This window comes from Plesiocystis pacifica SIR-1 (assembly GCF_000170895.1).
Taxonomy (GTDB): domain Bacteria; phylum Myxococcota_A; class Polyangia; order Nannocystales; family Nannocystaceae; genus Plesiocystis; species Plesiocystis pacifica.
The window spans coordinates 1-57,671 of the sequence record NZ_ABCS01000053.1; the positions used below are offsets into that span (position 1 = coordinate 1).

General features: G+C 71.9%; 43 protein-coding genes (1 of these 43 running past the window's edge). 13 read left to right on the plus strand and 30 right to left on the minus strand.

The genetic code is table 11. The features are described 5' to 3' along the window. The 3 genes from PPSIR1_RS24185 to PPSIR1_RS24195 form a co-directional block, all read right to left on the minus strand. Positions 1-4,866: hypothetical protein (locus tag PPSIR1_RS24185; RefSeq protein ID WP_006973797.1), on the minus strand; the 4,866-nt coding region annotated here is incomplete at its 3' end. Positions 4,867-5,147: 281 nt separating this feature from the next. Continuing rightward, positions 5,148-6,551, minus strand: coding sequence for a glycerophosphodiester phosphodiesterase family protein (locus PPSIR1_RS24190; protein WP_006973798.1), 1,404 nt, complete (start codon positions 6,549-6,551; stop codon positions 5,148-5,150). Positions 6,552-6,705: 154 nt separating this feature from the next. Next, positions 6,706-9,816 carry a protein kinase domain-containing protein gene (locus PPSIR1_RS24195; protein WP_006973799.1) on the minus strand — a complete coding sequence of 1,037 codons (3,111 nt, stop codon included), beginning with the start codon at positions 9,814-9,816 and terminating at the stop codon, positions 6,706-6,708. Between the two features lie 227 nt (positions 9,817-10,043). On the opposite strand from PPSIR1_RS24195, the gene PPSIR1_RS24200 reads away from it, so the two are divergent. Further along, on the plus strand, positions 10,044-10,682 hold the full coding sequence (locus tag PPSIR1_RS24200) for an RNA polymerase sigma factor (protein WP_006973800.1): 639 nt from the start codon (positions 10,044-10,046) through the stop codon (positions 10,680-10,682). A gap of 170 nt (positions 10,683-10,852) precedes the next feature. Here PPSIR1_RS24200 and PPSIR1_RS24205 read toward each other — a convergent pair whose 3' ends face one another. The 3 genes from PPSIR1_RS24205 to PPSIR1_RS24215 all read right to left on the minus strand — a co-directional run bounded on the left by PPSIR1_RS24205 (position 10,853) and on the right by PPSIR1_RS24215 (position 14,199). After that, positions 10,853-11,536 (minus strand): RNA-binding protein, encoded by a 684-nt coding sequence (locus tag PPSIR1_RS24205; protein ID WP_006973801.1) that lies wholly within the window; start codon positions 11,534-11,536, stop codon positions 10,853-10,855. Between the two features lie 315 nt (positions 11,537-11,851). Beyond that, the gene (locus PPSIR1_RS24210; protein WP_045116655.1) at positions 11,852-12,172 is read right to left on the minus strand and encodes a hypothetical protein; all 321 of its coding nucleotides are present in this window, start codon (positions 12,170-12,172) and stop codon (positions 11,852-11,854) included. Further along, complete coding sequence (locus PPSIR1_RS24215; RefSeq protein WP_006973803.1) at positions 12,076-14,199, minus strand: FG-GAP repeat domain-containing protein; 2,124 nt, start codon at positions 14,197-14,199, stop codon at positions 12,076-12,078. The genes PPSIR1_RS24210 and PPSIR1_RS24215 overlap by 97 nt, the downstream gene beginning before the upstream one ends. A gap of 119 nt (positions 14,200-14,318) precedes the next feature. Between PPSIR1_RS24215 and PPSIR1_RS24220 the strand changes: the two genes are divergently transcribed. After that, the gene (locus tag PPSIR1_RS24220; protein WP_006973804.1) at positions 14,319-14,930 is read left to right on the plus strand and encodes a DUF924 family protein; all 612 of its coding nucleotides are present in this window, start codon (positions 14,319-14,321) and stop codon (positions 14,928-14,930) included. Here the strand turns inward: PPSIR1_RS24220 and PPSIR1_RS24225 are convergent. Continuing rightward, the gene (locus PPSIR1_RS24225; protein WP_053335418.1) at positions 14,927-15,880 is read right to left on the minus strand and encodes an MBL fold metallo-hydrolase; all 954 of its coding nucleotides are present in this window, start codon (positions 15,878-15,880) and stop codon (positions 14,927-14,929) included. The two genes, PPSIR1_RS24220 and PPSIR1_RS24225, sit on opposite strands and share 4 nt — an antisense overlap. 70 nt (positions 15,881-15,950) lie before the next feature. Between PPSIR1_RS24225 and PPSIR1_RS24230 the strand changes: the two genes are divergently transcribed. Together PPSIR1_RS24230 and PPSIR1_RS24235 are read left to right on the plus strand one after the other, a co-directional pair. Next, positions 15,951-16,739 carry an AraC family transcriptional regulator gene (locus PPSIR1_RS24230; RefSeq protein ID WP_006973806.1) on the plus strand — a complete coding sequence of 263 codons (789 nt, stop codon included), beginning with the start codon at positions 15,951-15,953 and terminating at the stop codon, positions 16,737-16,739. A 74-nt stretch (positions 16,740-16,813) separates the two neighbouring features. Then, positions 16,814-17,398, plus strand: coding sequence for a hypothetical protein (locus PPSIR1_RS24235; protein WP_006973807.1), 585 nt, complete (start codon positions 16,814-16,816; stop codon positions 17,396-17,398). Positions 17,399-17,845: 447 nt separating this feature from the next. Here the strand turns inward: PPSIR1_RS24235 and PPSIR1_RS24240 are convergent, their stop codons facing one another. Both PPSIR1_RS24240 and PPSIR1_RS24245 read right to left on the minus strand, forming a co-directional pair. Beyond that, positions 17,846-19,576 carry an FAD-binding oxidoreductase gene (locus PPSIR1_RS24240; RefSeq protein ID WP_006973808.1) on the minus strand — a complete coding sequence of 577 codons (1,731 nt, stop codon included), beginning with the start codon at positions 19,574-19,576 and terminating at the stop codon, positions 17,846-17,848. Positions 19,577-19,583: 7 nt separating this feature from the next. After that, positions 19,584-20,003 carry a VOC family protein gene (locus PPSIR1_RS24245; RefSeq protein WP_045116662.1) on the minus strand — a complete coding sequence of 140 codons (420 nt, stop codon included), beginning with the start codon at positions 20,001-20,003 and terminating at the stop codon, positions 19,584-19,586. Positions 20,004-20,088: 85 nt separating this feature from the next. Between PPSIR1_RS24245 and PPSIR1_RS24250 the strand changes: the two genes are divergently transcribed. Further along, entirely contained in the window at positions 20,089-21,003 is a 915-nt protein-coding gene (locus PPSIR1_RS24250) for a LysR family transcriptional regulator (protein ID WP_006973810.1), read from the plus strand. A gap of 44 nt (positions 21,004-21,047) precedes the next feature. On the opposite strand, the gene PPSIR1_RS24255 is transcribed toward PPSIR1_RS24250, so the two are convergent. Continuing rightward, a complete protein-coding gene (locus PPSIR1_RS24255; protein ID WP_006973811.1) occupies positions 21,048-21,335 on the minus strand; it encodes a hypothetical protein in 288 nt (95 codons plus the stop codon). 27 nt (positions 21,336-21,362) lie between these two features. Between PPSIR1_RS24255 and PPSIR1_RS24260 the strand changes: the two genes are divergently transcribed. After that, positions 21,363-23,075, plus strand: coding sequence for an FG-GAP repeat domain-containing protein (locus PPSIR1_RS24260; RefSeq protein WP_006973812.1), 1,713 nt, complete (start codon positions 21,363-21,365; stop codon positions 23,073-23,075). 57 nt (positions 23,076-23,132) lie between these two features. On the opposite strand, the gene PPSIR1_RS24265 is transcribed toward PPSIR1_RS24260, so the two are convergent. Together PPSIR1_RS24265 and PPSIR1_RS24270 are read right to left on the minus strand one after the other, a co-directional pair. Beyond that, entirely contained in the window at positions 23,133-24,350 is a 1,218-nt protein-coding gene (locus PPSIR1_RS24265) for a hypothetical protein (RefSeq protein ID WP_006973813.1), read from the minus strand. A 76-nt stretch (positions 24,351-24,426) separates the two neighbouring features. Continuing rightward, positions 24,427-25,047, minus strand: a complete 621-nt coding sequence (locus tag PPSIR1_RS24270) for an RNA polymerase sigma factor (protein ID WP_006973814.1) — start codon at positions 25,045-25,047, stop codon at positions 24,427-24,429. Between the two features lie 146 nt (positions 25,048-25,193). On the opposite strand from PPSIR1_RS24270, the gene PPSIR1_RS24275 reads away from it, so the two are divergent. Further along, the gene (locus PPSIR1_RS24275) at positions 25,194-27,242 is read left to right on the plus strand and encodes a S8 family serine peptidase (protein ID WP_006973815.1); all 2,049 of its coding nucleotides are present in this window, start codon (positions 25,194-25,196) and stop codon (positions 27,240-27,242) included. On the opposite strand, the gene PPSIR1_RS24280 is transcribed toward PPSIR1_RS24275, so the two are convergent. From PPSIR1_RS24280 to PPSIR1_RS24290, 3 genes are read right to left on the minus strand one after another with little or no spacing between them, the layout of a single operon-like run. Beyond that, positions 27,239-30,793: a WD40 repeat domain-containing serine/threonine protein kinase gene (locus PPSIR1_RS24280; RefSeq protein ID WP_006973816.1), complete on the minus strand. Its 3,555-nt coding sequence runs from the start codon at positions 30,791-30,793 to the stop codon at positions 27,239-27,241. The genes PPSIR1_RS24275 and PPSIR1_RS24280 overlap by 4 nt on opposite strands. 27 nt (positions 30,794-30,820) lie before the next feature. Further along, positions 30,821-31,774, minus strand: a complete 954-nt coding sequence (locus PPSIR1_RS24285) for an endo alpha-1,4 polygalactosaminidase (RefSeq protein ID WP_157595924.1) — start codon at positions 31,772-31,774, stop codon at positions 30,821-30,823. 43 nt (positions 31,775-31,817) lie between these two features. Beyond that, the gene (locus PPSIR1_RS24290) at positions 31,818-32,942 is read right to left on the minus strand and encodes a PAS domain-containing protein (protein WP_006973818.1); all 1,125 of its coding nucleotides are present in this window, start codon (positions 32,940-32,942) and stop codon (positions 31,818-31,820) included. Between the two features lie 103 nt (positions 32,943-33,045). Here PPSIR1_RS24290 and gor point away from each other — a divergent pair, with 103 nt between their 5' ends. Further along, on the plus strand, positions 33,046-34,404 hold the full coding sequence (gor, locus tag PPSIR1_RS24295; protein WP_006973819.1) for a glutathione-disulfide reductase: 1,359 nt from the start codon (positions 33,046-33,048) through the stop codon (positions 34,402-34,404). A gap of 224 nt (positions 34,405-34,628) precedes the next feature. Continuing rightward, a complete protein-coding gene (locus PPSIR1_RS24300; RefSeq protein ID WP_157595925.1) occupies positions 34,629-36,392 on the plus strand; it encodes an IgGFc-binding protein in 1,764 nt (587 codons plus the stop codon). Positions 36,393-36,407: 15 nt separating this feature from the next. Here the strand turns inward: PPSIR1_RS24300 and PPSIR1_RS24305 are convergent, their stop codons facing one another. Beyond that, positions 36,408-38,267 (minus strand): alpha/beta hydrolase, encoded by a 1,860-nt coding sequence (locus tag PPSIR1_RS24305; protein ID WP_006973821.1) that lies wholly within the window; start codon positions 38,265-38,267, stop codon positions 36,408-36,410. A gap of 382 nt (positions 38,268-38,649) precedes the next feature. Between PPSIR1_RS24305 and PPSIR1_RS24310 the strand changes: the two genes are divergently transcribed. Continuing rightward, the gene (locus PPSIR1_RS24310; protein WP_006973822.1) at positions 38,650-38,991 is read left to right on the plus strand and encodes a hypothetical protein; all 342 of its coding nucleotides are present in this window, start codon (positions 38,650-38,652) and stop codon (positions 38,989-38,991) included. Positions 38,992-39,025: 34 nt separating this feature from the next. Here the strand turns inward: PPSIR1_RS24310 and PPSIR1_RS24315 are convergent, their stop codons facing one another. From PPSIR1_RS24315 to PPSIR1_RS24330, 4 genes are read right to left on the minus strand one after another with little or no spacing between them, the layout of a single operon-like run. Next, on the minus strand, positions 39,026-40,030 hold the full coding sequence (locus PPSIR1_RS24315; protein WP_157595926.1) for a vacuolar protein sorting-associated family 26 protein: 1,005 nt from the start codon (positions 40,028-40,030) through the stop codon (positions 39,026-39,028). Between the two features lie 35 nt (positions 40,031-40,065). Next, positions 40,066-41,079 carry a vacuolar protein sorting-associated family 26 protein gene (locus PPSIR1_RS24320; protein ID WP_157595927.1) on the minus strand — a complete coding sequence of 338 codons (1,014 nt, stop codon included), beginning with the start codon at positions 41,077-41,079 and terminating at the stop codon, positions 40,066-40,068. Continuing rightward, entirely contained in the window at positions 41,054-41,785 is a 732-nt protein-coding gene (locus tag PPSIR1_RS24325) for a hypothetical protein (RefSeq protein WP_006973825.1), read from the minus strand. Before PPSIR1_RS24325 ends, PPSIR1_RS24320 begins: the two co-directional genes overlap by 26 nt. 21 nt (positions 41,786-41,806) lie before the next feature. Then, positions 41,807-42,433: a GNAT family N-acetyltransferase gene (locus PPSIR1_RS24330; RefSeq protein WP_157595928.1), complete on the minus strand. Its 627-nt coding sequence runs from the start codon at positions 42,431-42,433 to the stop codon at positions 41,807-41,809. A gap of 169 nt (positions 42,434-42,602) precedes the next feature. On the opposite strand from PPSIR1_RS24330, the gene PPSIR1_RS24335 reads away from it, so the two are divergent. Continuing rightward, positions 42,603-43,133: a hypothetical protein gene (locus PPSIR1_RS24335; RefSeq protein WP_006973827.1), complete on the plus strand. Its 531-nt coding sequence runs from the start codon at positions 42,603-42,605 to the stop codon at positions 43,131-43,133. Between the two features lie 84 nt (positions 43,134-43,217). Here PPSIR1_RS24335 and PPSIR1_RS24340 read toward each other — a convergent pair whose 3' ends face one another. The 10 genes from PPSIR1_RS24340 to PPSIR1_RS24385 all read right to left on the minus strand — a co-directional run bounded on the left by PPSIR1_RS24340 (position 43,218) and on the right by PPSIR1_RS24385 (position 54,779). Beyond that, positions 43,218-44,282, minus strand: a complete 1,065-nt coding sequence (locus PPSIR1_RS24340; RefSeq protein ID WP_006973828.1) for a hypothetical protein — start codon at positions 44,280-44,282, stop codon at positions 43,218-43,220. Between the two features lie 14 nt (positions 44,283-44,296). Beyond that, entirely contained in the window at positions 44,297-46,789 is a 2,493-nt protein-coding gene (locus tag PPSIR1_RS43665) for a sulfatase family protein (protein ID WP_086001658.1), read from the minus strand. Then, positions 46,786-47,865, minus strand: a complete 1,080-nt coding sequence (locus PPSIR1_RS24350) for a hypothetical protein (protein ID WP_006973830.1) — start codon at positions 47,863-47,865, stop codon at positions 46,786-46,788. Before PPSIR1_RS24350 ends, PPSIR1_RS43665 begins: the two co-directional genes overlap by 4 nt. Before the next feature lie 39 nt (positions 47,866-47,904). After that, on the minus strand, positions 47,905-50,754 hold the full coding sequence (locus PPSIR1_RS24355; protein WP_006973831.1) for a hypothetical protein: 2,850 nt from the start codon (positions 50,752-50,754) through the stop codon (positions 47,905-47,907). Beyond that, a complete protein-coding gene (locus tag PPSIR1_RS24360; RefSeq protein WP_157595929.1) occupies positions 50,751-51,434 on the minus strand; it encodes a hypothetical protein in 684 nt (227 codons plus the stop codon). The genes PPSIR1_RS24355 and PPSIR1_RS24360 overlap by 4 nt, the downstream gene beginning before the upstream one ends. Before the next feature lie 118 nt (positions 51,435-51,552). Then, complete coding sequence (locus PPSIR1_RS24365; RefSeq protein WP_006973833.1) at positions 51,553-52,317, minus strand: substrate-binding domain-containing protein; 765 nt, start codon at positions 52,315-52,317, stop codon at positions 51,553-51,555. A 202-nt stretch (positions 52,318-52,519) separates the two neighbouring features. Continuing rightward, positions 52,520-53,032 (minus strand): hypothetical protein, encoded by a 513-nt coding sequence (locus PPSIR1_RS24370; RefSeq protein ID WP_006973834.1) that lies wholly within the window; start codon positions 53,030-53,032, stop codon positions 52,520-52,522. Continuing rightward, positions 53,029-53,646 carry an RNA polymerase sigma factor gene (locus PPSIR1_RS24375; RefSeq protein WP_006973835.1) on the minus strand — a complete coding sequence of 206 codons (618 nt, stop codon included), beginning with the start codon at positions 53,644-53,646 and terminating at the stop codon, positions 53,029-53,031. The genes PPSIR1_RS24370 and PPSIR1_RS24375 overlap by 4 nt, the downstream gene beginning before the upstream one ends. Continuing rightward, entirely contained in the window at positions 53,643-54,269 is a 627-nt protein-coding gene (locus PPSIR1_RS24380) for a DUF6249 domain-containing protein (protein ID WP_006973836.1), read from the minus strand. The genes PPSIR1_RS24375 and PPSIR1_RS24380 overlap by 4 nt, the downstream gene beginning before the upstream one ends. Positions 54,270-54,299: 30 nt before the next feature. Continuing rightward, positions 54,300-54,779, minus strand: a complete 480-nt coding sequence (locus tag PPSIR1_RS24385) for a hypothetical protein (RefSeq protein WP_045116657.1) — start codon at positions 54,777-54,779, stop codon at positions 54,300-54,302. A gap of 401 nt (positions 54,780-55,180) precedes the next feature. Between PPSIR1_RS24385 and PPSIR1_RS43670 the strand changes: the two genes are divergently transcribed. Both PPSIR1_RS43670 and PPSIR1_RS24395 read left to right on the plus strand, forming a co-directional pair. Beyond that, the gene (locus tag PPSIR1_RS43670; protein ID WP_157595930.1) at positions 55,181-56,605 is read left to right on the plus strand and encodes a serine/threonine protein kinase; all 1,425 of its coding nucleotides are present in this window, start codon (positions 55,181-55,183) and stop codon (positions 56,603-56,605) included. 12 nt (positions 56,606-56,617) lie between these two features. Beyond that, positions 56,618-57,671, plus strand: partial view of a hypothetical protein gene (locus PPSIR1_RS24395; RefSeq protein WP_157595931.1) — the 5' portion only. It continues 35 nt past the right edge of the window; only the first 1,054 of its 1,089 coding nucleotides appear in the window; the start codon lies at positions 56,618-56,620; its stop codon lies off the right edge, out of view.

A 57,671-nucleotide genomic window follows, 5' to 3' on the forward strand; every position in this document is an offset into this window, starting at 1 on the left:
CTCCCCCGGGCGCGCGGCCAGGGTGTGCGTGTCCGCCAGCCACACCCCGGGCAGGCCGCTCAGGCGCGCCTCGGGCTGGCCCTCGACGGTCTCGAAGACCTCGAGCTCGCGCAGGGCGTAGGTCGAAAAATAGTCGTCCGAGAGGGTCTCGCGGGCGGTGCCGGTGTGGCTCTCGGCGAAGCTCAGCGAGCCCGCGGGCGCGCCGTTCATGGGCGGGCGGAACTCGAGCACGGGGATCGTATCGATGGCCACCTCGGGCGCGCTCGCCCAGTCCACGGCGGACCCGCTCACGGCCAGACCGCGCAACGCCGCGCGCTCCTTCTCCCCCTCGCCGTTGGTCTCCCGGCGGCTCACGCTGGTCCCGAGCAGCGGGTCCACGAGGGCCAGGCCCTCGACCGCGGGCTGGGCCTCGGGCAGCGCCGGCGCGGGCCCCAGAGCGAAGTCGATGCAGCCCTCGACCTCCCAAAACAGCAGCCTGACCTTGCCGCAGATCTTGCCCTCGAGGGACCAGTCGATGCCCTCCCCGGCCTGCAGCGCCAGCTCGGCGCGCACGCCCACGCCGATGATCAGCAGCATCAGCTCGCCGCCCAGGGCCAGCTTGCCGTACACGTAGACCGGGTCCGTGCCCAGGCCGACGTGGGCCTCGACGAAGGCCGTGAGGTAGAGGTTCGCCGCCTTGCTGCCCCAGGTCAGCTCCGAGCGAAAGCCCATCGCAACCGAGAAGCCGCGCAGGTCCCGGCCCGTGTTGGCCAGGTTGGGGATGCCCTGGCCGTCGATCATCAGGTAGCCCCAGGCGTCGATGAAGTCGAACACCTTGATGGTGATGCGTTTGGTCGCCGGCTTGTCTCGACCCAGGTAGATGTGGAAGTTGCTGGGGTCGGCCAGATCGAAGAACACCTCGGCGGGCACGATGACCTTCAAGACCTTGGGGATCTGGTAGTCGACCTGGAGCTGAATCAAAAAGCGCTTGGCGACGAAGTCCAGGTCGAGGACCGCGAGGATGGTCCCCTGCCCCTGCCCGCCCAGCTTGGGCCGCTTGGTCAGCAAGTTGGCGCGCATGAACAGCAAGATGCGTGGCCCCGGGACCTCGACGAGCAGCACGCCCTTGGCGTTGAAGGCCCGCCCGCCGTCGCCCAGGGTCCCGAGCACCGCGCCCAGGCCCACGGCGAAGCGGTCGGCCCCGTCAAACTTCACCTCCCACTTTTTGAGGCTCTGGACGTTGGCCTTGGGCGCCTCGTGGGCGTACCAGGCGAAGGCGTCGTCGCCTTGCTTGCGCACGAAGTTCATGCCGAACAAGCCGCCGAGGCCGTAGAGGCCCGCGCCGCCCAGGGGGATGGCCGCGGCCCATTCGCCGAACACCGCCGCGTACACGGCGTGGCGGCCCTCGGGGTTCTTTTGGTAGGCGAAGTCCGCCGCCAGGCGCATCTTGGGTTTGAGCCAGGTCAGGTCGACCCCCGCCGAGAAGCCGCTGTCGCCGATCTCGACCAGGCCCGCGCCCTTCATCAGGTCCTTGACGTCGACGGCGACGCGGATCGGCGAGACCGAGAACTTCACCTGCTCGGCGAGGGTCGGCCCGCCCTCGGGGTCGAAGCTGAGCTTGCCCTGGAAGCGGCTGATTTTGAACGCGCCCAGGGCCAGGTTGAGGCGCAGCCCCACGCTCACGCTCAGGGGCGAGCCGATGCCCAGGCGCACGAAGGTCACCGTCAACAGCGAGCCCAGGGGCTCCGGGAGCTTGAACAGGCCCTCGTCGGCGACGTCGACGGCCAGGCCCTTTTTGGGGTCGAAGTCGAAGGCCAGGCCGTGCTCGCCCCCGAACACCAGGCCGACGTCGCGGTAGTTCACCGCGATCGGCTTGGAGGTCTTCATCTTCAGGGGTTTGAAGTCGACCTCGAGCTCGACTTGGTAGTCCGTCGCCGCGCGCACGGCCCAGGTCGTGGGCTCGTCGGGGAGGTGGTCGTAGCGGACCCGCACGCCCTGGAACTGCAGGGTCGGGACCTTCAGGTAGCCGACGGCCTCGAGCAGCGCGACGAGGCCGGCCGCGCCCGCGGCCAGCCCGGCCTGGGCCGCGAAGTTGCTGCCGCCGAGGGCGACCATGGGCGGCAGCACGGCGAACAGCGGGTTGATCCACGGCGCGACCGCGTCCTTGCCCCGGACGAAGCGGCGCAGGCCGTCCTCGTCCCGGGGGTCGGCGACCAGGGCCGCCTCGCCGCGCATCCGACCCGTGGCCGGGTCCTGGGTGAACACCAGGGGGATGCGCGTGAGCCCGTTGGGGTCGGCCATGCCCGGCGTGCTCTCGCCGCCTTGCCCCTCGGGGAGGGCCCGCTTGGCGCCCTCGTGCAGATCGACGACGGCCTCGAGCATGCCGCGGGTGAGCACGTTGCGGTGCAGCTTCAGGTCGACGCGCAGGCGCCGAAACCAGGGGTAGCGGAACATCCCGGGGCCGCGGGGCGGGTCGTGGGTGACCGGGGCCTTGGGCACCTCGACCGGGGTCTTGGCGAGGGCCGCCGAGACGTTCACGTAGGCCACCCGTCGGACCGTCGTGCCGACGACGGGGATGACCTGCGGCGCCACGAGGAAGAAGCTCAGGCCCGTGTTCCCCGGCTCGATGACCGAGCCCAGCGAGATGCTGCGCCCCCCCTCCGCCAGGGTGCCCCCAGGCTGCGCGACCCAGCCTCGGGCGATCAGCCCCGCGCGCACGCCCGCGACCAGGGCGTCGAGGTCCGTCTGCAGCGCGGCCGTGGTCGAGCGAGTCGGGCGCTCGCCGTAGGCCTGGACGCGGATCTTGGGCCGGTGGCGCTCCGCGTGGACGTAGGCCACGATCTTCTCGATCCAAGCCCGCGCCGCCGCGCTGAGCTTGCGCTGCCCGCCCGCGCTCGTGAACATGGCGCGGTAGGTGAGCGGGGCGATGCCGTTGTTGTCGGTGGGGGTGAGCTGCCTGGGTTTGATCTCGAACTCGACCCGAGCGACGTAGGCCTCCGCTTGGGTCGGGACCACCACGGTGTGTTCGTGCCGAGAGGGGCTCGGGGCTTGGACCGAGACCTTGGCGTGCGCCTGCAGGTCGAACACCGAGGTGGTCGGCGGGGCCGGGGTCAGGGCGGTGAGCTTGGCGGTCAGCAGGTCCGGCGCCACGGACAGGTGCAGCTTGGGCCCGGGGACCTCGTCGGGGTACTCGAAGCTCGGCTGCTCCGGGACGCGGACCACCGGGCGCGCGGCGGTGGCGTAGGGGTTCGCCGCGTAGGCCTCGACGGCGTAGACGCGCGAGCGCACCCACTGCCCGGCCGCCCCCGTGTGTTTGTAGAGCAGCTCGAGCTCGTACTGCCCCGCCGCGCTCAGCGTGTGCGTGAATTCCTGGCCCGAGCCCGAGGCGAGCGGGCTGGCCTTGCCCCGCTCGCGCAGCTTCCAGGCCAGCTCGGGCTCGTCGCCGATCGGGCCAAAGACCACGGACCCACGCAGCGCGAGGGGCACCTCGCCGTCGACGAAGCCGGCCACCGCGGGGACGGCCTCCCCCCCGCTGCCGCGCTTGGCCTCGAGGCTGGGCACGGGCAGCGCCGTCTCGGGCTTGCCCTTCGTGTCGAGGTCGACGTGGATCACCCGCTGCGTGCCCGAGGAGACCGGCAGCGCCTCATAGACGTCGAGGACCAGGTGGTGCTCGCCCTCGGGCAGGCTCAGGTCCTTGGTCTCGACGGCGACGCTCGGGTGCACCCCGCCCGCCTGCTTTTGGAACGCGATGTCGCCCGAGGCGACGACCTTCCCACCGACGCGGACCTGATACTTCGCGTTCTTCTTGGCCCCCGCGGCGCGAAAGCCCAGCCGCAAGCGGTTGCTCTCGGGCCCCTGGTGGCGGCTGAAGTAGGCGTCACACGAGGTGGGCGTCGCGACCGGCTGAGCCGGGCGATCTTTCATCATCTCGAGGGTCGGGACGTCCTGGGGCAGGAGCTTGGTCAGCGGCGCCGGCGGGCTCACGTCGTGGGCGACCAGCTTCAGCTCGTCGACCTTCACCCGCCCGTCGTCGAGGGGGTGGTCCTTGGCGAACTCGGCCAGGAAGCGCCCGCTGACCCCGCCCTCGCCGAACACCATGTCCTGGCCGTGCACCGCCAAGCTGGTCTCCGGCGAGCCGATCAGGAACAGCATCAGGGCCTCGTCGACGCTCACCCCCCGCCACTTGGCCCCGTAGCCCGGCTTGCCCATGAGCGCCGCCGTCGAGCGTTTGGTCGACAGGTCGATGGTCAGCCCGCTCAGGCCCATGCCGAAGTGCTCGTTGAACAGCACGTAGCGCGGCTCGAGGCCCAGGGGGATGAGGGCGTCGGCGGCCTCGGCGGGCAGGTCCTCCCAGCTTTGGTTCGTGCTCAGGAAAAAGCGCTTGTCCGAAGCGACCACCAAGGTCGCGTGGGGCAGGCGAATGGTCGGCTTCGCGGCGCCGCCGCTGGGCTCGAGGATGTAGTGCGGCTCGGTCTTCAGCGTCGCCGGCTTGACCTTGGGGTCCGTGATGATCAGCTCGAGGGCGGGCATGCGGACCTGCAGCTCGAAGTCCGTGCTGGCCACGTCGCGCTGGAGGATGGGCGCTTGGTCCGTGCCCGCGCTGCCCTTTTTGCGGGTCACGCCGAGGGTGAAGGGCATGCCGTCCGCGCCGCCCAAAAAGCGCAGGGCCACGGGGCCCAGGGGCAGCTCCAACCAGCTGTCGGGGATCATCGGCGAGACCGTGCCCTCGTAGACGACGCTGCCCTCGCTCCAGTGGGCGTCGAGGGCCGCCACGCCAAACAGGTGCGTGACGTGCTCGAGCCAGGTCGGCACCGTGGCCGCCTCGAGCAAGTCGTCCGAGAGTTCACCGACCAGCTCGGTGAGGGGTGTCAGGTGCCGCTGGGCCATGATCTGCTCCGATGTCCGTCGACCGAGAAGGGGCCCCGCGGCGCGACGGCGCGGCAGGGTTCGTCGGGTGAGTCCGGAGCGCGCGCGGAGGGATCGTCAGCGGCGTCGCTTTTTTTGGTTTTTCTCGGGCCCCATCCCCTGGGCCCATGGCGGAGCGGGGCTCAAACCATGGGCTTCGAGCCAGCGCTCGAGCGCCCCGCGCAGCGCTTCATCCTCGATGCCCGCCTGCGCGGCGCGGGCCAGCTCGAGGGCGCGGGGCGCCGCCCGAGTCGGCGGGGACGCTACAATCCCTTGCAGTTGGCGTAGTAGGTCGTCGTCGCCGGCCAGTCCGAGAACACCCCGAGCACCCCGACGTCCTGGGCGAGGACGTCGAGGAGCTCGTAGGCGTCGCCGTCGCGGTCGATGGCGTCGGTGGTCGTCTGGTAGTACCAGCCGCCGCCCGCGTTGAGCGGTCCCGAGCGCTCGAGGGTCCAGGTGATGATGTCGAGGCCGGCGGCCTTGGCCTCGAGGGCGTAGGCCGAGGGCACGATCTGCGACGCGCCGTCGAGCTCGACGAGGGCGAACATGGGCGGGGCCACGATGTTCACGCCCTCGGCGGCGAGCTCGGGCAGCATGGCCACCGCGGCCTCGTAGCCCACGTCCTCGGCGTAGACCTCGTCGTCGAGGAACACCGCCTGGGCGCCGAACTCGGGGGCCTCGGCCAGCCAGTAGAGCACGTCCTCGAGCTCGAAGGACTGGGCCCAGACGCGCTCGGGCGCGATGCCGGCCGCGACGTACTCGTCGATGAGCTGCTGCGCGTAGGCCTCTTGGGTGTAGTCGCCCTCGTAGGGCATCTCGACCTGCGGGGCCTTGAGCTCGGGGGTGAAGCCGACGCCGAGCTCGTCGAACAAGGCCACGCTCTCGGCGTGGCTCAGCAGCGTGCCGCAGGTGGAGTAGAGGTCGGTGCGCCAGTTCGCCGTGCCCGCGAGGTAGCCCTCGACCGTCGTCGCCGTCGGATCGGCGCCGTCCATCTTGCCGCACAGGCTGTGGAACTCGGCCAGGGTGATGTCGCTGGCGCAGCACATCGCCGAGGCCTCGGTGCCCTGCTCGGGGTCCGCGGGCACGAAGGGCTCGGTGCACTTCGCGGCCAGCTCGGGCACGGCCAGGATGTTGGTGGTCGTGTGCAGGTCGCACTGCGAGTGGCGGCAGACCAGCTCGCGGTCCTTGGTGAAGGTCACGTCGCACTCGAGGACGCCCGCGCCCATGCGCGCGGCGGCCTCGTAGGACTCGCGCGTGTGCTCGGGGAACATCAAGGGCGCGCCGCGGTGGCCAATGGAGAAGTCCGAGGCCGAGACGGGGCGGTCGGCGCAGGCCAGCAGCTCGTCCTTGAGGACGCTGTCGGCCATTTGCTCGACCAAAAAGAGCGGGCGCGGGCCCAGGGTCAGCAGCGAGGCCGGCTCCTCGCCGCCCTCGCTCTCCTCGCCCTCGCCCTCTTCGCTGTCTTCTTCTTCGCCTTGGTCTTCGCCGTGGTCCTCCCCCTGGTCCTCGCCGTGGTCCTCACCATGATCTTCGTCGTGGTGGTCGCAGGCTTCGTCCCCTCCATCGCCCGCGCCATCGCTGGCGTCACAGGCAAACAAAGAGCACAGCGCCGCGGCGGCTGCGAGGGGAACGACGATGGACTTGGAGCGGGGCGCGTGGATGGCCATGGCGCGCGCAAGGTAGGGGCGAGCCGTCACGCCAACATGGCGCGCCCATGCGCGTTGCGAAACGACCTCGGGCGCCCCTCGATGCCTCCGCGCTCCCGTCACACACCGCTCAGCCAACCGTCACACGACGCGGCGGGACCCCACGCCGAGCCCGTCACCGATCGGTTGCGCTCAGGGTGTCGAGCAGCGCGTCGATGCTCGCGCTCGCGTCGAGGTCGCCCGCGCGCAGGTAGATGGCCTGCGCCTCGCTCAAGCGCGCGCGCCCCTGCTCGGCCACCCGTCCGCCCGCGGCCAGCTCCGCCCGGCCCAGATCTTCCAGGCGCCCAGCCAGGACCACGCTGGTCTCGCGCTCGGCCTGGCTCGCTCCTTCGAGGCCGTCCTCGACCATGGCCAGGGCGCGCTCGTGCAGCTCGAGGGCCTCGCGCACGGACTCCGGCCGACCCTCGGCCACGAGCGCCGTGCCCAGGTCCGCGAGGAAGTAGTGCAGGTGCCCCGACTCGGAGCCGAGGGTCGCCTCGGCGAGCTCGAGGGCCCGGCGCTGGTGAATGACGGCCAGGGCGGGGTGTCCGGCCTTGAGCTCGACGCGGCCGAGGATGCCCGTGAAGGTCGCGGTCTCGAGGCGGTGGCCCGTGCGTCGCTCGACGATGGTCAGCGCCCGGCGGATCGTCGCGCGGGCGTCGTCGATGGCCCCCGCGTCGAGCTCGACCCGAGCCAGCGCGCCCAGATCCGCGGCCACGCGCACGTGGTGCTCGCCGAGGCTCTCGGTGTGGATCGCCAGGGCGCGCCCGAGGCTGCGCCGGGCCCCGTCGAGGTCGCCGAGCTCGAGCTCGACCTGGGCGAGCTTGCCGAGGGCGTCGGCGAGGCTGCTGTGCTCGGGCCCGAGCTCGCGCTCGAGCACGTCGACGTTGTGGGCCAGGACGGTCCGGGCGCCCTCGAAGTCGCCGGCGAGGCTGAGCAGCTGCCCCTTGGTCTGGTTGGCCCACAGCACGACCTGGTGCGCCTCTCGGCGGTGGCGCCGGGCCATGGTCGCGGCCTCGGTGGCGTGCTCGAGGCCCGCGTCCGCCTCGCCGAGGATGAGCTCGGTGTGGGCGAGGTGGGTCAGCGCCCGGGCGATGTCGACGTGGCCCTCGCTGCCCCGCTGCAGCCCGCGGCCGCCGTAGGCGACGCGGCTGTGCTCGACGCAGGCCTCGCCGTGCTCTCGGGCGCGCTCGTGCTCCGCCGCGGCGTTGCGGGCCTGGAGCATGGCGCAGTGGTAGTCGGCCCAGGTCCGCGCGTCGCCCCGGCGCTCGAGCTTGGCGGCGATGAGCTCGGACCACGCGAACAACTCCGGCGACGCGGACTCGACCCGCAAGCGCGCGCGGATCCACCGAGTGCCCGCTTCGATGGTCACGCGCTCGTGGCCCGCCGCCTCGGCCTCGAGCATGGCCGCGCGCAAGGTCGCGACGGCGGCGTGGCCCCGGTCGGCCTCGAGCTCCGCGCGCCCGACGAGGGCCCGCGCCTCGGCCGTGAAGGGCGCGAAGTCCAGCTCCTGCGCGCGCGCGAGCAGGTTGCGGGCGCCGTCGAGGGCCGCGATCTCGTCGCCCGCGGCGAGCTGCACCCGGAGCCGCTCGTGCTCGCCGCGCATGGCCGCGACGGCGTCGATCTGCGCGGGCTCGACCGGCGCGGGGTGACGGGCCACGAGGGCCTCGTACTCGGCGCAGCCGTCCGGAGCCGGGAGGGACTCCGCCGCCGCGGCGATCCGATCGAGGCGGGCCGCGACCCGCTCGCCCGCGAACTCACCGGCCTCGCCCGCGGCGAGGATCGTCGCGCCCAGCTCGTCGAGGGCGACGCGGCTCAGCTCGAGGCAGCGCTCGCGCTCGGCGGTCCAGCCAAAGGCCGGCGCGCTCGGGTCCAGGACGACCTCGCAGGCCTCCTGCGCCGCGCTGCCCCAGGCCTCGGCGTGACCGTCGAGGGCCGCCAGAACCCGGGCGCCGAAGGACTCGCGGGCGTACGCTCCCTCGGGCACCCCGGCCTCGGCCGACGCTGCGGCGTCGGCCTTGGTGAGCGCCGCCGCCACGGCGTCGCGCCGCTCGGCGCCCCAGACCGCGCGCAGCGGACCCTCGCTCCGGCTCGCGCGCACGCTGCAGTCCGGGCCGACTTGCGCCGCCTCGGGCTCGGCGAGGGTGAAGCCCACCCCGCCCGCGAGCACGCCGAACAACACCAAGCCCGCGGCCGCCGACAGCCGCTGGCGACGCTGGGCCTGGGGGTCGTTGCGCAGCGCCGCGATCAGCTCGCCCATGGACGGCCAGCGATCCTCGGGGTTCTTGGCCAGGCCGCGCTCGACCACGTCGAGCAGCCAGGCGGGGACGGTGTGGCCCTCGGGCCGGGCCTGGAGCTTGCCGGTGGTCACCGCCATGGTCAGCTCCGAGAGCGACTCGGCGTTGAAGGGGTGCTGCCCGAGCAGGGCCTCGCGCAGGGCCTCGCAGAAGCTGAACTGGTCGCTGCGCCCGTCCGTCGGCGCGCTCAGGAACTGCTCGGGCGACATGTACAGCGGCGTGCCGATGCGCGTGCCCGGATCGGTCAGCGAGTTCGAGGACGAGCCGTGCTGGATGCCGTTGAGGGTCTGGGTGACGTCGACGCCCTCCTCCTCGAGCAGCTCCGTCAGGGCCTCGTCCGCCCCGGCCAGCGAGGGCGCGCTCGCCGAGCCGTCGGCCGTGGCCACGAACTCCTCCCAGCGCACGCCCATGGCCGCCACGCCGAAGTCCGTGACCTTGGCGACGCCGTCGTCCCCGACCAGCACGTTGTCGGGCTTGAAGTCGCGGTGGACCAGGCCGGCCTCGTGGGCCGCGGCCAGGCCCGCGCCCGCCTGACAAAACACGTCGACGATGCGCCGCCAGCCCGGGCGCGTGCGCGTCAGCCACTGGTCGAGGGTCTCCCCGGCCACGTACTCCATGGCCAGGAACAGCTGCCCGTGGTGTACGCCGACCTCGTGGATGTGGACCACGTTGGGGTGGCTGAGCCGGGCCATGGCCTGGGCCTCGATGCGCATCCGCGCCTCGGCCCGCGCGAGGGCCTCGTCGGTGGTCCGGCGCGGGTGCAGCAGCTTGATCGCAACCATCCGGTCGAGATCGGGGTCGCGGGCGAGGTAGACCACGCCCATTCCCCCCACGCCCAGGCGCCGCGCGACCTCGAAGCGCCCGATCACGTGCGTCCGCTGCTGCCCGCCAAACAAGCGCTGGGCGACCTTGTCCAAGATCGCCTGCTGCTGCACCGAATCCATGCCCATCTCGGCACGCAGGGAATCGCTGGCCGAGTTCGGCGTCTGGGAGTCCGAGCTCCACGAGCCCTCGCGCGCGACCCCCGGTCCCCCGCCCGCCCCGCGAGCGACCCGGCCCCGCGAAGGGGCAGGATCCGCGGTCTGACTCACACCCCCGTCTAGTTGGGTGAGCCGGTCCAGGAGGTCGCTGGGTTCGAGTTTGGGCATGGCGGGAGGAAAGGCTAGACTGCGGCCCCATGGCGGAGTCGGAAGATTGGCAGCTCCTGGACCGCTGGCGACAGGGCGATCAGCAAGCCGGCGCGGCGCTGCTCCAGCGCTACTTTGGAATCTTGTCGCGATTCTTCCACAACAAGGTCGCCAACCCCGACGATGTCGCGGACCTCGTGTCCGAGACCATGCTCGCGTGCACGACCGGCAAGGAGCGCATCCGCGAGTCGAGCAGTTTTCGCAGCTTCCTGTTCGCGATCGCCTTCAACCAGCTGCGCCGCTACTACCGCAAACAGCGCAAGCGGGAGCTCGAGCGCGACGACTTCCTGCAGTGCGTCGCCGGTGAATTCGACGAGGCGTCGCCCGCGACCGCCGTCGGCAACAAGCGCGAGACCAGCCTGCTCGTGCAAGGTCTGCGCTCCCTGCCCCTCGAGTACCAGATCATCCTCGAGCTCACGCTCTTCGAGGAGCTCACGGGCCGGGAGATCGGCGAGCTCCTCGACATGCCCACGCCCACGGTCCACACCCGCCTGCGCCGGGGCAAGGCCCGACTCGGCGCCGCCATCGAGGCCCTCGCGGCCAACCCCGAGGAGTACAAGTCCACCGTCACGGACCTCGAGGGCTGGGCCGCGCAGCTGCGCAAGCAGATCGGCACCCCCGTCGGCTGAGTCGGCGGAGCGCGTCACGGCGCGCGGCTGGCAATCCCCCATCAAGTCACCCGGGAGTGACCTGGTCGGCCGATCACATTCGTTCGAAGCACAAAAAGTGTCGGGGCGCCGCTCGCGCGAGTTCTCACGCAGCGCGACGCCCCGGGCTCAGATTGGAGCGGACCGATCCCTCAGGTGGTCTGCAGGTAGAAGCGGTACGCGCTGTTGTCGTGCAGCATCGCCGCGCCGCCGAGGTTCGAGTTCGCCGGGGTCCCCTTCAAGGTCAGCTCACGGATCGAGTTGTGCCCGAAGCTGTACTTCGAGCCGTCCCAGGAGCCCTGGTAAAACTGGGTGTTGCTGCCCAGCTTGAACGCGTAGAAGCGGTACGCGCTGTTGTCGTGCAGCATCATCCAGCGCGACCAGTCGGTGTCGGCGGGGAAGCCCGCGATCTGCATGGTCGGGATCGCCGGAGCCTGCCCGTAGTTGTAGGTCGTGGTCCCCTGGACGTAGAGGAACTGATAGAGGGTGGTGGGGTCGCCGAGGCGGCGCAGGTAGAGGTGGTAGAGGCTCCCGCTGTGCACCATGCTGAAGCTGCTCAGGTCGGCGTCGGCGGGGATGTTGGTCAGGGTCAGCTCCGGGATGGAGTTGTGCCCGTAGGCGTAGGAACTCCCGTTCCACGCGAACTGGTAGAGGGTGTCCCGGGAGCTGCCCTTGAAGCAGTACAGCCGGTAGGCGCTGCCGTCGTGGAGCATGGCCCAGCGGCGAAGGTTGGCGTCGGCGGGGGCGCCGGTGATCGGGATGTTGGGGATGGAGTTGTACCCAAACTCGTAGGTGGTGCTTCCGGGGACGTAGGCGGCCTGATTGACGGAGCTCATCGCGTTTCTCGTTTTTCACTGCGCGGGCCCAATGCCCGCCTCGACAAGCTAGGGGCGCGGACCCGTCCCGCCCATGAGCGCGCGCACACCGCAACACTTTAATAACCACATTTAATCGACACACAATGTAGACTTAATCTGACCATTCACATCGTGTCCGTCATCCCCTCGGGAAACACTTCGATGCTCGAATTCGCGGCATTCCGGCCGACCAGACGTCCAATTGCGCGCGCTGTTCCCAGGCATGAAAAAACGAGGGGGCCTCGGCCCCCTCGTGAGAATATACTGATACTGAAACGGGTTACTACGAGCCGCTCAGCCGATCAGCCCGCAGCCCGCCGGACCCGAGCTCACGTTGTTGTCCGTGCGGCACTCGTGCCAGGGGTGCTCGGGCATGCCGTCGTCGACGACCACCCACAGGTCCTGGTCGCCGTCCTGGATCGCCTCGGGCACCAGCGCGCCGTCGAGGACCACGTCCTCGGCCTCGGCCGGGTAGAGGATCTTGGTCGTCGTCCCCTGCCCCAGCAGGTTCCCGCCGTTCATGGGGTCGCCGTCGTAAAAGCCGACCAGCACGCCGGCCGGCACCGAGGCCTGGCCGATGTTCCGGACCCGGGCGATGGCCTGGTAGCCGTCCATGCAGGGTCGCCGAGATGCCGACGATGAGGGTCCGGCGCCGAAAATTTCCCCCTGCGGCTTGGACGTTCTGGCGGGAAGTTGTTGAGGCCCTCGGTCAGCCAGTTCATGGGCTCTTGGGTGGGGATGGTGCCGTCCTCGTTGACGTTGGTGACGTGGTACTGGTGCTGGTTCCAGATCCGCCGGGTCCGGACCCACAGGCCCAGCTCGTCCCCAAACACGCGCACCCCGGTCTGCTTGGTGCCCTCGCAGGTGATGCTCGAGTAGTCGTTGGACACGACCACGATGTCGGCGTGGCCGTCGTTGTCGACGTCGGCGACGACCGGGAGCTCGCGCAGGGTGCCGGTGGTGTTGCAGGTCTGCCACAGCACGTCGCCGGTGGCGCCGGCGTAGATGCGCAGGTAGACCTGATCGGAGTAGACGACCTCGGCCGCCCCGTCGCCGTCGAAGTCGAACACCGACGAGCCGGTCTGGGCCGAGGAGCAGTCCGTGGTCTGCTGGATCCACAGGAAGGTGTCCACGTCGGGGATCATCGGATCCATGATCTTGGTCCCGTCGATGACCGCGTAGCCGACCCCGCCGGCGATGGCCACGTCGGGGCTGCCGTCGCCGTTGAAGTCGGCGATGGTCGGCGGGCCGCCGCCGTACTGGTTGCCGGCGGACCCAACCGGGCACAGCCCCGGCGAGAGCGGCCCGTTGATGTCGAGGCCGTTGCGGTCGAGGACCAGCTGCTGGCTCTGCTGGTCGTAGTGGTAGATGTGCAGGGCGTGGTTGGCGAAGTCGGCGACCACGACCTCGGGGGTGAAGTCGCCGTCGAGGTCCGCCGCCGCCGTCCAGCTGCCGGTCACCAAGGTCATGCCGATGAGCGTGCCGTCGGCCTCGTAGGCCGCCGCAGGCCCGGCGATCTCGAGGGTGCCATCGTTGTCGAGATCAATGGGCTGGACCGCGCCGGTGTTCGGATAGGTCGCCACCACCTCGCCCGTGAGCCCGTCGACGATGCCGCCGCGCATCACCACCTCGACGTCCCCGTCGTGGTCGAGGTCGGCCAGCGAGGGCATCAGGCAGCCCCCGACGTAGGGCGAGGTCCACAGCTCGGTGCCGTCGGGGTTGAAGGCCCGGACGCCGCCCACGTTGGTGCACGCGAACACCTCCGTGCCCGGCATCCCGCCCACGTCGCCCGCGGCGATCTCGACCCCCGGGTGGATCTGCGGCCCCTGGGAGTTGACGCCCCACTTCTCGACGAGCTCGCCGTCGACGATCGACCACGCGCGCAGGGTCCCGTTGTTGTTGTAGTCGCTGCCCGCGAAGCTCGAGAACACGATGTCCGGGATGTCGCGCTCGTCGACGACGCCGTCGCAGCTGTCGTCGTCGAGCTGGGTGACGATCGGCGACATCATCACGTGGTAGTCGGGGATGTGGTGCTTGAGCTCCGGCGCGAAGCTGGTGTCGGGGTAGTACTCGCACTCGGGCAGGCAGCTCAGGTCGTCCTCGGGCCCGGGCTCGACCCCCGGCGGGCAGTCGGGCGGGCTCGGCAGGCACAGGCCGTTGGCGATGGTCGTGCCCTGGCACTCGTCCATGACCCCGTTGGGGTCGCCGAGGCTGTACTCGCAGTAGTGGTCCTCGGGGCACTCGCTCGCGTCGATGCAGGGCTCGCCCGGGATCACGCACTCCGAGAAGGAGCAGACCTGGCCCTCGGCGCAGCAGGCCCCGGCGCAGACCGAGTCCAGGGCGCAGCACACCCCGTCGACGCAGGCCTCCTCGTCGCTGCACGGCGGGTCGCACTCGCCGGCCGTGTCCGAGCTGCTCGACTCCGTGTCCAGGTCAGTGGTCGTGTCCGAGCTGTCCGTGCCCGCGTCGGTGCTCGACTCCGTCTCGGTGTCGTCGGAGCTGAGGCCCTCGTCGACCTCGTCGCCGTTGGTGTCGGCGCTCCCGCCGGCCGAGTCGCCGCAGCCTCCGAGGGCCACGCACAGCGTCCCGAGGGTCAGCAGGCCCGCGCCGCCCCGATTTCGTCGAGTCCAATCGAATTGCATGCGCGGATGGGACCACGCCAAAGCCCCGCACTCAAGCGCGCTCGGACACGGCGGGATCCGGCGAGCTCCCCCCTCGTCCAGGCTTGCCAGAGTCGTCGCCGCGCTGTCATCGTCTCGCGGTGTCCACAACGAGCGTTCAGCCCTCCGACGTCCTCGAGTTTTGGTTCCCCGATGACCCCATCCAGGCGGACGCGCTGTGGTGGGGGAAAAGCCCCGAGACCGACGAGAGCATCCGCGCCCGCTTTGGCGATGCGCGCGAGCGCGCAAAGGCAGGCGAGCTCGACGCCTGGGCCGAGCAGCCCGCCGGCCGCATGGCGCTGATCATCTTGCTCGACCAGATGTCCCGCAACCTGTTCCGCGGGGACGCCGAGACCTACGCCGCCGACGCCAAGGCCGTCGCCCTGTGCCTCGACGGCCTCGAGCGCGGCCACGACCAGGCCCTGCCCTTCATCCAGCGCCTGTTCTTCTACATGCCCCTCGAGCACGCCGAGGATCTGGGCCAACAAGAGCGCTGCGTCGAGCTCGTGCGCGCCCTCGCCGACGCCGTCCGGGCCGATCCGGGGATCAGCGAGGCCGTGGTCCAGCGCTACGACAACTTCGTAGACTTCGCGGTCCGGCACCGCGACATCGTCGCTCGCTTTGGGCGCTTCCCTCACCGCAACGCCATCTTGGGCCGGGACAGCACCGCCGAAGAGGCCGAGTTCCTGACCCAGCCTGGGAGCTCCTTTTAGTTCCCCGGGCGCAGGGCCGCCTGAACCGCCGGCAGGCCCAGGTTCAAGAACACGGCGTAGCGAAGCTCCGGGTGGGCGGCGACGAGGGCCTCGAAGACCTCGGCGCGCCCGGCCTCGCCTTCGCTGGCCGCCAGTACGCGCTCGCGGACCTCGGCGAGGTAGGCGTCGTTGGCCCGCAAGAGCGCGACGGTCCCCGAGTCGCCGCGCCCCGGGTGCACGCGCGCGGGCGCCATCGCCTCGAGCTCGGCCAGGCGGGTCCGCCAGGCGTCGAGGTGGCCGAGCTCGAGCCACAGGTGCGTGCCCTCGGCGGCCAGGTCCCCGACGAAGAGCTCGCGGCCGCGCTCGTCCCCGCGCTCGAGGCTGAGCACGAGGTGCGCCGCGCCGCAGCCGGGCCCGAGCTCGTGGAGCTCGAGCTGTGCGTCGCCGAGCTCGAAGCGCGCGCCGGCCTCGATGGGCGCGGGCGCGGGGGTCTGGCTCGGCCAATCCGGGGCGTAGCGCGGGCCAAACGCGGCCGTGCGCGCCTCGAACACCTCCGGGATCTCGGCCCCGACCGCCTCCGAGGTCCACACCTCGACGCCCGCCGCCTGCAGCACCGCCGTACCGTTGAACTTGTCGGGGTTGGGGTGGAGCACGAAGGCCCCGCGCACGGGCCCCGCGCCCTCGGCCTCGACGATCTCGAGGAGCTCGGCGGCCGCCGAGGGGAGGAACTGCGCGTCGACCAGGTAGCTGCCCTCGGGGCCGGCGATCACGAAGCTGTTGGTGCGAAAGCCCCAGGGCTTCGAGGTGTAGCGGCCCACCCGGACGCCGGATCGAGGCGCGTCGTCGAGCCAGGTGAAGCGGCCCTCGAGGGCGCGCGACTCGGGCGTTGCCAGAGACTCTACGCCCTGCGAGGACGCGCACGCGCCGAGGACGAGGACGAAGGCGAGGAGCGCGGGGCGAAGCGCAGGCATGGACCCAGTCTCGGTGACGAGGGATTGGCGCGCCTTCAACGCTTTGCCATAAATCTGTTATTTTCCGCCAATGCCCTCGAAGCCCATCGCGCACGTCGACGTCGACCGCGCCCGCGCCCTCGGCTTTGGCATCGACGAGACCTACCGGGGCTTCGTCAGCGACTGGCACAGCCACCGCCGCCACCAGCTCCTCCACGCCGTCGAGGGCAACCTCGAGCTCGAGGACAGCCACGGCCGCTGGCTGCTGCCGGAGGCCCAGGCGGCGTGGATCCCCGCCGGCCAGCGCCACCGGGTCTCCAGCGCCGGCGCCCGCCTCCAGACCCTCTACCTCGCCCCGAGCCTCGTCGCCCAGCCCCCCGCCGAGACGGCCGTGTTCCAGCTCCCCGCCCTGGGCCACGCCCTGCTCGCGCGGGCCCTCGGCTGGCCCCACCACCGCCGCCTCGATCGCCGCGCGCGGGCGCTGTTCGTGTGCGTCGCCGAGGAGTTCGCGGCCTGGTCCCTCGAGCCGGGGCCGTGGCGCCTGCCCCAGCCCCGCAGCCAGGCCCTCGCCGCCGCCATGCGCCACGTCGTCGACAACCTCGAGGACGGGCCGACCCTGGCCGAGGCCGCGCGCCAGGCCGGCGTGTCCGCGCGCAGCCTCGAGCGACGCTTTCGCGCCGAGACCGGCTCCAGCTTCCGCGAGTTTCTGCTCACGGCCCGGATGATCGAGGCCCAGCGCCTGCTCCGAGAGCCCGGGGCCCGGGTGTCGAGCGTGGCCTATCGCCTCGGCTACTCGAGCCCCAGCGCGTTCTCGACGGCCTTCCTGGCCCGGGTGGGCCAGCGACCCAAGGCCCTGCTGCGCCCGCCCGCCAGCCGGTGAGCGGCGGGCGGTCCCAGGACAAGGCCGGGGCAGGCCCGGAGCGGCCCCCGCCGAGCTGCTAAGCTCCGGCCATCATGCGCGCCCTGCCCAAGCTGCTCCTGGCTCTGACCTGCCTGACCCCCGCCCTCGGCCTGACCACGGGCTGCGGCGAGCCCAAGGCCGACATCGCCAACAAGCAGCACTACTCCGGCCACCACCTCAACTTCGACTACCCGGGCAACTGGAAGACGAGCGAGGAGAGCGAGGGCCTCGGCGGCACCTTGACGATGACGATGATCTACGTCGAGGCCAAGGGCGGCAACGCGATGGTCATCGTCCAGCACTTCAACGAGGGCCTCGAGGTCGACTACGACGAGCTCGTGTCCGAGTTCGTCAACGGCATGCGCGAGGCCATGCCCGGCATCGTCAACATCCAGGAGCTCGACGGGGGCCAGCGCGAGCCCATCGAGCGCGAGATCGACGGCAAGACCCGCGAGGGCCGGCGGATCCGCTACGCCCCCGAGATCTTCGGCGAGTCCGTGCCGCACACCGTCGAGGCCTACTTCATGGAGTTCGAGGGCGAGATGGTGATCCTCTACACCCAGGTCCCGGACGAGGACCGCAGCAAGGCCGAGCCGGGCTTCAACCTGATCCTCGACTCGCTCACCCTGGGCGAGTAGGCCTCAGACGCAGTAGGGGTCCCGTTGGCCCTCGTGTCAGAGACTGTGGATGATTCACAGTCTCTGTCGATTTTGGCCGTCGTGGACGACGCCACGCCCTCCCTGCCCCACGTCCACGACTCAGAGGGTCGGCCAAAACGAGTTTGGCCAACCCTCTGTCTACTTTAGCCGTCGTGGACGACGCCACGCCCTCCCTGCCCCACGTCCACGACTCAGGGACTGTGAAGTTTTCACAGTCCCCGTCTGCTTTAGCCGTCGTGGACGACGCCACGCCCTCCCTGCCCCACGTCCACGACTCAGCGATTGTCAACGAATCCACGCCCCCGCTCGCGGGGGCGACCACCAGCCTTCTCGAAGGTACGAACTCCATTGCCCACCAAGCCAAAGAGGAGGAGCGGAGCGACGCAGCGTCCCCGGTCCCAGGTGGCTGTGGGGGCAAAACAGAACTCAGCCGCCGAAGCTCTCCCAGTGAATCCGGCGCTCGTCCACGCCCAGCGCCCCGAGGGTCGCCCGGGCGTCAGACATGAAGGCCACGGGGCCGCACAGGTAGACCTCGGCCTCGGCCAGTGCCAGGGCTTGGGGCATGCGCTGGCGCAGTTCGCCCGCGATGTCCGTGAGCAGCGCTCGCAAGCCCGGCCCGCTCGCAAGCCCGTGCAGGTCGTAGCGGCCGGCGTCCGCCGAGCGCGGCCGGCTGTAGACCCAGCGCAGCCACGCCGCCTGGCCACGCGCGGCGGCGCGCTCGATGCAGGCCTCGACCTCGCCGCGCAAGGGATGGTGCGCTCCGTCGCGGACGCCGTGGACGAAGATCACCGGGGGCGCCGCCCCGGGGCGAGCCGCGGTCAGGGTGTGCAGCATCGCGACCAGAGGCGTGACCCCGACGCCCGCGCCGAGCAGCACCACGGGTCGCGCGGCTCGGCTCGGGCGCAGGACGAAGTCACCGGCGGGCTGGCGCGCCGCGAGCATCTCGCCCACGCGCAGCTGATCGTGGATCAGCGTCGAGGCCCGCCCCTTGGGCTCGCGCTTGACGGTGATGCGATAGCGCGAGTCTGTCGGCGCGCCCGAGAGCGAGTAGGTCCGACGCAGCAGCTCGCCGCCTTCGCCCAGGAGCTCGATGGGCAGGTGCTGCCCGGCGAGGAAGCCCGGCAAGGGGCCGCCGTCCCGGGCCGCGAGCCACAAGCTGGTCACGTCCGCGCTCTCGCGCACGCGCTCGACCACCCGCAAGTCCCGGACGGAGCCGGCCTGCTCGGTCCAGCGCAGGCCCACGCCGCCGCGCAGCTCGACCGCGGCCTCGACCTCGATGGTCACCAGGCGCCGGGCCCCGGGGACGCGGGCGAGAGCGGGCGAGTCCCAGTCGATGCTGGCGCGGCCGCTGAGCTGGAGCGCCCGGCCAGTGGCGAAGTCGATGAACAGCAGGCCGACGCGGGGGTCGACGAGCAGGTTGCCGATGGTGTTGAAGTGCTTGTTGCCGGCGTAGTCGGGGAAGCGCAGGCGCTGGGGGCCGAGCACCTCGACGAAGCCCGGCTCGCCGCCGCGGTGGGAGGCGTCCATACCGTGGCGGGGCGCGTGCGGGTCGTCACCGCCCTCTCCCCCCCCCTCACCGGAGTAGCCGCTGGCGATGAAGAAGGTGTCGGCGCTCGCGATCCAGCGCTGCTGGGCGGAGCTCAGGGCCTCCCCGCGCGCGGGCTCGAGGGTGGCGTCGGCAGGCTCGGTCCACTGCCACTGCCGCTCGCGGATGTACTGCGGGCAGTTTCCGAAGCTCTGCCCGACCTCGAGGCGCAGGCCCTGCTCGGCGCTTCGTCCCCGGAGCACGCGGCCGTTGACCCGGTTGCGCCGGCGCGAGTGAAACTCGATGCCGAGCAGGCCCAGCGCCTGGCCGACGGCCGAGGGCCCCGAGAGCGCCCCCGTCAGCGCGTCGCCCTTGGCCAGGCGAAAGTCGAGCTCGAGGTGGCGCGGATCCGGGGCGTGGGTGAAGCCCTCGGGGCCCGTGAGCAGCGAGGCCCACACGCGCCCCCCTTCGTCCCGGGCTGCAGCCACCAAAAAGGGCAGCTGGGCGAAGAAGCGCCGGTGCTGCTCGGGCATGAAGGGCCGGACGACCTTGCGCGCCCACGCCTCCACGCCCTGCACGCCCATGCGCGCCTGGGCTTCGTGCTCGCCGCGGTGAAAGGGAGACTCGTCCATGGCTTCGTCACTCCGGCAGGGCGATCAGCTCCATGCGCACCCCGCCCGGGATGGTGCACATCATGTGGCGGATCGGCGTGCCCCCCAGCGCCTCGGGCTCGAACTCGATGCTCACGTCGTCCCGGGCCCCGAGCTCCCGCGCGAGCTCGGCCAGGGCCGCCTCGTTGGCCACGCGCAGGGCGAAGTGGTGCAGGCCCACGTTGGACCGGCGGTCAAAGTCGACCACGGCCTCGGCCTCGACCTGCACCTGCCATAGCGTCAGCATGACCGTCCCGTCCGAGACGAACACCGCCGGATAGTCGGGCACCTCGCCGACCTGCGAGAAGCCGAGGGCGTCGACGAAGAAGGCCCGAGTGGCCGCGATGTCGGGCACGGTCAGGCCGGTGTGGTGGATGCCGAGGGTGCGGGGCGCTGCGGATGCGGTCATGACGTCCAAGCTGATTCATTCGACGAGAAAGATAAATGCTAGGACTTTCAGAAGATTGCTACGAAAAACGTAGTAATCTGGACGCGTGGACAAGCTCGCCGCCATGCACACCTTCGTCGAGATCGTCGACGCCGGGAGCCTCACCGCCGCCGCCGGGAGCCTCGGCTGCTCCCAGCCCACCGTCGTCCGCACCCTCGCCAAGCTCGAGCGCAGCCTCGGCGCGACCTTGCTGCGCCGGACCACGCGGCGCATGTCGCTGACCAACGAGGGCCGGGTCTACCTCGACGACTGCCGGCGCATCCTCGCCGACGTCGCCGCGGCCGAGGCCCTGGTCAGCACGACCGGCGCCGACGCCCGCGAGCCCCAGGGCGAGCTGCGGCTGACGGCGCCCGTGCTCTTTGGTCAGCGCCACGTGTGCCCGGCGGTGCTCGCCTTCCTCGAGCGCCACGCCAAGGTCCAGGTCGACATGCTGCTCCTCGATCGCGTCGTCGACCTGGTCGACGAGGGCATCGATCTGGCCGTGCGCATCGGCAAGCTCGCGGACTCCTCGATGATCGCCCGACGCGTGGGCAGCATGCGGCGGGTGGTGTGCGCGAGCCCGGCCCTGCTCGCGCGCTGCGGCGGCGCCCCCGGGCACCCCAAGGCCCTGCGCGCCCTCCCCTGCGTCCGCTTTCGCGGGGCGCGGAGCTGGGCCTTCGCCGACGGCCTCCAGATCCGCGTCGACGGCCGGCTGCTCGTCAACCAGGCCGCCGCCGCGGTCCAGGCCTGCGAGCAGGGCATCGGCTTCGCCGCCTTCTTGGCCTACCAGGTCGCCGACTCCGTCGCCGCGGGTCGCCTCGAGGTCGTGCTCGAGGACCACGAGCCCCCAGCCTTTCCGGTGAGCCTGGTCTACGCCGACCCGCGCCTGCTGACCCCGCGCCTGCGCGCCATCCTCGACTGGCTCGCGGAGGCGCTGAGCGCCCGCGACGCCCAGGGCTGGCTCACTCCCGTTCTATTTTAGCCGTCGTGGACGACGCCACGCCCTCCCTGCCCCACGTCCACGACTCAATCCCGGTAGCGCGCCGGCATCCGCAGCCCGAGGAGGCCGACGCAAGCCGAAGCGCCGCCGGCGATGACCAGCATGGTGGTCACGTTCTGGCCCTCGGCGACGGAGTAGACCACCGCGTAAGGCACGAGCATCGCCAGGTTGAGCACCCCCAGCACGCGAGAGATGGCCGCGCTGCGCGAGCGGCCTTCGGTGGCCACGACGTGGATCGCCGTCCCCAGTCCGGCCAACATGACCAGCACGGCCAGGGGGAGGGCGAGGAGGATGATCGAGGCGAGCTTGGCCACGGCGCGGGCACGCTACCATCCCAGACCATGGACTGCGCCGACCTCCGCCCTGCCCTTCGCCTGCTCTCGCCCCTCGTGATTCTGGCCCTGGTCGGCGCCTGCGCCGACGACACACCGAGCGAGGGCGGCGCGGACGAGGTCGGCAGCGAGTCGACCAGCGCCGACGAATCCAGCGAGGACAGCGAATCCGGCGAGTCGGCGAGCGAGGCCAGCGAGTCCAGCAGCGCCGAGGACACGAGCACGGGCACCTCGGAGTCGAGCAGCGAGGACAGCGAGTCGACGAGCGACGAGGGCACGATCTTCGACGTCGGCGCCCAGCCGGATTTGCGCGACCCGGGCGAGATCTGCACCGTCCCCGACGAGGAGCTCGACGCCCTGCCGCCCTGCGAAGAGGCCGCGGCCGCCGACAGCTTCGACCCCGTGGTCCAGTGGGACTGGAGCGGCGAGGGCCTGCACGTCAACGCGATCACCACGCCCTTGGTCGCCAACCTCACCGACGACAACGACGACGGCGCCGTCGACCTGTGCGACGTCCCGGACATCGTGGTCATGACCCACGACGGCCTCAACAACGCCCCCGAGCGCCTGTGGGTGTTCGACGGGGCCACGGGCGAGATCCACTGGGACCTCGACGCGGGCCTGCGCTTTTCCCAGGTCCCGGCGATCGGCGACGTCGACGACGACGGCCTGCCCGAGATCGTCGCGGTCACGGCCGCCGGCCAGCTGCAGATCATCTCCAACGAGGGCGCGGTCCAGTCCACCGCCAATCCCGGCTGGCTCAGCTCCTTCGCCCCAGCCCTGGGCCTGGCCGACTTCGACAACGACGGCGACGCCGAGATCTACGCGGGCGGGGGCGTCCTCGACCACACCGGCGCGACCGTGTTCCACGTCGCCAACGAGGGCCTGGTCTTCTATCACACCAGCGCCGCGGCCGACCTCGACGGCGACGGCGACCTCGAGCTGATCGTCGGGCGCAACGCCTACCACCACGACGGCAGCAGCTACTACAGCCACCCGCAGCTCGTCCCCGGCCACGCCGCCGTCGGCGACCTCGACGACGACGGCCTGCCCGAGGTGCTGGTGTCGGGGGCCCAGGGCGTCAGCCTGATCGAGCACGACGGGACCTTGACCCTCGCCCAGCAGACCCCGAGCGGTGACCCGCCGGTGAGCAACAACTGGTGGCGGCCCACGGCCATCCACGACTTCACGGCCAACGGCGAGGCCGAGTTCGCGATCAGCTCGGCCAACAACTACAACGTCATCCGCGGCGACTTCAGCCTGGTCTGGTCCGCGCCCGTGGCCGACCTGACCGGCATCGCCGCGGGCACCGCGTTCGACTTCCTGGGGGACGGCAGCGCCGAGGCCATCTACGGCGACGAGGACTTTCTGTTCGTATTCGACGACAGCGGCGACGCCATCTTCCAGGTCCCCCGGGCCAGCCGCACGACCACCGAGTACCCCGTGGTCGCCGACGTCGACAACGACGGCTCGGCCGAGATCGTGGTCGTGTCCGAGAGCGAGCTGCCCGGCGGCGCGGCCACGGTCCAGGTCATCGGCGACGCCGAGGATCGCTGGGTCCCCGCGCGGCGGATCTGGAATCAGCACGGCTACCACGTGACCAACGTCCGCGAGGACGGGACCTTGCCGCAGTTCGAGCCGCCGGCCTGGGAGGCCCAGAACACCTACCGGACCCAGGCCCAGGCCGAGGACGGCGTGTGCCTGCCCGAGCCCCAGGGCTGAGCGAGACGCCCGCCTCCAGCATCGCGGAGGCGGGCGCGGGCTTGCGAAGGGTCTCGCTCAGTCCCAGCAGTTGCCGACGGAGCAGCTGCCGATGCACCAGCTGTGCGGGTTGGCCGTGGGCCCGGCGCTCATCGAGATGCTCTTTTGCGTGTCGGTGCAGAAGATCCCGAAGTCCCCGTTCCCGGCGTTGCCCGTGATCGAGTACCGGGTCGTCTTGTAGGTCGAGCCCGACGCGCCGATGCCGTTGTCCCACAGGTTGTAGGCGACCAGGTCGATGGCCGTGACCCGCTTGGGCAGGTGCCCCGAGCCGAGGATGACCACGCCGAGGTAGTAGCCGCTCTCCAGCCCGGTGTAGTCCCAGTCGTCGGCGCCGTACTCCATGTGGATGTTGACGTTGCCGTTGTTGTGGCAGTTGTAGGTCAGGCTGCGGATGCGATGGCCGCCGGCCTGCATGCTCGGGTTGCCGGCGGTCCGGCTGCGCATGCCGAAGGCCTCGAGGGAGCCGTAGACCAGGGCGTTGTCCGTGAGCGCGGGGATGCACATGTTCTCGGACTGGCCCAGGGGGTAGTCGCAGCCGTCGGACTCCCCGTCGCCGCAGTAGAGGTAGCTCTTGTTGGTGGTCCGAAAGCCCAGGTGCTGGCCGCAGGTCGAGGTGGGCGTGTAGCCGTTGCCGTAGACGTTGCGCGCCGTGTTGGTCTGGCTGGTCGTGCAGGTGCCCACGGCGTGGGTCTGGAGCTCCCCGGCGCCCGCCTCGAAGGCGAGCTGCATCTTGTCTTCGACCTCCTCGCGCAGGGCCTCGACGCGGACCGAGTCGGCGAGCAGCTCCCGGTCGCTCACGCTCGCGCGCTCGAGCAGCAGCGGGGGCACGAGCGTGGGCTCGTCGGCGATCGCCACCCAGGCCTCGACGGCCGACAGGCCCTCGGCGGTGTCCATGTCGATGATCGGCTGGTCCGCATCGGTGCCCGAGATGAACAGGAAGACGTCCTCGCCGCTGTCCTCGGGCGCGCGCCACTCGACGGAGGCCGTGCCCCGCTCGACGCGGGCGAGCAGCGGCGGGAGGTCACGCACGCCCTCCTCCGACTCGGAGGGCGCCTCGCTGGGCTCGAGCCAGCCGTCCTCGGGCGCCGCCTCGGCGGCCTCTTCGGGCTGCCCGAGGTCGGCGAACTCGTCTTCGCCGGGCTCCTCCAGATCACAGGCCGTAGAGGCCGTAAACGCCACGCAGGTCAGCAGCAGGGGGGCGACGGCGATGATTCGGGTGCGGGGTGTGTTGGTCATCGCCGGGGTATTACCGGCGCCCCCGGGCATGGATTAACTGACGCCAAAAAAAGTCGCGGAACCCTCGGATCGGAGATCACTGACCGAACACCTGCTCGCGCAGGCGCGCCGCCCAGCACTCGAGGTTGGCGAGGCTGTCCTCGACCGAGCGAGCCGAGCTCGCGTCGGCGGCGAGGCGCTCGGCGAGCAGCAGCCGACCCCGGCGGATGCGGCTCTTGATCGTGCCCAGGGGGACGTCGAGGACCCGGGCGATCTGGGCGTCGCTCAGCTGCTCCCAGTAGTGCAGCTCGAGGGCGACCTGGAGATCGATGGGCAGCTGGCGCAGGCCCGCGAGCAGGCGCTGCTCGTCCTCCGAGCGGCCGAGGATGGTGCTCGGCGAGGGGTCGAGGTCGTGGACGCTGGTGACCCCCGGGTCGAAGCGCCGGCCCCGGGACGCCCGGGACCGGTAGTGCTTGCACAGCTGGCGGTAGGCGATGGCGAACAGCCAGCCCCGAAAATTGTTCTGGCAGCGGTAGCGGTCGGCCTCGACGCTCTCGATGGCGCCGAGGAAGGTGCGCTGGGTCAGGTCGCCGGACTCCTCGCCGACCTTGTTGCGGAAGAAGCGGTCCACGGCGGTGTAGTGCCGCTCGAACAGCTCCCGCCCCGCGCCCTTGTCTCCCCCTCGCCAGGCCAGCAGCAAGCTGTCGTCATCGCGCACCAAAGCAGTATACGCAGCGAGCTCGCGGACGCTCCTGTACCTCGGTGTCGGGAGCCTCGGGCTTTTTTGGCTGACCCAATTAATCTGTTCGCGAGCGCGTCGGTATTGACCCGACGTGCGCCCGTGCGGCGCCGAGAGATTGACCCATGCCATCCCTGAGCACCCGCCCCAACGCCCTTCGATTCATCCTCGCCCTGACCGCTGGGCTTGGCCTCTCGGCCTGCCTCGACGCCGAGAGCACGACCGAGCTCGACGGCGAGCTCGACAGCGAACTCGACCTGCCCTCGGACGCCGAGCTCGACGCCTCGCCCGGCTCGCCGATGCAGCCCGAGAGCGGCCTGCTCCCGCCGCCGCCCGAGTTCATGACCTGCACGCCCGGCGACGGCATCGACACGGGTCAGGTCACGGCGCGCCTGCCCGACGGGCCCAACATCCCCGACACCTGCTCCCTCGGCGCCATCGGCCTGCCCAAGGGGTGGACCTCCGAGCCCTTGTTCAAGGCGATCCAGGGCCTCTCGGTGCCGGACGGCCTCGAGCCCTACTGCCTGTACAGCTACCAGGGCGTGTCTCCCTCCGCGGACGCCTACACCCGGCTCTACCACCGCCTCGACCAGGTCCCCGGCATGGCCAAGACCGCGGCCGTCGACTGCGTCGCGCTGTCCGGCATGTCCGGCCTCGACGGCGACGCGGACATCGACGCGGGCCTCTACCAGGCCTTTCGAAACAACATCGCGGCCATCGACAGCCTCGCGGGCGCGCAGCTCGACGCCGTCGGGGTCTACGTCGTCGACCAGATCGCGGAGTGGGAGTTCGGCTCGAGCACGCCCCACGAGCACGGCCACAACATGGGCTACATCGTCCGCGACGTCCTGTGCCCCGACGCCGACTCCGACTACTGCGACGCCCACCTGCACTTCGAGGCCGGGCTGATCCGGACCAGCGACGGCGCCATCGATCCCGGCATCGGCGGCGGGCACGTGGGCAGCCACGTCGACATCTCCCGGGCCATCTATCGGGCGATCATGCGTTGGCGGGCGCAGGCCGTCGATCCCTTCGTCGACGATCCCGAGCGCCACGCCGTGATCATGGGCGCCTTCGGGGCCAACCCGACGCTGAGCGTCGCCGCCGATCGAGGCGCCGCCGCGGCCCTGCGCGAGGTCCTGGATCTCGTCGCCTGCAGCGGAGGCATCTTCGTCGCGTCCTCGGGCAACGCCAACGACCCCGGCTGCGCGGCCAACGACGGCCCGCTGTTCCCGGCCGCCCTCGCCAACGAAAAGAGCCCGGACGCGGGTCGCTGCGCCGAGCTCGGCGTCCCCGAGCTCGGGCCGGCCTTCCCGGTGAGCTACGGCGACCGCCCCCTCGTCGACGCCGTCGCCATGGTCGACGCCTGGGATCGGCTCCCCGCCCTGGCCCGGGACAAGGCCCTGCCCGACCTCGTCACCTACGGGACCCAAGCGTGGGTCCCCAACCCCACCGGCAAGATGCGGCCGCAGACGGGCACCTCCGTGGCCACGGCGGTCACCGCCGCGACCATGGCCCTGGTCTGGGCCGTGGAGCCCTCGCTGAGCGCCCGAGAGGTCCACGAGGTCCTCTACGAGACCGGCTACGCGACGAGCTACCAGGCGCACTATGGCCTCGCCGGCGACATCCCGGTCCGCCGCGTCTCGGTCTGCAGCGCCGTCGCCAAGGTGTGCGGGAAGGACTGCCCGAGCACCTGCACCGGGGCCGAAGCGCCGGCCTCCGACGGGCACCGGGGCCACTACCACGAGGCCGTCGACACGGCCCTCGACGCGGCGCTGGTCAACGACGGCGGCGAGGCCGCCCTCGCCCCTCCCGTGTGCCTCGATCCCCCTGGCAACGTCCTGTCCGAGCCGACCCCCGAGAACCCGGCCTGCCCCTACTGCGACGTCGACACCGGCATCGACGGGGTCAGCCACGCGCTCAACCTCGACCTGCTCGAGGCCTTCAAGAGCGGCCCCCACGAGGTCCTCGCCGGGCACCTCCTCGCCGTCGACGTGACCGGGTCCATCCTCGGGCGCCACGAGCTCACGAACGCGCAGATCGCCGCGCTCAAGGCCGCCTCGGATCCGACCGTGACCGTGGTCCACTTCACCCAGCCGAACCTCGACGGCGGGACCCTGGTGTTCGAGCTGGCCAACGGCCGCACGGCGATCGGCGAGGTCATCGTGCACTAAAGACCGGCTCGCGCCTGGGCTCGACCCTCGCAGCGCGCGTGCGCGAGGCGGGCCTCGGTCTCAGCCTCGCCCAGCTCCAGTGTCCGCGTGCGCGGGGCCAGGCAGGCCCAGGTCCGCCGGCCCAGGGCGTCCATCAGCGCCTGCGGCTCCCACTCGACTCGATCCACGTCCCACAGGCTGACGCTGCCGTCCTTGGCGACGGACAGCGCCCGGGCTCCGCCCGCGACGGCGAGATCGAGGACCTCCACCGAGTGGCCCGAGAGCACCACGGACGCGCCGTCGTCCAGTCGCCACAGCCGCAGCGTGCGGTCCAGGGAGGCCGAGATCAGCCGCCCCCCTGGGAGGAAGGCGGCCCCCACGACCGGCCCCGTGTGGCCCTCGAGGGTGGTGAGCAGCGTCCCCTCGGCGACAGACCAGACCCGCACGCGGCCGTCCCTCGAGCCCACGGCCAGCCGCTCGCCCGCGGCGTCGAAGGCCAGCGCGGAGCTGCCGGTTTCGTCGCTCCGCAGCGCCCGCGGGAGCTCGAAGGCGGCGCTCGACCAGACCCACGCTCCGCCGCCGGCGGCCGCCGCCGCGAGCCAGCGCCCGTCGGGACTCCAGCGCAGGGTGTCCATGGCCAGAGGGTCCCGCTGCGGGAGCACGTGGACCCCTCGCGGGTCCCCGTCCCCGTCCCCAGGGCTCCACACCCGCACGGTCCCGTCGGCGCCCGCGCTCGCCAGGCGCTCGCCGCCGGGCTCGAAGGCGACGCTCACGACCCGACCGGCGTGGCCCTCGAGCACCTGGAGCTCGGGGCCGTCCCGCGTCAGCGTCCACACCCGCACGCGCGCGTCCGAGGCCGCCGCAGCCAGCCGCTCTCCGCCGTCGTCGAAGGCCAGGTCCCAGACCTGCCCGCCCTCGTCGAGGAGCACCTGCGCCCGAGCGTCCCGGCCCGGCTCGAGGCGCCACAGCAGCACGGGGCCCTTGCCCGCCGTCGCCACGGAGTCTCCGCTGGGGCTGAACACGGCCGCGTTGAGCACGGCGTTGCCGCCGTCGAGGGTCTCGAGCGCGGCCCCGTCCGCGGCCCGCCAGATCCGCGCCCGGCCGCCAAAGGAGGCCGTGACGAAGCGCGTCCCCTGCGAGTCCGCGCGGACGTCGAAGACGCGCTGCCCGTGCCCCTCGAGGCTCGTCACCAAGGGCGCCTGGTCGAGGGCCCACACCCGGATCTGCCCGGACCACGAGCCCGTCGCCAGGCGGCGCCCGGAGCCGTCCATGGCGCCCGTGAGTAAGACCTGGCGGTGGCCCTCGAGGGCGCGGGGAGGCGGAGCGGGAGCGGGCTTCGACACGAACGCGCGGGCGTCCATCCCGACCGAGACCACGCCCGCGGGGCCGCGGCCGACGAAGCGCACGTCGTCGCCGTGGTCGACCACGACCTCGCTGGCCTCGGCTCCGGCCTGCCAATCGGTCACGCGCACCTGCCCGTCGACGGAGCCGGTGATCACCCGCGCCCCGTCGACGGCGAAGGCGGTGATCGCCCGGGGATGGCTGGCGATCACCGTGCCCGCGGACCCTGCCCCCAGGTCATCGATGCTCCACCGGCGCACCTGCCCGTCGTCGGCGGCGGTCAAGATCGCCGTCGAGTCCTCGCCGACGAAGGCCCCAAAGAACACGCCCTGCTCGTGGCCGCGCAGCTCCCCCTCGAGGGCGCCCGTGTCGGCCCGCCACACCCGGGCGCTGCGATCCAAGGACGTGGTCAGCACCCGCGCCTCGCTGGCGTCGAAGCTCGCCGCGTAGACCGGGCCCGCGTGCCCCGTGAAGGTCCGCGTCGCGCCCCCGTCGAGGGCGTGCACCCGGGCGAGCCCGTCCTTCGCGGCCGTGAGCAGGCGGCGAGCGTCGGCCGAGAAGCTCAGCTGCCGCACCGCGCCGCCGTAGCGCTCGAGGGTCGAGGGACCCGTCCGCTCCGTCCACAGGCGCAGCTCGCCGTCGACGGACCCGCTGGCGAGCTCGCTGCCCGCCGGGCTCAGGGCCAGGCTCGAGACCTCCGCGCCGTGCTGGTACAGCGCCCGGCCCTCTCCCGTGTCCACGGACCAGCGCCACACCGCCCCCTTCGCGTCGGCCGAGTACAGCCACCGGCCCGCGGCGTCGAAGACCATGGCCGTGACCACGGCCTCGTGCCCGCGCAAGATCACCTCGCTCACCGGCTCGCCGAGGACCTCGTTGGCCGCAGAGATCCACGCGGCGCCGTCCCGCGCCTCGGTCTCGACCTCGCGCAGCAGCAGCGCCGTGACGGTGGCGTCGACGTGCTCGACCACCCCCCGCCCCGGTCGATAGCGCCGCGCCACGCTCATGCGCGCGGCGTCCCGGGCCCGGGCGCCGTCGTCGGACAATTGCCGTAGCCCGCGCTCGCGCTCCATGGCCAGGAGCTCCTCGGTCAGCCCGCTCCAATAGCGGGCCCGGAGCTTGGCGTGGATCTGCGCCGCCGCGACCCAGGTGGTCGCCGCGAGGACGAAGGCGACGAGCACGACGCCCACGGCCCACGACCAACGCCTGCGTCGGCGCGCCTGGGGGTCGTTGGCCAGGACCTCGAGCAAGGCCGCCATGGACGGCCAGCGCGCGCCGGGGTCCACCGCCAGGCCCCGGCGCAGGGCGGCGAAGACCCACTCGGGGACCTGCTCGCGGGCGCGCTCGGGGACCGCCTCGAGCTCGCCGCCGACGATGGCCTCGGACAGCTCGGCCAGGCTGCGGCCGGAGAAGGGTCGCTGGCCCGCGAGGCCCTCCCACAGCGCCACGCAAAAGGCGAACTGATCGCTGCGCGCGTCCCCGCGCTGGCCCGCGTACTGCTCCGGGGCCATGTAGGCCGGCGTGCCCACGAGCGCGCCCGTCCGCGTCAGCGCCAGCTCCAGCGCGCTCGAGGACGCGTCCGCTGGGGCGCTCGGCTGTGCGCCGCCCGCCTCGCCCTCGAGGGCGTGGGCGAGGCCAAAGTCGGCGACCCGCGCCCGCCCGTCTCGGCCCACGAGCACGTTGTCGGGCTTGAAGTCGCGGTGGGCCAGGCCCGCGTCGTGGGCCGCCGCGAGCCCCTGCCCCGCCTGGCGAAACACGGCCAGGACCTCGCCCCAGCCGCGCTCGGCGGCCTCCAACCACGCGCGCAGGTCCTGCCCCTCGACGTACTCCATGGCCACGAAGAGCTGGCCCTCGTGGGCGTCGACCTCGTAGACCGTGACGACGTGGGGGTGGGACAGCCGAGCCATGGCCTGGGCCTCCCGCTGCATCCGCGCGCGGCCGGTGGTGTCGGTGCCAGCGGTGCGCAGGAGCTTGACCGCGACGCGGCGATCGAGCTGCTCGTCGTAGGCCATGTAGACCACGCCCATGCCCCCGCTCCCGAGCTTGCGGACGATCGAGAAGCGGCCGACCTTGACGGCGGGCGCGGGCTCGTCGAACAGCGCCTCGAGGACCCGCGCCTTGCGCTCGCGCGACACGACCCCGACCACCTCCGACGGGTCCCGCCGCGGCAACACGGGCAGGCCCGTCGCCTCGACCGGCCCGCTCTCCTCGCCCCCGCTGTCGTCCCGCTCCATGCCCGGCGCGGCATCATACCCGCGGCGTCAGCAGGGGATGACCCAGGGGTCCAGATCCCAGGTCTTGATCAGGCTCGAGAAGCCCGCCGGGACCTGGGGGCACAGGGCGTCGGCGGCCGCCTGGCCCTGGCGAGGCTCGTCGACGTACTCGACGTGGAGCACCGCCTTGCCGGCGTCGAGGAAGGGCTGGAGCAGGGCGCACTCGTCCCAGGCCAGGCACTCCTCGTCCAGGGCCCAGTCGAAGTCGTCGACGAGCTCGGGGATCTGCTCGAGGTCGTTCTTGAGGCCCACGGACAGGTCCCGGGCGTGGGCCTCCTCGGCCAGGAAGCGGTTGTAGTCCAGCTGGTCCGACGCCGTGAGCGGGAAGCCCGAGTCGTTGATGTAGCCGTCGACGTTGTCGGGCTCGACGGCGTCGCAGCCCCGCTCGACGGCGAGGTCCAAGCGCGCGCGCATGATGTCGCGGACGGCCTCGTCGCGGACGTCGAGCCAGCGCTCCCCGGGCCAGCCGTCGAGGGGCTCGCCGAGGGCCGCCGGCGGGAAGGCGTCGGCGTCGGGGCGCCAGTCCTCGAAGGAGCCCGCGGAGAAGTAGCAGATGACCGCCCGGCCCTGGGCCTGGAGCTCGGCGACGGTCTGGGCCTCGTTGTCGAACAGATCGATGTCGTAGGCCTCGACCTCGAAGCTGGCGTCGAGCGCTCCGACCAGCTGCCACTGCCAGGTCGTGCCAGGCGGCGGGCACCAGACCGGGCAGCCCTCGCCGGTGTCGGTCTCGCTCGATGTCTCGGCCTCGGCCGAGGTCTCCGACTCCGTCGACTCTCCCGAAGACTCGGAGCCGCTCGACGTCGACGTCGACGTCTCCGAGTCTGTCCCCGTCTCGCTCTCGGTATCCCCGCCGAGTTCGTCTCCACCCTCCGCGGGCTCCGGCTCGACGCCACAGCCCACGAGCACGGTCACGACCCAACACCCCAGCAATTCCCGGATCACGCGCACGCCGCAGCATAGCCCGGCGGCCGCGGAGTCAGGCAAGTCAGCGCGCGTGCACCCGGAGGCGGCGGAGCCCGTCGGCGAGGGAGCGCGAGGTGGCGACGCCCTCGAGCTCGGCGCTCGAGCGGCTGAGCTCGCTCGCCATCTCCGGCCGAATCCCCGTCAGCGTCGCGTCGGCCCCGAGCAACCGCAGCGCGCGGACCATGGCGACCAAGCGTCCCAGCCCGTCGTCGCCCATGAGCTCGACGCCGGTGACGTCGAGGATGACGTGTCGAACGCCGCGCTGGTTGACGGCCTCGAGCAAGCGGCCGGTGATCATCTCGCCCTTGTCCGCGCCGAGGCTTCCGACGAGGGGGACCGCCAGGGTCCGGTCGCCGACGTCGAGGATCGGGGCCGAGAGCGCGAGGATCTCGGCCCGCTGGCGCTCGACGAGCTCGAGGGTCGCGTGCAGCTCGCGCGCGCGCTGCTCCGCCTCGACCCGCGCCGTGTCGTCCGAGAGCTCGATGAGCACCCCGAGCTCTCCGGACACCGGGTCGCGCAGCCGCTCGGCCTCGACCACCTGCCAGCTCGGGCCCGCGCTGCTGTGCACGCGGGTCGACAGCCGCACGCTCTCCCCGGCCAGGGCCCGGCTCAGGATCGCCTCGCCCAGGCCGTCCTCGACGACGCAGCCGATCCAGCTCGAGCGCTCGCCGAGGCTGTGGATGGCCGCGGGGTTCATGGTCAGGACCTCGCCGTCGGCGGCCGCGAACAACCGGGCGACCGACGAGTGGTCGGCGATGGTCAGGTTGCGGCGCGCCTTGTCCGAGAAGGCCCCCTCGCTCGGCAGCGCCTGGTTGAGCAGGCCCAGGCCGCCGTCGGCGAAGCGTATCGGGCGCAGGTCGAGGGCCAGGGTCACCGGCTCGCCCCGGGGGTAAAAGGTCCACTCGATCTGCTGACGCTCGCCCTTGGCCGCGCGAGCGAACAGGCCGTCGAGCACGGTGTTCGCCCGGGCCGAGGTCGAGAAGTCCCGGGAGTTCAGCTCTTCGAGGCTCGGCGAGCGCCACAGGTCGAGGGCCGGCTGGTTCATCCACACGAAGCGGACGTCGCGGTCGATGGCCCAAACGGGCACGACGAGCTCGGCCAGCACCGCCGCGATCCCCTCGTCGAACGTCCAGATCGCCGTTCCCACCGCGACATCCTAACCCGGGGCCCCGCAGCCCGGTCGAAACCCGTTCTGGCGAGCCCCCCCGTCCGGTCCGGAGCCCCCCTCGGGCCGGTGATACACCTTGGGCGTGTCGGACTACGACTTCGATCTGTTCACCATCGGCGCGGGCTCGGGCGGCGTCGCGTCCAGCCGCCGCGCGGGCGAGTACGGGGCCAAGGTTGCGATCTGCGAGTACTCCCGCATCGGGGGCACCTGCGTCATGCGCGGCTGCGTCCCCAAGAAGCTCCTGGTCTACGGAGCGAGCTTCGCCGAGCACTTCGAGGACGCCGCGGGCTTTGGCTGGGAGGTCGCCGAGGCCAAGCTCGACTGGGCCAAGCTCGAGGCCGCCAAGGCCAACGAGCTCGACCGCCTCGAGCAGATCTACCGTCGGCTGCTGCGCGACTCCAAGGTCGAGCTCATCGAGGGCCGCGGGCGCATCGTCGGGCCCCACGCCGTCGAGGTCGACGGCAAGCGCTACACGGCCGAGCACATCCTCATCGCCACCGGCGGCTGGCCGAGCCTGCCCGAGATCCCGGGCATCGAGCACGCCATCACCTCCAACGAGGCCCTCGATCTCGCCGCGCTCCCCGAGCGGGTGACCATCGTCGGCGGCGGCTACATCGGGGTCGAGTTCGCCGGCATCTTCAACGCCGCCGGCGCGTCGGTGCGCGTGCTGTTGCGCGGCGACAACGTCCTGCGCGGCTTCGACACGGAGATCCGCGAGCGCCTCGCCCAGGAGATGGAGGGCCGGGGCGTCGACATCTGTACCGAGGTGCAGGTGCGCAGCATCGAGAAGAAGGCCGACGGGAGCCTGAGTCTGTTCCTCGACGACGACACCTTCCATGACACGGATGTCGTGCTCTACGCGACGGGCCGGCTCCCGGCGAGCAAGGACCTCGGCCTCGAGGCCGTGGGCGTGGAGACCCGCGAGCGGGGCGCGATCGTCGTCGACGAAGCCAACCGCACCAGCGTGCCCAGCATCTACGCCGTCGGCGACGTCACCGACCGCATCAACCTGACGCCCATAGCCATCGCCGAGGGCCGGGCCCTGGCCGAGACCCTGTTCAACGACAACGCCCAGATCGTCGACCGCGACGACGTGCCCACGGCCGTATTCTCCCGCCCGCCCGTGGGTACGGTGGGCTTGACGGAGGAGCAGGCCCGCGCCCGCTTCGCGGCCGTGGACGTCTACGCTGCCCGCTTTCGGCCCATGAAAGCGACGATCTCGGGCCGCAACGAGCGAATCACCATGAAGCTGGTCGTCGACCGAGACACGGACGTCGTGGTCGGCGCGCACATGGTGGGAGAGGACGCGCCCGAGATCATTCAGGGCGTCGCCATCGCGCTCAAGTGCAAAGCGACCAAGGCCCAATTCGACGCGACCGTGGGCATCCATCCGTCCGCGGCGGAAGAATTCGTGACCATGCGCTTTCCGGTCCAGGACTGACCGCGATTGACGCTGGCGCGGAGCCGAGCGCGAACCATTGCAATTTGCAACGAAGGGCTCAGCGAGGCCGGGATGAGTCCGGTTCGCTGGGCCTCATGCACTAGCGCCATGCCAAAACTGGCCAGCGCCGACCAAACGACGCAAACTGTGGGTGTCGCGGCTCCTTCCCCTACGCCGAGCTCGCGCACCATGTCTGCCTGTCTGCCTACCCTTGGACCATCACCATGATCGCTTGGACTTCCCCCCGTTCGATTCTGTCTCTCTCTCGCCTGCCCCTGACCGCGCTCGCCCTGCTCGCCGCAGGCGGGATGACCTCGGCCTGCACCGACGACGGTGGTGAGGGCGACGAGTCCAGCTTCACCAGCTTCGGTACGGAGAGCAGCACCACCAACGGCGAGGACGTCGGGACCACCGACGACACCGAGTCGAGCTCGTCCGGTGAGGAGACCGAGACCGAGACCGAGACCGAGACCGAAGAGTCGACCACCGCCGAGGAGTCCACCGAGACGGACACCACCGAGGGCGAGACCACCGACACCACCGAAGACACGACCGACGACAACTCGCAGATCTGCGAGCCCGGCTCGACCATCTGTGAGGGCGACGCCGTCGCCACCTGCATCGAGGACGGCAGCGCCTACTCCGAGCCCGTCCCCTGCGAGGACAACGAGGGCTGCATCGACGGCTCGTGCATCCCGCTGTGCGAGCTCGCCGAGCTCCTGCCCAGCTCCGTGGGCTGCTCCTTCTTCGCCATGAAGATGGACAACTACGACCCCGACGAGCCCGACTCCCTGGTGGTCGGCAACGTGTCCGAGGAAATCTCGGCCGTCGTCCAGCTCTACCGCACCCCCGTCAACGGCTCGGAGCAGGCCGTCGGCAACGCCGTCGTCATCCCGCCGGGCGGCGTGCAGAGCTTCGAGATGACCGGCCCCGAGATCGACGGCGTCGCGGCCAAGCGCACCGGCGGCACCTACCGGGTCGAGTCCAACCTGCCCGTGGTCGCCTACCTGCACTCGCCGATCGGCGCGATCTTTACCAACGACGCGTCCATGCTGCTCCCCGAGCACGCCCTGCGCGAGAACCACGTCGTCGCCTCCTACTACCCCTGGCTGACCAACTACTACCCCAGCTACTTCAACGTCATCGCGACCGAGGACAGCACCATCGTCAGCTGGGACACCCCCGTAGCGACCCTCTCGGGCGTGGGCGTGCCGGCGGTCAACGCCAACTCCCAGGGCCAGGTGGTCATGAACCGCGGCGACAGCCTGCAGGTCACCGCCGCCAACCACGTCGACGTGTCCGGCACCTTCGTGTCGGCCAACAAGCCCATCGCGCTGATCTCCGGCTCGGAGATCGTCAACGTGCCCGCCGGCACCAAGTACGCCGACCACATCGAGGAGCAGATGCTGCCCCTGGACTACTGGGGCACGGAGTACGTCGGGCCCCACGCGCCCACCCGCGGCGACGAGGAGTTCCACTGGCGCGTCTACGGCGGCGAGGACGGGACCATCATCAACGTCGCCCCGGCGCAGCCCGGCTTCCCGATCATCCTCGACCGCGGCGAGTGGCACGAGTTCGCCACCGACGAGAGCGTGATCTTCACCGGCGACGGGCCCTTCATGCCGGTCCAGTACCTCGAGGGCAAGAGCGAGACCGGCGGCGCCGGCACGGGCGACCCCTCCATGTACCAGATGGTGCCCACGGAGCAGTTCCTCAGCGCCTATACCTTCGCCACGGGCACGGGCTACGACCAGACCTACGTCCAGGTCATCCGCGAGCAGGGCGGCGCCCCCGTCATCATCGACGGCGACACCGTCACCGGCTTCTACTCCGTCGGCAACTACGAGGTCTCGGACTACCCCATCCAAGAGGGCAACCACTTCATCAACTCCGACGGGCCCTTCGGCATCATCAACATCGGCTACACGGCCGCGACGAGCTACGCCTACCCCGGCGGCATGAGCCTCGCCGTGCTCAACCCGCAGTGAGCCGCTAGCAAGCGCTCACGGGGGCGCGCACGCCCCCACGCCGACCTCGCCCTCGCCCCGCTCGAGCGCGAGGTCGTCGAGCATCAAGGCGGCGCCAGCAGATCCCGGGCTCACGCGCAGCTCGACGCGGGTCAGGGCGCCCAGGTCGAGGTCGGGCTCGACCTCGCAAAAGCGCGCCAAGTCCACGCGCAGCGGCCGGAGGGCGCCGAGGGCGTGGCACTCGGGCGTGGTCCAGTTGCCGAAGGTCTCGGGCACGAAGCGGTCCGGGGCCTCGACGCGGCCGGCATCGCCGAGGCTGTCGAGGGGCACCACCGCCGCGCTCGCGCCGTCGGACAGGGCCAGCGCGAGGGCGCCGAGCTCCGCAGCCTCCGGCCGAGGGCCGCAATTCTCCGGGTCGTCGAAGGCCCAGCCCAGGCGCAGGCTCAGGGCCGCGTAGTCGCCCACGTCGGCGACCGCTGGCGGCAGCTCGAAGGCCAGCGTCGCCTCCCCCTCTCCGGCGGACCCGCTCGCGTCCACGGACAGCCCCGCGCTGCGGTGCGCCCCCGACCACGGGGCGTCGAGCTCGGCGAGCGGCCCCAGGGTCAGCGCCGCCGGCTCGAGCCCGTCCACGAGCACCGCCCCGCCGACGCTCGAGGGCTCGAGGCTCGGCGCCTCGAAGTCGTGGACGAGCAAGCGCCCGCCCCCGCCGTCGCCCAGACCCGCGAACACCTCCGCGGGGACCGAGGCGGGCACGGCCTGGCCCGCGAAGTAGGGTCGGTAGCCCTCGAGCCCGAGCAGGCGCCACAACACGAAGCCCCCGACGTAAGCCCGCGCGGCGGCCCAGTGCGCCTCGGCGTCGAGGCTGGCCTCGAGCTCGCCCGTGCCCGCGAACAGCAGGCCCTGGTTGAAGCGCTGATGGGTCGCGCCGTGGATCCACACCTGACCCCGGACCATCGCCGGATCGCTCTCCTCGAACCAGCCCAGCGCCGCCCCGCCCGTGTCCGGGTCGCGGGAGCCCTGCACGGCGAGGTAGGCCGGCGCGTCGCTGGCCGTGAGCGCCGGGCTGCCCTCGCTGTTGGTGCTCCCGTAGGCCGTCGGGGCCAGGGCGACGACGGCCTCGAGCTCGAGCCCCTCGAGGCCCGGCAAGGGTAGCCCGCCCTCGGCCAGGGCCCGCGCGACGAGGCTGACCGCCGCGCCGCCGCGGCTGTGGCCCACGAGGGCGTGGCGCGGGCTCAGCAGCCCGGCGTCGGCCCAGGTCTCGCGCAGGCAGTTCGAGAACGCCAGCGCGCGGTTGGCCCGGAAGGTCGCGCCCTCCCCCGCCGTGCCGTCGAAGGCCGCCGCGACGACCCCGTTGGCCGCGAGGTGCTCGAGCAGGTCGTAGTAGTCGGCGAAGTCCTGGCTCGCCCCGTGGACCAGCAGGGCCACCGGCGCGGCGCCCTCGGCCCAGGTCTCCGGGGGCGGCCAGGCGCCGTCTAGGTCGGCCGCGGGGCGCACGAGCACGCCCTCGAAGGTCGCCCCGCTGCCCGGGTCCACGCAGGCGTCGAAGGCCTCGACGACGACGGCCTGAACGCGCTGGTCGCAGCCTGGATCGGGCTCGGGGCCCGGGCAGCTGCGCGCGCGCACGGGGTGGACTCCGGGACCCGGCGTGGCGCAGGTCCGGCCGCGGGCGCCCGGATCGCACGCGCACACGCTCGGACCCTCGGGCTGGGCCTCGCACACGCCGTGGCCAAAGCAGCACTCGAGCTCGCCCTCGACCTCCCGACACGCGCACAGCGAGCCCGCGTCGTCTCCGGTCTCGGTCTCGGCTTCAGCCCTCCCTGCGTCGTCCGAGCCTCCCCCGCAGGCCGAGAGCGCGAGCGCCAGGCTGCACGCGCGCAGCCACCTCGGCGAGGACATCGCGTCATGCTAGCAGCCCGACCCCGGGGTCGGCCCCAGCCCCTCCACGGACCGTCACCGAAGACCGATCCGCCACGACTCGGTCCCCGGCGATCGCCCCATCCACCACACCGATCTTCGGGTGACGCCGACCCAACCCAGGGCTTGGTCGACCGTTCGGCCGTGGCCATTTTCGGTTCCGATCGGTGACCAACGGTGACGGCCAGTTCGAGCCCCACCCCGCCGAACAGTCCCCCCGCCAAGTGGCTGAATTCGCCACTTTAGGACCGATCCAAGGGTCAGCGCATTGGTTCGGTGTGGAGACGCGGCGGTGCCCCTGGCGTCCCTGACGGTCAGGGGGGTCAGGTCGCATCTTGTAAGGGCAACGGAGACACCGCCCCGCATGAACGCCACCGTCCAGACCCCCGCCGCGCCCCCCCTCAGCGCCCCCACCTTCCCCGCCTCCCCCACCTCGGAGCCGGTCGCGGAGGCCCTCTCGGAGCTCGTCTCCGAGGTCGTCAAGGGCGCGGTCCAGGAGGTCGTCCCCGAGGTCGTCAGCGACGTCGCCGCGTGGGTCTGGCCCCGGCGCAAGCTGCTGTGGAGCGAGGTCTACGGCGCGGTCAGCCGCAGCTTCTCGACCACCCCCGCGCCCGCGCCCGCGCCCGTCCCCTCGCCCAAGCTCGCCCGCCGCGGCGCGGTCCGTCCGTCTCGCCCGCTGCGCTGGAACCCCGGCGTGCTCAACTAGCGTTGATGGGGCTTCGCAGCCCCCTTCCCCGAGCTCAGCGGTAGCCGCCCAGAGAGGCCATCGGCCGCGGGCGCACCTGCAGCGGAATCGTCTCTTCCAGGTCCGGCCACTGGTCGATGTCGCAGTCGAGCACGACCTTCCACACCAGATCGTTGTCGACGGCGTCGAAGCTAAAGCCCACGAGCTCGGGGTTCGGCAGCTCGAACACGAACTCGTGGTGCTGCTGGCCCGCAGCGTTGACGACCAGCGGGCGCGCGTCGCTGTGTCGGGTCTCTCGGTAGGTGGTCGCGTCCGTGCCCGAGCCGCGGATCACCACCTCCTCGACCTCGAGCTTGGCGGTGACCATGTTCATCGTCCGCCGGGTCCGGTATTGCACCGAGACCGTCAGCTGGTTGGCCTCAAAGTGGCGGACCGAGGCCTCGAACTTGGAGAAGGCCGACTTGGCGACGCGCTGCTTGACCACCACCCAGGTGATGCCGCCCAGGATGCCCCACCAAAACAGCGAGAACAGGGCCATGAACGGGTTCCCCTCGGTGATCGCGGCGCCCAGCGGGATGAGGCCCGCGAGGGCCATGAAGCCGAGGATGATGAGCCCGAAGGCCTGAGCGCAGCCGCTGGCCTGGGTGTCCGCGCTGCCCTGGGACACGTCGAAGAGCGAGCCGGGGGGCAGCTGCACGCGCAGGTCTTGGCGGGCCTCGGGGTCGAGGGCCCAGGGCACGTCGGCGGTGGTCGTCAGGTACCAGTCCACGTTGAGCAGCTCGCCGTGGTAGGTCAGCGGCGACGCCGGGCAGGGCAGGTCGAAGGGGTAGCGGTAGCTCCCGGGGAACCAGGTCCCGGAGAACAGGTTGATCTTGGCCGCGTCCGCGCTGGCGCGGTTGCCCTTGCCGTGGGTCGACCACCCGAGGGTCAGCGGCAGCGCCTTGCACTTGGTCTCGGCGTCGACCTCGACGAGCACCGCCCCGGTGATGCGCTCCCCCGGCATGAAGCGCCGCTCGGGGCGATCAATCTCGACGCGGAGGTCACACTTGGCCTTGAACATGGTCATCGCTCCTCGAAAAAGTCTGAGGCTCACGCTCAGCGGTAGCCGCCGAGCGAGGCCACGGGCCGCGGACGCACCTGCAGCGGGATCGTCTCCTCCAGGTCCGGCCACTGCTCGATGTCGCAGTCGAGCACGACCTTCCACACCAGGTCGTTGTCGCTGGCCCCAAAGCTGAAGCCCACGAGGGCCGGATCGGGCAGCTGGAAGGCGAACTGGTGGTGCTGCTGGCCGGTGGCGTTGACCATCACCGGCCGCGGGTCGCTGTAGCGGAGCTCGCGGTGCGTGGTCCGGTTCGTGCCCGCGCCGTGGACCACCACCTCTTCGACCTCGAGCTTGGCGGTGATCATGTTCACCCGCTTTTGCGTCCGGTAGTGGACCGAGACCGCCAGGTGAGCCGCGCTGGTCCGCTGAACCTGGGCGTCAAAGCTGGAGAACACCGACTTGGCGACGCGCGGCTTGATCACCGACCACGCGATGACCCCGAGCACGCCCCACCACAGCAGCGAGAACACGATCATCAGGGGGCTGAAGGTCGCGAGCGCGGCGCCCAGGGGGATCAGGCCGATCAGCCCCAACATGCACATGACGATCACCCCGATCACCTTGCCCGCGGCGCTGTTCTCGACGTGCTCGGACTCGCCCTGGACCAGGTCGAAGGGCGAGCCCTGAGCCGGCAGCACCCACAGGTCCTGGCGCGCCTTGGGGTCGAGGGCCCAGGGCACGTCGGCGCTGGTCGTCAGGTACCAGTCCACGTTGAGCAGCTTGCCGTGGTAGGTCAGCGGCGACACCGGGCAGGGCAAGTTGAAGGGGTAGCGGTAGGTCCCGGGGGACCAGGTCCCGGAGAACAAGTTGTAGCGCGCCACCTGCTTGCCGTTGCGGTTGCCCTTGCCGTGGGTCGACCACCCGAGGGTCAGCGGCAGCGCCTTGCATTGGGTCTCGGCGTCGACCGAGACGACCACCGCCCCGGTGATGGGCTCGCCCGGCGCAAAGCGCCGCACGGTGCGATCGAACTCGATGTGGATGTCACACTTGGGCTTCAACACGTTCACCTGGTTTTCGGTCGTGCTCTCGGTCGGCTTCTCGGTCTCGGAGGGTCTCGAGGTGGTCGTAGAGGGCCCCCTGGATGCTGCGCAGGTCATCGCCAAAGCGCGCGTGCATCCGGGCCAGGAGGGGGTCGTCGGCCAGGCTCGGGCGCAGGGTCTCGAGGGACGCGCCTGGGCGCGCGGCCCAGCGCAAGCGCCGGTCGACGATGGTCCGCAAGTTCGCCTCGCTCAGCCCCTCGATGACGGACTCGACCACGGTGTAGCCCGCGGCCTCGAGCTCGGGGCGCAGGTCCTCGTGGCTGGTCAGGGCCAGGGCGCCCATCGAGCGCTCCGGGCCGCGGCGCGCCCCCGCCCGGATCACCTGCCGATACAAGCGTCGGCGCAGGCGCGGCGCGAGGCGCTGGGCCTCATCGAGGAAGCACACCGGGGCGGCGGGGACGTGGGTGCGCGGCGAGGCCTCCGGACCCAGGTAGGTGAAGGGCGCCTCGGGGAAGCGGGTATGGAGGGCGCGCAGGTGCGTGCTCTTGCCCCGCCCCATGTGCCCGCGGAACACCACCGCCAGCCTGGAGGTGCGCAGCTGGGTGGCGACGGCGTCGAGGTCGAGGCGCGGCACGATCAGCTCGGACCAGCGCTCGGCCTCGACGGTGCCGAAGGGGTTCCAAAACAGCCCCAGCTCTTCGTAGCCACGCCGCCGCGTTCGCGCATCGGCCATGGACCACGAATATCACGAAAGCTAGGCGTCGGCCTTGCGCGGGACGAGGTGCTCGGGCCAGGGCAGGTAGTCGGTCCACAGGTAGGCGACCTTGGCCAGCTCCTGCTCCCCCACCCGGGTCTGCGCCCGCGCGACCAGCTTGCCGCGCATGGACTCGTAAAAGCGACGCGCGCGGTGGTTGTCGGCCAACACCCAGATGAGCGCTGGCGCCCGCTTGGCCGTGGCCAGGGCCCACAGCCCCGCGCACAACAGCTTGCGCCCGACGCCCCGGCCCTGGTGCTGCGGCGCGACGTAGAGCTCGTAGACCTCGCCGCGGGCCAGGTCCCGACGCGTGCTGACCCCGGCGTTGACGTAGCCGATGATCTCGCCGTCGAGCTCCGCGACGAGCAGCAAGGAGCGCTGCTGACCGCCGCGCCAAAAGTAGCCCTGGAAGCGACCGAGGCTGCGGCGCATGTTCGTGCGCTCGAGGTTCTCGGGCTCGATGATCCCGGCGTAGGCCTCGCACCAGCTCGCCACGTGGACCCGAGCCAGCCCGTCGACGTCCCCTGGACGCGCCCGGCGGATCCGGACTGTCAGGTCCGCCCTCGCGCCAGCTCGAGCGTTCGGCTCGTTATTCGTGCGGTCCAAGGCTCGCAGGGGTCCTTTCACGGTTGGACGCTATCAATGGCCTCCGGACCGCGCTACGCCCCATCTGGTTGGGAGCCGTGGTCGCCCCCCCGGATCGAGCGCGAGGATGGCCGAATCGGGGTAGACGCGGGCGCCCATCCTGCGCTCGGGGCGAGGGAGCTGGGTCCAGCCAAGCGCGTACACTGGGGCCGTGGTCGCGCCTCCTCTCCAGCCACGCGCAGTCGGTCTCGCGCTCGCGCTCGCCTGTGCGTGTACCAGCGAGGCGACCCCCGACGAGAGCGACGCCGCCGGCGAGTCTTCGACCGAGTCCGACACCGACACCGACACCGACACCACCCCCGGCACGGAGATGGGCACCGAGACCGACGCGGAGACCGAGGCCGAGGACACCGAAGCCCCCGCGGTCCACGTCAACTGGATCGAGGTCGCCGCGTCCGACTACAAGCTCGAGCTCGAGCCCGAGTTCGACGGGGCGATCACCGACTACAGCGCCCTCGCCGACGGCCCCGGCATCGAGGTCTACGTCGACGTCAACCTCGACGCCGACGTCGAGGGCGTGACGGTCAACGGCGAGCCGGCCTACCTGTGGGGCTTTCGGACCTGGCGCAGCGCCGAGACGACCGGCCTCGCGGCCCCGACCGCCGCCGTCGTCGAGGTCCTCGCCGCGCCGGCGGCGGTCCCCACCTACACCATCGAGGTCCTCGCCGACGACCCCGGTTGAACAGAGCGAAGCAAAGAGGGCCCGAGCAACCAAAGAAAGAGGGGACGAGCGCAGCCGTCCCCTCTCGTGTCGCCGACGAGCGATTCAGTCGTGGTCGCAGTCGGGGCCGTGGACGTGGCCCTCTTCCTCGTCGGCCGGGCTCGCGTCCATGCCCGGCAGGCCGCCCTGGCGAAGCTGCTGCATCGCGGCCGCGGTGATCTGCAGCTGCACGAGGTGGACGACGCCGTCGACGGTCTCGGGGGTCTCGGAGGCGCGCAGGTCCACGGCGAGCTGGCGGATGCGCTTGGCCTGGGCCAGGGAGCCGTCGAGGTAGAAGACCACGGCGACGTCGTCGAGGGTGTTGGCGAAGGGCCCGGGCAGGGCCTCGCGCAGGGCCTCGTTGCCCGCGGCGGCCTGGCTGATCCGCTCGAGGCGCTGCTCCGCGGTCACCGAGTCGGGGTCCTCGATGTCGCCCATGGCCTCGTTGAGGCTCTCGAACAGGCTGTTGGCGTCGAACAGCAGCGGCCAGCCGTGCACGTTGGCGGCGACCAGGGCGTCGCTGAGCTCGCTCGTGGGCGCGGCCTCGACCTCGGCCAGGGCCGCGTCCAGCCACGCGGGATCGGGGCGCTCGCTCGGCGCCTGGCCCAGGGTCGGCAGGTGATCGTCGATGCTCTTGGGCACCTCGAAGCCGCCGTTGAAGGTGTACTCGCGGGCCCACAGGATGCGCTGGCGGACCCACTCGGTGTCCACGGCCCGGCCGTCGGCGTCGCGCTTCCAGTCGCGACCGGTGCGCTTTTGCTGGCCGTCGGTCTGGAAGTAGGCGGCGAAGTCCAGCATGCGCTGGTTGGGGTCGAGGAGGGTGACGAAGAGCGCGGCGCCCTGATCGTCGTTGGGCAGGCTCAAGGTCATGCGGGTCACGCCCGGCGAGGCGCTCATGTCGAGCATGGCGATGGGGCCGGCGACCTGGCGCATGTCCTGGAGGCTGGCCTGGTTCCAGCTCCGACCCTGCTCGGGGATCTCGACGCCCTTGCTGCGCAGGACGTGGATGGCCTTGCGCGCGGCCTTCTTGACCTTCTTGTCGCCATGGTTCTCGAGACCGAGCAGGCCCGCGGCGTCCTGGGCCTTTTGCATCTTCTTGATCTCGTCCAGCAGAGCCTGCGTATCCGACATGGTGGCGGCTTCTATCACAGGCCGTGGTCGAGCGCGAAGGCCGGCCGCAGATTCGCCCCGGTGCCCCACCGCGGTCGGCTCCAGTCGGGCTGCTCGAGCAGCTCCCAGCCCAGCGCGCTGCGCACCATCCGGAGCGCGACGCCGCCGGTGGCGACGGCGTCGATGAGCTCCTCGGGGTCGCTGCCGAGGTCGTAGAAGTGCTGGGACTCACGCCCTCGACCGGGGCCGAGCACGAACTTGTAGCGCCCGATGATCGCCGCCCGGCTGCCGTCGCCGAGGTAGCTGAGGATCAGCCGCGGCGGCGGCTGGGGGTCGTCGATGAGCGGGACCAGGCTCTCGCCCTGCCACTGCGGCGCGTAGCCGACCCCGAGCAGGTCGGTGATCGTCGGCGCCAGATCGAGCAGGTCCACGGGCACATCGACGCGGCCTGGGGCGAGCAGCTTGGGCGCGCGGATGACCAGAGGGATCCGCACGCTCTCCTCGTAGAGGGTCCGCCCGTGGCCGGCGCTGCCGTGCTCGAGGAACTCTTCGCCGTGCAGGCCGACGAGCACGACGATCGCGTCGTCGAGCTCCCCCCGGGCCTCGAGGGTGTCGAGGAGCGCGCCGATGGCCGTGTCGATGACCTGGAGCTCGCCCCGGTAGAGGCGGCGGACGTAGGCGAGCTGCTTGCGGTCGGGCTCGATCTTGCCGGTCCGCACCCGCCCGACCCACATGTGCGTGCGGTGCTGGGCCGGCGCGTCCTCGGGCACGGGGACGTCGGCGATGACCTCGCTGGGCGGGTCGTAGGGCGCCTGGGCGTCGTTGAGCACGGCGTAGACAAAGCGCGGGGCCGGGCGCTGCTCGATCTCCCGCAGGGTCTCGAGGATGACCTTCTCCGCGTCGTTGCCCCGGGTGTTGCTGCGCCACAAAATCTCGTGGTTGCCGAAGCCCTGGGTCAGGCCGCGCTCTTCGTTGAAGTCGCTGTTGGACGCGATGTTGGACGTGAAGTAGCCGGCCCGGTCGAGGACCTCGGGCAGCAGGGTCTGGCCCTCGGCCACGAAGGTCCCGCGCACGGTCAGGTGCCCGGGCGGGACCACGCTCGACAGCATGCCCGCGTGGCTGGGGACCGCCGCCGCGCCCAGGGTGTAGGCGCGATCGAAGATCAGCGCGCCGTCGAGCAGGCGCTCGACGTTGGGGTAGCTGGGCCCGCGCCGGCTGGGCTCGAACAGGTCGTCCGGGCGCGCGCCCTCGAGGGCGACGACGTAGACGTCGCGGGTCTTTCGGTCCCGGCGATCGACGGGCAGGGAGCGGCGCGCGGTGATGTCCATGGCGCTGAACAGCGCGCCGCCCGGGGGCTCGCCGGGGCGCTGGTCTCGGGTGCTGCTGACCCGGACCTCGAGGCGCGTGGGGATCTCGCCGTAGCCCGACAGATCCACGCTCGCGCTGCGTCCGGCCGCGCGCAGGGGCTGCTGGAGGAGCTCCGCCGGCCGCCGGCCGACGCGGTGATCGACGTCGGTGCTGGCGAACACCTCGACGCTGCCGCGCCCCGAGACCTGCAGCTCGAGGCGCGCGCGCCGGGGCGGGACCAGGTAGTAGACGAGGCTGGTCCCGGCCGGGACCTCGTACTCGACGCGCTCGCCCTGGGCCCGGTGCACGGGGTCGCGCTGGCTCGGCGGGCCGTCGCGAATGACCGCGAGGGGGCCGATCTCGACGCTCTCCACGGCCGCCGACACCTTCCAGTCCGCGCGCGCCTCGTCTGCGCTCGCGGCCCCGGCCTCGCCCGTCTCGCCCTCGGCCGCGGGCAGCTCTCCGCCCTCGGCGGCCAGCAGGGCCTCGACCTCGGCCCACGGCGCGACCTCGCGAAAGTGCAGGCGCAGGCGGTTCTCCCCGGTCAGCACGAGGTCGCCGGGGAGCGAGAGGGTCCGCCGCTCCCACTCCATGCCCACGCGCAGGTTGGCCAGGGGCCGCTCCTCCCACAGCACCGTCACCGACTGGTTGGGCGCCAGGGCCCGCAAGGTGATGGCCATGGCCAGGCCGGCCACCGGCGGCGGGGGCTCTTCGGGGGGCGGCGCGCCCTCGGGCAGCTCGACCTCCCGGTCCGGGTTGAGCTCGGGGGCGAAGTCGCCGTCGAGGGGGATGGTCAGGGTGCCGCCGCGGTCGAGGACCAGCGCCGCCCGGCGATCGCCCACGTCCTCGCCGAGGTGCCAGGGCGTCTTCCCGGCGGCGAGCTCGATGTGCTTGCGGGCGCTGGGGTGACCCAGGTCGATCCACACCCGCGCTTCGCGGAGCAGCACGGCGCTCGGCCGCTGGGCGATGAGGTCCTGCCAGATGTCCGTGGACTCGACCCGGGCCACGGGCGCGAGCACGGGCGCAGCCGTCCCGCCCTCGCTGCCCTTGGCCTCGCCCCGGGTCCGCGCCGGGCCGTCGTCGCCGCAGCCGAGCAGACCGGCGAGGCCCCACAGCAGCGCGAGCGTGACCACGCTGCGGACCACCCTGGCGGCCGCGCTGCTCGGAGGGGTCTCGATCATGCGTCCTCGGTCGCGTCTTCGGCCGGGTCGGCCTCGCTCGCCGCTTCGCTACGCTCGGGCGCGGGCGTCTGTTCCTCAGCGCGCTCGTCGGCCGCCTCTTCGGGCACCTCAGCCACCGGAGCCTCTGCGACCGGCGACGTCCCCGAGAGGATTCCCCGCTCGTCGCGCTCTTCCTGCTGGCGCTGGCGCGCGAGGTAGACCACCGGCACCGCGAGCATGCCCAGGCCCAGGAAGGTCACCCAGCCCGCGCCGTGGTGCAGCGACGCCAGCAGCGAGCTGCGGCTCGCGGCCTCGATCCACGCCACCACGCCGACGGTGCTGGCGATCGCCACGAGGCCCGCGCTGCCGAGGTCGAGGGCGTCCTCGCGCTCTTTGCTGCTGCGATGGTCGAAGGCCACGAGCACCAGGCACAGCGCGACGAAGGCTGCCGCGATGGCCTGGTGCGTGGTCGTCATGGTCTGCGCCAGCTCGACGATGCGTCGCGCGAGCGGGCTCGAGCCCCAGGCCTCGACGAGGGTCTGGGGCGGAAACACGGCGGTCGAGATGGGCGCCAGACCCAGGGCGATCTGAGCGAGGAGGCCGGCGCACAGCAGCGCCACGCTGCCCCGCCGGGTGAACACGCCCGCGAAGGCGCCGAGCACCGCGCCGAGCACCGCCGCCCACGGGGCCACGCGGATCCGCCGGGGCTCCGGGACCCGCAGATCCCAGCCCGCGCGCCACAGGTGCAGGGCCAGGGCGACCCCGCCGCGTCCGTCGACGACCTCCACGCGCATGAGGTGCGGGCTGTTGCCCACGGCGAACGCCGGGTCCTCCCCGACCGCCTCCTCGACGACCTCGCGCACCCACATCGGGCCGCCGTCTTGGATGACCTCGACGGCCATGGGCTCCTCGCGCTGGAGCGCGCCCGCGTCGTCGCGCACCCCCGCGAGCAGCCCGAGCTCGACGAGGGCGTCCTCGGCCATCGCGCCCACGGCGACGGCCCGCGTGCGCTCGCCGCCCGCCCACACCGACGCGATCACGGCGATGAGCAGGCCGAGCACGCCGATGAGCGCCACGTTGCGGGGCAGGGAGATCATCGTCGTCCGGTCTTACCCCGGGGCCGGAGCCCGATCAATTCACTCACCCACGGCCCACACGGGGGCCAGGGGGAGGCCCGCGACCACCCGCAGGCTCAGCTCGGCGCTGGGCTGGAAGCCGTCCCCGCCGCCGTCCAGGCCCGTCGAGATGGCCGGGACGCTGCGCAGCACCCCGCGCTGACCGGGGGCGAGCTCGACCGCCACGGGGCCCGCGAGCACGCGCTCGCGCACGGCCCGGGCGCGGTCGAGGCCGTCCTCGCCCGGCTCGGCCCCGTCGAGGGCGGCCACGAGGGCGGCCAGGGCCTCGGCGCGCGCTCGGGGCGAGCACACCGTGGCGATGCCGATCCACCGGGCGGCCCGCTCGGCCTCGCTGCCCTCGCCGTCGGCCTCGACGTCGGCACACACGGCGTCCAGGTCGCTGAGCAGGCGCTGGCTCGACGCCGCCGACTTCCCACCAGGCGCAGTAGCACTCGCTCCATCGCCCTGACGCGCGCGCTCGAAGGCCGCGACGGCGTGGGGGTGGCGCGCGCGCGTCTCGGCGTCGAGCAGCGCGTCCGCGAGCAACTCCCAAGCGCGCTCATCCGCGCGGCGCTCCTTCGCCACGGCCCACAACAGGGCGTCCAGGCGCTGCCACTGGCGCTGGCTTGGCGCGCCAGCGAGGTAGTCGGCCACGGCGGCGCGCAGCTCGATGAGCCCGCCCTCGTCCTCGCCGCGCAGCTGCCCGTCGACGTCGACGTCGCGCAGGCGCATGAGCAGCAGCTCCCGACCCACGGCGTCGCTCGACGGCAGCGCCCGGGTCGGCCCGTCGCCCGCTGCGCCCGCGACCGCCCGCGTGTGGGCCTGGAGCTCGCGCAGGGCCGCGAGGGTGTACTCCCGGGCCCCGCTCTGGTCGGCGAAGCTGCGGCCCGCGACCACGGCCCGAGCCCACACTCGCTCGGGCGTCCCGGTGATCGCCGCCGCGTCCTGGGTCAGCTGCCGGGCCCGATCGCCCGCGCCGTGGGCGAGGGCCAGCTCGGCGTGGAGCTGCTTTTGGCGCGCGCCCTCGAGCTCCGGCGCCTGGACCAGGGCCTCGTCGAGGGCTTCGATCTGGAGGGCGTGCAGCCCCCCGGCGAGCGCCCCGACCAGGGGCGCCGAGCAGCTCAGGCCCAGATCGCGCTCGATGGTCTCTCGCAGGGCCCGACCGCCCTCGGGCGTGTCGACGCCGCCGCCCGCGTTTGGACCGACCAACACGGCCTCGAGCGCAGCCTGGCTCGCGGCGGGGTCGAGGCCCACGGCCCCGAGCGCGGCCGTCTGCGCGGGCTCCTTCGCCCGCCACGCCGACCACGCCGGGCACACCGCGTGGGCGCTGAGCTCCAGCCCGGCCATGGCCGTGTCCAGGCGCGGCTCCCAGCCGGCGAACCATGGATCGCCGAGCACCCGCCAGACCACCTTGCGGTCATCCTCGACGCTCACCCCGGCCGCGTTGGCCAGGGCCAGGGCCGAGGCCGCGGCCGGCAGCACCTCGTCGACGAGGGGGCCGGGGACGACCTCCGCGATGGCCAGGGCCTGCCAGGGGCGTCCCAGGGCCAGCTGCCGGCGGACCTCGTCGACGGCCACGGCCGACACCTGCACCAGGCCCGCCGCCGAGCCCTCGACGATCACGCGGCGGCGCAGCTCGAGGGCCAGGGGCGCCTTGTCGCGGAGCTCGAGCAGGCGCGCGACGGTCAGCAAGAGCTCGAAGCTGCGCCGATCCACGGGCACGCGCAGGGCCCAGGGCGTGCCCATGCCCAGGGGCTTGGGCGCCGCGTCCTGTTCCCCTTCTGGCGTCGGCTCCGGCGGGATGGTGTCGCGCAGGTTGGTATTGAGCACGAACTCCGCCCCGCCCAGCTCGCCGATCACGGCTCCGATGCGCCAGCCTCGGGCGGCCTCCAAGGGCCCCTGCCCGTCGAGGGCCGACTGCGCCGCGACCACCCAGCGCTGCTTGGCGCCGTCGAAGTTGGGGTCGCTGCGGACGGCGGAGATGCGCAACAACGCGTACTCGCGGACGCCGTCGGGGAGCGCGTCGACGGCCTCGAGCAGCGCGTCCATGGGCGCGTCGCCGATCCAGCTCGACAGCCGCTGATCGGAGACCAGGCCCGGGCCGAGGGCGCCGCCGAACTCGGCGGCGAGCAAGCCCGCGACGTCGTCCGGGGTCACCGACATGTCCTCGACCTCCGCCACGGTCACGAGCGCCCGGGGGCTCCGCTTGCGGGCGGCCTTCAGCGCGTCGCCGAGCCGGGCCTCGAGGGCGTCCAGGTTGGGCGCGTCCCCTCCTTCTTCACCCTTGCCCTGGCCAAGGCTCCGCTGGGCGTTGGCCTGCGCCTGCGCCTGCGGACGCAGCTCGGTCATGAACGCGCGATCGTCCTTGGTGAGGCTCGCGGGGCACAGCGCGGCCACCCGGCGCATGTCGGCGTCGGCCGCCAGCGGCTCGCCGATGCGCGCGAGCACCCGAGCCCGCTCGCCCAACAACGCGCAAGCTTCCGCTGCGGCCCCGGGCGCGTCCTTGCCGTCGAGGACGTCGAGGTCGATGGCGATGGCCCGGGCGTAGTGCGCCGCCGCCAGCCCGCGCAGGCCCAGGTCGGCCTCGAGCTGCGCCAGGGCCACGAGCGAGGCGTCGCGCCCCCCCGTTCGAAAGTCGCGCAGGAGCACCGCGCGGGCCTCGTCGATCTGGCCGAGCTCGACCAGCGCCTGGGCCCACGCGCGCGCCCCCTTGCCCTGGGGGATCCGCTTCATGTCCCGCGCCCGGGCGTCGAGCTCGGCCCACTCCCCCTGCTTGGCCAGGCGCGCGAGCGGGCCGCCGCAGCCCGTCGCCATCACCACCGCAGTCGCCAACGCGGCGACGCTCGCCAGCCGCAGGATTCGGGCGCTCATGAGCAGCCCAGAGCCTCCGCGCCGCCGAGCTCCGCGATCAGGCTGTCGAGCAGCGCGGCCTCTTCGGCGCGCAGCGTGTCTCGCCCAGCCTGGGCCACGCACAGGCTCTCGAAGGCCGGATCGGGGTCGCCCAGGGCGATGTAGCCCTCGGCCAGGCGCAGGTGGTTGAGGGCCACGTCCGGGTGGGCGTCGACGACCTCTTCGAGGAGCTCGAGGCCCTCCTCCGAGTCGCCGTCTTCGAGATGGTTGGCCGCCAGCACGTAGAGGGTCCCGAGCAGGCGCTTGGCCGCCTGACCCTCGAACGCCGGGTCGCGCTCGATGCTCTCGAGCGCCCAGGTCCGCATCTCTTCGAGGATCTTGAGGGCCTTGAGGCCCCGCTCCTCTGCGACGCGCCCGGCCACCGCCGCGCGGGCGTAGGCGTGGGCGGCCGTGCCATCATCGGCGGCCGCGCGCACGGACTCGAGCGCCGCGGCGCGGTCGGCCTCGCTGACCTTCCCCGCGGCGATGCGGGCCTCGAGGGCCTCGTGGATCGCCCACGCGCCTTCGGCCTTCGCCTCGGTGATGGTCGGATCGACGGTCCCCGAGGGCTTGCAGCCCGAGAGCGAGGCGAGGCCGAGCAGCGCGGCGCCGATCACCGAGGTGAGGCGTCGTCGCGGACATGCGTGGACTGGTGCGCGCACGGCAGGATGGATAACACGCCCCACGCGTGTCCCGGACCTGACGCAGCGACGCCCCGCCTCCCCCTCGGATGGGGGTGGACGGGGCGCGAATCAATCGAGCCTGGGACGAAAATCGGCCTCAGCCGCCGTAGTCGGCGATCACGGCCGCGTAGTCGGACTCACTGGCGGCGTGCATCGAGGCCAGGCCGACCTCCTTGCACACGGACGCGCCCGCGCCCGAGCACAGCCCGCCGAGGCTGCCCTTGAAGGCCTTCTTCTCGGCCGAGCCCGCGCTCGGGAACGCGGCGATGACCATGGGCGGGAGCTCGGCGGAGCTCCACAGCACCTTCAGGTTGTCGCCGCCGGCCTTGCTCAGCGACTTCTTTTGCGCGTCGTCGATGAGCGCGCAGGCGACCTCGCCCCGGGCCGCCGCCTTGATCGTCTTCATGGGCCGGCGGGTGTCGACGAGCTCGAAGTCACCGAGCTGGAAGTCAGACTTGCCGACGACGCGGTCGATGAAGTTGGCGTCGTCGCCGTGATCCGTGCCCAGGGCCTTGCCCTTGCAGGCGTCGAGTGAGGCCTCGCTGCCGCTGACCACGAAGTACTGGCGGCCGCCGCCGTTGGTGACCTCGGCCTGGCCGACGATCTCGAGCTTGTGCTTGGCCCGCAGGTCCAAGAACGCAGCCAGCGAGAGGATCCCGTAGTGGGGATCGCTCTCGCTGATCCAGGTCTTCGCCATGCGGCGGCTCGTCTGATACTTGCCCTCGGCCTCCGCCCAGCCGTTCTCACCGGCGACGTGGACCATCAAGCGGTCGACGTACTCCTGGGCCGAGGAGGCGCTGCCGACACCGTTCTCGTTGAGGATCAGGACGTTGACCTTGGACCCGGCCTGAGCCGTGGCCACGGGGGCCAGGGCCCCGAGGGCAACGAGGGAAAAGGCGGCGAATGCAGCTCCAGCGGTTCGAATGCTCTCGAGCAAGGGGACCTCGTGGGCGCTTGGACGGAGCGCCTGGCGAGTTATGCCAAGGCGGCGGGCAAAAAACTCATGAGACATCACACAAAAGCCGCGCGAGAGCGCGGCTTCGAGCGAGTCTGTGCGCGGGATCTCAGGCTTCGGCGCGCGGACGCCCGCCTGCGGGCAAAAACCCGATGGCCACCGCCGCGATCAGCGCCACGGCACCCATCCACACCCCGCCCGACTCGGCAGCGCCCGAGCCGTACCAGTCGCGGACCGGCTCGACCATCGCCGCGAGCTCGCCGCTGCTCAGCAGCGGCCCGAGCAAGAGGTAGGTGACCCCGATGGCGAGGGCGTAGGCCGAGGCGAGGATCCAGGTGCGCCGGCGATGGTCGACGGCGTCGAGCTCCGGCAAGCGATCCATCACCTGGCGGGTGAAGAAGGCGTCGACCGGCTCGTGCACGTCGCACAGCGCGAGCTCCATCTCGACGAACTCTTCGAGCTCGCGGGCGCACTCGGGCGAGCGCTCGGCGGCCTCGCGCAGCGACGCGGGCAGCCAACTGGCGCCGGCGGGATCGCGGCGCAAGCTCTCCGGCTCGAGGTCGAGCTCGATCAACGCCTCGACGAAAGCGTCCACCGACAGGGGCGACATCAGCTCGCTCATGCGGCGGTCTCCCGAGCGTCGCGCAGGCGCTCGCGCAGCAATTTCTTGGCGCGATGCAGGTGGGTCTTGACCGTGCCCAGGGGCAGATCGAGGACCTCGGCGATCTCGGGATAGGAGACGTCCTCGAGGTAGTAGAGGGTGACCACGGCCCGGTAGCGCTCGGGCAGGCCCGCGATCGCGGCGGCGAGATCCCGGCGCATGTCGAAGCGCGAGGGCGACAGCTCGCCCTCGGGCGCGGCGGCCTGGCTCTCGAAGCCCGTCGGCAGGGCCGCGAGCTCCTTGCTGCGCGTGCGGTGGTTCAAGAACACGTTGTAGGCGATGCGGTAGAGCCAGGTCGAAAAGCGCGAGCGCCCCTCGAAGCCGACCAGGCCGCGGTAGGCCCGGAGGAACACCTCCTGGGCGAGATCGTCGGCGAGCGTCGGGTCTGCGGACAGCCGCAGCAAGAGGCCGCGGACCTTACCCTGGTGACGACGGACCAGCTCGGCGAAGGCCGACTTGTCGCGGCCCGAGCCCGCGAGGGTCACGAGCTCTTCGTCGGACATCGCCGAGTGATCGACGGGCTTGCGCACGCCGAGCTGCGCGCGGACGGAGGACCAGGTCAACGCGCGGCTCACTTGCTCTCTCCTTGGCTTTGGCTCGAGCTCGCACCCTGGGGACCCGCGAAGCGGTGGCTGATGAGGTAGCCCAGGCCGATGAAGCCGGGGATGAGGCCGGCGGGGCTCAGCTCACCGCCGCCGCCGAACCAGCTGGCCAGGACCAGGCCGACGCCGGTGGACACGAGCACGAGGCCGCGACGCAGATCGCTGCCGCCGCGGTTGCCGAGCAGATCGGCCGGGGGCTCGATGCCCTTTTCGACCATGCGCCGGGCCAGGTCGAGGCGACGTTGGGCCGTGGCGTGGCGAAAGCGAATGGCCGAGATGACGATCAGCGCGACGACCGCGAGGAAGGCGACGTCGAAGGTCTGGAAGCTCGAGCAGGGACCCGAGCTGGTCTGAAACAGCATCGAGTCGAAGCCGCCGAGGCTCGCGCTCAGGCCGAAGCTCTGGCCAAACTCCTGGCCGAGCGTTCCGAACAGACCCGAGCAGCCCTGGGACTCGAGGCCGCCGAAGCTGGCGTCGATCCCAAGCGGGACTCCCGCAGCCTTCGCGGTCGGGGACAGGCCAAAGGCCACTCCCCCCGCGACGGCCGCGAGCCCCAGCTCGACGAGCGTTTTTGCGCGCTTGATCCCCATGGACATGATTGCGACTCGGCGCGAACCAAGCATGTTTCAGCGCACCGCTTTTTTCCAGTCCGATGGACCAGCCTCGGGCCAGCCAGCCCGATAGTTCGCCCACAGTTCGGCGGGGTGGAGGCGGGTCGCGCCGGCCTGCGCGGGATCGACCCCCACGCCCACCAGCGCCGCCGCGACGGCCGCGTAGCCCTGCTCCGTCGCAGCGTCGAGCTCGGCCCGCCACGCCGGCCGCGCGATCGCCTCGCTGATCCGCGCGCGGTAGCCGTCGAGATCGTCCTCGAGGCCGTGGAAGACCCCCTGAATCTCGACCTGCTCCGTGAACCAGTCGGCGACAAAGCGACGGGGCTCGGGGTCGTAGGCCTGCGCGTAGGCCGTGCTGACCGCGCAACACACGAGTTCCTCCCATAGGTGACGGCGGTGAGATCGCTCGGTGAGATCGAGGGGGATCAGCCCGTAGTCAAAGCCATGGTCGTCGTCGAGGTGACCGAGGAAGAGCGCATGGACGAATTCGTGCACGAGGTTTGGTAGACCTTGCGACTCGACCACCCAGCGCGACTCGGGCAGAGCTGCTAATTCTTCACTGCGGGCTCGCCGGCAGAGGTTCTCGCGGTCTGAGCCAATTCGCACACAGGCCCCCCAATTCTCAAACACACGGGAGATTGAGTGGACCAGCGCTTGTTCCGCGAGACACTCGACGGGTGGGACCAGGTCGCTGCCGCGATGCCCCCCCTGGCTTACTTGGTCCTTCATTCGCGTAAGCGAAGATAATGCTTAGTCATGAGAACCCTTCCTGGTAGGGTTGTGGCGCTCGATTATTCCCCTCGGTCATGCCTGGACTTCCCGCAGTGAGCAACCCGGTCGTGAGCGCGCGTGTCGATCGCGCGCCCTCCGATGCTCACATCGACATCGTCGATCCGATGGAGGTGAGCTCGCACGGCGAGACCTTCATGCTGGGTCGCTACGTCGTGACCGGCCGCATCGCGAGCGGCGGCATGGCGACCGTCTACAAGGCCCGGCTCGAGAGCGAGGGTGGCTTCGCTCGCGCCTTCGCGCTCAAGGTCATCCACCCGCACCTCGCCGAGGCCGAGGGGTTCCGCGAGCGCTTCCTCGACGAGGCTCGCGTGGCATCGCGCGTCCGCCATCCCAACGTGGTCGCCACCGTCGACTCGGATCAGGACCGCGGGTACCACTTCCTGGTCCTCGAGCTCGTCGATGGATTGACGCTGCGCCAGCTCCAGGTGGCAGCGGCCAAGCGCGGGGCGAAATCACCCCGGCTGACGGCCAGCGAAGCCGCGCGGGTCGTGTGCGATGCGGCCAACGGATTGCACGCGGTGCACGGCGTCGCCGACGAAAAGGGCGAGAGCCTCAACGTCGTCCATCGCGATCTCTCGCCCCACAACTTGATGCTCGACGTGACCGGGCGGACGGTGCTCATCGACCTCGGCCTGGCCAAGGCTCGCGGGCAGCAAGGGCACACGCAGACCGGAGTTCTGTGCGGGAAACTCCCCTACATGAGCCCGGAGCAGAGCCGCCTCGAGCCCCTCGACGCGCGCTCGGACGTGTTCAGCCTCGGCTCCGTGCTGTTCGAGCTCGCCGTCGGTGAGGCGCCCTTTGGCGACGACCACACCCCGGGCACCCTGGAGAAGCTGCGGGTCTGCGACGCCGACCGCCTCGCCACGCGCATGGTCGAGGCCGACTTGCCGAGCTGGCTGACCCGCGTGGTCCTCGGCTGCCTGCGCGCCGAAGCGCGCGACCGCTACGCGACGGCCCAGGACGTCGCCGACGCCCTCGACGAGGGCATGCGCCGCGCCGGCGTGGTCCAGTCCGAGGTCCGCTCGGGCCTCGCCGATCGCGTCCGCAACCTGCGGCGCTACATCGGCGTGGTCCAGCCCGCCGTCCCCCTCCCCCCGCTCATCGCCGCCGATCCGACCGGGCCCCAGGCCGTCGTGAAGGTTGGGGCCCCGAGCTGGCTCCGCGGTCTGGCCATGGCCGCGTCCGGGGCTGCGGTGGTCCTCGTCGGGCTGCTCGCGCTCAACGTCATCAACGGCTCGCGCGCGCAGACCCAGCCCGGGGACGAGGCCTCCGACGCCGGCCTGACCCCGGCGACGCCCGCCGCCGACAGCAAGGGACCCAGCGTCCAACCCCAGGCTACCTCCGCCGACGCGGGACCCACCGCCGAGTCCGCGGGGGCCCCGGCCCAAGACACCACCGAAGCGAGCCCGCCCGCCGAAGACGCGGGGGCCGAAGCTGGCTCGGACGAGCCCCCGACCAAGCGCCGCCGACCCTCCGGGAAGTCCCGCTCGAAGGCGGACCTGTCGGGCTTCAAGAGCAACCCCTACTGAGACCGACCTTCGATGGCCGCTGCCTCGCTCGTGGTTCTCACCGCGCTAGTCTGCCTGTTCTCGGCGCCGGCCGGCGCCGGACAGGCGAGCCCCCCCGCCGCGGGAGCAGACCCAGAGGCACCAAGAGCGCCAGGGGCCAAGGCCCCCAAGGACGACAACAAGGCCGCGGCCAAGGCCGCCTTCGACGAGGGCCTCGCCGCCGCCGCGGCCGGGGAGTTCGAGGCCGCCATCGCCCACTTCGGCCGGGCGCAGCAGCTCCGCCCCCACCCCACCACCTTGTTCAACCTGGCCTACGCGCTCGAGCGGGCCGGTCGCTTGCCCGAGGCCTGGGCCCTGTTCGACGCCATCCTCGACACCGTCGACAGCCAGACCGAGCGCAGCGACGTCCGCACGCGCATGCAGGCCATCGAAGGTCGCATCGCCGTGCTCGAGGTCAGCGCCGAGCCGCGCGAGCGCCTGTGCATCGACGGCCACGACATGCCGCAGGTCGGCGGGAGCTACCGCGTCGCCCTCGAGCCCGGCGACCACACCCTGCTGCTCGACGCCAAGGAAGTCCAAGCCCGGCTGCACGCCGGCGAGCGCCGGGTCCTGCTGCTCGACGCCCGCGTCCCGCCTCCCTCGGCCACGCCCCCTCCCCGGCCGCGCTCGATCCCCGCCATGGCCGGCCTCGCCTCGGGCACCGGCGCCCTGGCGCTGGGCCTCGGGGTCGGCAGCATCCTCGCGACCGAGCAGCCCCCCGGGCTGAAGCTCGGCCTGGGCGCGGGAGCGGCCGCGAGCGCGGGCGTGGCCATGGGTGCTGGGCTCGCCGCGCTGCTCCTCGATCGTCGCTTCGAGCGTCAGGTCCAGGGCCTGCCGCCCCGTCGCAAGCGACGGCGCGAGGTCGACCGGGCGCCCGCGGCCTGCCCGGGCTCGCCGTCGCTCGACGACCGCGTGGACCTCGAGCTGCTCCCGGACATCATCCAGCCCGCGAGCTTCGCCAGCGCCATCGAGCTGCCGCCGGCGCTGCCGATCGCCCTGCCGCCCCTCGAAAACTTCGGTGGCAACTTCGGTGGCAACTTCGGGGACG

What these genes read in the sequence shown, in the direction of transcription:
- PPSIR1_RS24190 (WP_006973798.1), bottom strand. Translation starts at nt 6,551, where the DNA reads ATGGCCATCCACGCGCCCCGCTCCAAGTCCATCGTCGTTCCCCTCGCA.
- PPSIR1_RS24195 (WP_006973799.1), bottom strand. Translation starts at nt 9,816, where the DNA reads ATGGGCATGGATTCGGTGCAGCAGCAGGCGATCTTGGACAAGGTCGCC.
- PPSIR1_RS24200 (WP_006973800.1), top strand. Translation starts at nt 10,044, where the DNA reads ATGGCGGAGTCGGAAGATTGGCAGCTCCTGGACCGCTGGCGACAGGGC.
- PPSIR1_RS24205 (WP_006973801.1), bottom strand. Translation starts at nt 11,536, where the DNA reads ATGAGCTCCGTCAATCAGGCCGCCTACGTCCCCGGAAGCACCACCTAC.
- PPSIR1_RS24210 (WP_045116655.1), bottom strand. Translation starts at nt 12,172, where the DNA reads ATGGACGGCTACCAGGCCATCGCCCGGGTCCGGAACATCGGCCAGGCC.
- PPSIR1_RS24215 (WP_006973803.1), bottom strand. Translation starts at nt 14,199, where the DNA reads ATGCAATTCGATTGGACTCGACGAAATCGGGGCGGCGCGGGCCTGCTG.
- PPSIR1_RS24225 (WP_053335418.1), bottom strand. Translation starts at nt 15,880, where the DNA reads ATGCCTGCGCTTCGCCCCGCGCTCCTCGCCTTCGTCCTCGTCCTCGGC.
- PPSIR1_RS24230 (WP_006973806.1), top strand. Translation starts at nt 15,951, where the DNA reads ATGCCCTCGAAGCCCATCGCGCACGTCGACGTCGACCGCGCCCGCGCC.
- PPSIR1_RS24235 (WP_006973807.1), top strand. Translation starts at nt 16,814, where the DNA reads ATGCGCGCCCTGCCCAAGCTGCTCCTGGCTCTGACCTGCCTGACCCCC.
- PPSIR1_RS24240 (WP_006973808.1), bottom strand. Translation starts at nt 19,576, where the DNA reads ATGGACGAGTCTCCCTTTCACCGCGGCGAGCACGAAGCCCAGGCGCGC.
- PPSIR1_RS24245 (WP_045116662.1), bottom strand. Translation starts at nt 20,003, where the DNA reads ATGACCGCATCCGCAGCGCCCCGCACCCTCGGCATCCACCACACCGGC.
- PPSIR1_RS24260 (WP_006973812.1), top strand. Translation starts at nt 21,363, where the DNA reads ATGGACTGCGCCGACCTCCGCCCTGCCCTTCGCCTGCTCTCGCCCCTC.
- PPSIR1_RS24265 (WP_006973813.1), bottom strand. Translation starts at nt 24,350, where the DNA reads ATGACCAACACACCCCGCACCCGAATCATCGCCGTCGCCCCCCTGCTG.
- PPSIR1_RS24275 (WP_006973815.1), top strand. Translation starts at nt 25,194, where the DNA reads ATGCCATCCCTGAGCACCCGCCCCAACGCCCTTCGATTCATCCTCGCC.
- PPSIR1_RS24280 (WP_006973816.1), bottom strand. Translation starts at nt 30,793, where the DNA reads ATGGAGCGGGACGACAGCGGGGGCGAGGAGAGCGGGCCGGTCGAGGCG.
- PPSIR1_RS24300 (WP_157595925.1), top strand. Translation starts at nt 34,629, where the DNA reads ATGATCGCTTGGACTTCCCCCCGTTCGATTCTGTCTCTCTCTCGCCTG.
- PPSIR1_RS24305 (WP_006973821.1), bottom strand. Translation starts at nt 38,267, where the DNA reads ATGTCCTCGCCGAGGTGGCTGCGCGCGTGCAGCCTGGCGCTCGCGCTC.
- PPSIR1_RS24310 (WP_006973822.1), top strand. Translation starts at nt 38,650, where the DNA reads ATGAACGCCACCGTCCAGACCCCCGCCGCGCCCCCCCTCAGCGCCCCC.
- PPSIR1_RS24315 (WP_157595926.1), bottom strand. Translation starts at nt 40,030, where the DNA reads ATGTTCAAGGCCAAGTGTGACCTCCGCGTCGAGATTGATCGCCCCGAG.
- PPSIR1_RS24325 (WP_006973825.1), bottom strand. Translation starts at nt 41,785, where the DNA reads ATGGCCGATGCGCGAACGCGGCGGCGTGGCTACGAAGAGCTGGGGCTG.
- PPSIR1_RS24340 (WP_006973828.1), bottom strand. Translation starts at nt 44,282, where the DNA reads ATGTCGGATACGCAGGCTCTGCTGGACGAGATCAAGAAGATGCAAAAG.
- PPSIR1_RS43665 (WP_086001658.1), bottom strand. Translation starts at nt 46,789, where the DNA reads ATGATCGAGACCCCTCCGAGCAGCGCGGCCGCCAGGGTGGTCCGCAGC.
- PPSIR1_RS24350 (WP_006973830.1), bottom strand. Translation starts at nt 47,865, where the DNA reads ATGATCTCCCTGCCCCGCAACGTGGCGCTCATCGGCGTGCTCGGCCTG.
- PPSIR1_RS24355 (WP_006973831.1), bottom strand. Translation starts at nt 50,754, where the DNA reads ATGAGCGCCCGAATCCTGCGGCTGGCGAGCGTCGCCGCGTTGGCGACT.
- PPSIR1_RS24370 (WP_006973834.1), bottom strand. Translation starts at nt 53,032, where the DNA reads ATGAGCGAGCTGATGTCGCCCCTGTCGGTGGACGCTTTCGTCGAGGCG.
- PPSIR1_RS24380 (WP_006973836.1), bottom strand. Translation starts at nt 54,269, where the DNA reads ATGTCCATGGGGATCAAGCGCGCAAAAACGCTCGTCGAGCTGGGGCTC.
- PPSIR1_RS43670 (WP_157595930.1), top strand. Translation starts at nt 55,181, where the DNA reads ATGGAGGTGAGCTCGCACGGCGAGACCTTCATGCTGGGTCGCTACGTC.